A 43,938-nucleotide genomic window follows, 5' to 3' on the forward strand; every position below is an offset into this window, starting at 1 on the left:
CGGAAGGACTGTCGCGCACGTGCAAGAATCGTCCGCGATGATCACCTATCTTGAAGCGACTGTCATCGGTGCGGTGCAGGGGGTCACCGAGCTGTTTCCGATCTCCAGCCTCGGTCACTCCGTGCTGATCGCCGCATGGGTGGGCGGTGATTGGCGAAAGTTGTTGGTCCAGAACGAGTCCGGCGCGGGTAATCCCTACCTGGCGTTCGTGGTCGCGTTACACGTGGCGACAGCGGTGGCGTTGCTCGGGTATTACTGGCGCGACTGGTGCGCGATAATCGCCGGTTTCGTCATGACGTTGCGCACCCGGCGGCTGGATACCGTTCCGCAGCGAATGGCATGGCTGATCGTGATCGCCTCCACGCCGGTCGCCATCCTCGGGCCGCTGCTCGTCCATCCACTGCACGCACTGTTCGAGGGGCCCATCGATGCGGCCATCTTCCTGACTCTCAATGGCGTGGTGTTGGTGATCGGTGAGGCGCTGCGCCGACGCAACGAGCCGACGCTGGCGGAATACGGGCGACGTTTCGCCCTCACCGCCGCATCGCATCCGGCCCGCCAATCCGACCGGCCGCTGGCCGCCCTCGGCACGCGCGACGCCGTAGGCATCGGATTCGCGCAAGCCGGCGCCCTGCTGACCGGGTTCAGCCGCGCGGGTCTGACCATGGTCGGGGGATTGTGGCGCGGTCTCGAACACACCCACGCGGCCAAATTCGCCTTCCTGCTTGCCACTCCGGCAATCCTGGGCGCCGGAATCGTGGAATTACCGGAACTGTTCGGACCGGAGACCGACGGCATCCGCGGGCCGATACTCGTCGGCGCCATCGTGTCCGGGGCATCGTCCTGGCTGGCCGTGCGCTACCTGGAGCGGCACTTCCAAACTCGCACCCTGCTACCGTTCGCAACGTACTCACTGATCGTCGGACTGCTCTCGATCGTCCACTTCAGCTGAATCCATCTTCGACAAACAGGGTTTCGTGCTCAGATGACAACACCGGACTATGACGAATTCGGACTGTTCGCCGAGAACGCGGCCGAGGCCGGGTTGCCCTGGTCCGGCCCGCCCCAGGTGCAACGGTTCTCGATCGAAATCGGCTCCGGTCGCCATATCAGTGGTCTGCGCTGGGGTGGGGGCGAGCCGGAGTTGGTGCTCCTGCACGGTGGCGCGCAGAACGCGCACACTTGGGACACCGTGGCGCTGGCGCTGAACCGCCCACTCGTCGCACTGGACCTGCCCGGCCACGGCCATTCCGACTGGTGGCCCGACCATCTGTACACACCGCACCGGCTGGCCGATGCGGTCGCCACTGCGGTCGATACCGTGGCGCCGCGAGCCGAGGCGGTCGTTGGAATGTCCCTCGGTGGACTGACCGCAGTGCGGCTGGCAGCGCGCCGCCCGGACCTGGTGCGGCACCTGATCATCGTCGACGTCACCCCAGGCACCGGCGACAACCCGAACAAGACCGCGGCGATAGTCGCATTCGTCAACGGCCCCAGCGACTTCGGATCCTTCGACGAGATCCTGGAGCGCACCGTCGCACACAATCCGAGCCGGTCGGTCCAGTCGCTGCGGCGCGGAGTTCTACACAACGCACGCCCACGCGACGACGGCCGCTGGATCTGGCGCTACGACCGCCTCCGCCCCACCGCTGACGGGTCGCTCGACTTCAGCCCGCTGTGGGACGACGTATCCGCCGTACAAGCACCCCTACTGCTCGTACGCGGCGCACGCTCACCAGTTGTCGACGACGCCGACGTCGCGGAGTTGCTCCGCCGCCGCCCCGGCGCGCAGGTCGCGGTCGTCGACGGCGCCGGACACTCGGTCCAGGGCGACCGGCCCCTCGAACTCGCGGCGCTCATCCGCGACTTCGCCTTCCCCGCCAAATGATCGCTATGACTTCGGCGCGTTCGGATTGAACTTGTTGGTGAAGAACTTCGACGGCTCGAAGGCACCGGTGATCCCCCCGGTATCCCGCAACCAACTCTCCCAGCGCAGGAAATCGGTGTCGGCGATGACCCCGCTGGGCGCGGGCACTCCGACCGACTGCCAGAACTTCACCGACGAAGCATCCTCGCCCGGACGTTGCCGCTTCTCGATGATCCGAGTGAACCTGGCGATGACTTCATTACGCGGTGTGGTCTTCTGCCATTCGATCGCCTTGGCGACTCCGCTCACGAACGCCTCGACGCTGGCCGGGTTCTTGGCGAGGAAGTCATTGCGAAAGACGTACTGACCGCCGTTGAACGGGCCGAATTCCTCGTAGTCGGTGAATACCGCACGAAGTCCGCCGTTCGCGATTGCCCGCTGCTGGAACTGTCCACTCAACGCGGCGACGTCGACCTGTCCGCGCCGGAGGGCATCCTCGGTGTTGGGCGGCGGTAAGACCACCAATTGAACCGATCTGATCTGTTCCTCGTCGAAACCGCTCTTCTTCAGCGCATCGTGGATATCCGCCTCGGATTGGCCACCAAGCGTGTTCACGCCGATCTTCTTGTTCAGCAGGTCTTTCGGAGTCGTGATCGGACTGCTATCGGGAACGTAGAACCCGGTGAACGTCTTGTCGTCGGAGCCGTAGTAGTTCAGCACCGCGGTAATCGGCGCACCGGCGTGGGCCAGCTTCGCCACGGCACCGCCGAAAGCGCCACCGAAGTCGACCTGACCAGTTGCCGCCGACTGGATATCCTGCGGACCGCTGATGGTGTTTCCCTGCCAGTCCAGCTTCACCTTGCCTTCGAAAAAGCCGAGATCCTCGGCGAGTTCGGGAATCGTGACCTGCGACGCCCAGCCCTGATAGCGAAACAGCGGGACCCCACCGGATTTACGAACATCACCACCACCACAGGCGCTCAACACCATTGCGACGGTTACGGCAACTACCGCACCTATGAAGAGCCTGCTACGCACTCTGGGACTCATTGTGCGGCCACCTTTCGGTCGATCTGGTTGGGCCAGGGGATGTAGACGGGGATGTATCGACCCATGTGAACGACTCGCCGGAATACCACTACGCCGGGCGAATATTTCGACTCACTTTGCGGACGCATGCGGAAATAGGCAATACCTTTTCCACATCGTGAAAATCACGGTGATTCGAATTCGGCCCGGCCGTGTCGGGCCTTTCGCTGCCGCCGATATCGCTACCGGCGTAGCGCCGATCGGGTGAACGCCGCGTTCAATCGCTTCAGTAAGGGGCTGCCCGGCCGGGTCTCGTGCAGGGCTTCGGTGAGTAGGGCGATGGGTTCGGTGCAGGTGGTGTATCGAGCGCTCGGATCCTTTGCGAGCGAACGGTGCACGATCGAGTCGACCTCGGGTGGGATCCAGTGTCGGCGTGCGGAGATATCGGGGGGCGGATCGTGCAGGTGGGCCTGCGCGGTGGCCATGAGATTTCCGCGGGGGAACGGCGGGCGGCCGGTGAGCAGTTCGATGGCGGTGGAGATCAGTGCGTACTGGTCCGTCGCCGGGCATACAGCGCCCGCCTGCAGCAGCTCGGGTGCGGCGTACGGCACCGAGACGACGACGAAACCATTTGTGGCCAGGGGCGGTTCGGGCCGGTGCAGCCATCGGGCCTGGTCGAAATCCGAAAGTTTCACCGTCGCAGGGTCGTCCGTGCCCACCAACAGATTCGCCGGTTTGACGTCGAGATGCACGATGTCGTTGGCGTGCACGAAATCCAAACCCGCCGCGACCCGAGTGAGCACGTGCAGCACCCGCCGCAGGTCCGGCTGCCGGTGCGGCATCGGCACCAATATCGCACCTGTTGTACCTGCCACGTACTCGTGCGCCGACCACAGCCTGCCGTCGGTTTCACCGTGGGTGTACATCCGCACGATATTGGGATGCCGCAGCACGGACAGGATGTCGAATTCGTGCACGAATCGCGCACGCGCCTCGGATGACCGGCTGTCCTCGGGACCCAGAATCTTCAGCGACACCGGCCGCGCCCGTTCCGGATCCTCGGCCAGATACACATCACTGCTACCGCCATGACCAAGCCGAGCCTGCACAACGAATCCAGCAAACCGGTCATTCGGTTCCAGTACCACCGCCACACCGTAGTTCGCCGATGCCCGGCATCGGCGGCGCAACCTCTCGCTGCTGGGAAATCGGGTTCGGTCAGTCCTTGGGTATGCGTTCGTGCAGGGTCAGCAGAACGTGATCGAAGGTGGCGACGGTCGCGGGTTCGGGCGCTGGGACCGAGGCCAGCTCGGCGATCAGTTGTTCGGCCAGCACGCGCAGCTTGACATTGGTTTCCTGCGAGCGCCAGATCAGCACCTTGAACGCCTGCTCGGCATTGATCCCGTACAGCCGCATCAGCACACCCTTGGCTTGTTCGATCACCGCACGCGCCTCGATCAGTTCCGGCAAACGCACCTCGAGCGCTTCGCGTTCGGCTTCGGCGAGGGTGGGGCTGAGGTCGATATAGAAACCGGTCGTGCCCACCGGTTGGCCGTCGTCGTCCAGGATTCGGTCGGCGACCACCATGACATTGTGTTCGACCCCGGAGGTGTCGATGAACCGGTGGCGGCTCGAGAACGGTTCGCCGCGGTCGACGGAACGGGCGATGCGTTCGGCGACGTGTTCGCGGTCGTCGGGATGTTTGTGGGCCAGCAGCAGTTCGGTGGTTGGCTCGATTTCCCCGGGCCGGTAACCGTGCATCCGGTAGACCTCCGGCGACCACTCCCACCGGCGGCTGGCGAACCAGAAGCGGAAACTACCGACCGGGGACCGCGCACCCGACTGGCCGGGCGGCGCATCCGCGGCATCGACGATCGGTGATCCGGACGAAGACGTCACCAACCAATTATGGCCCTTGCGCCGCCGCCTGCCCGTCTGGGACGGCGGATTTCTTTTCCGGAAAGCTGCTGGTCAAGTCCGCTCATCGAGCAGCCGCCATGCCGTGAGCGCGAGCCTGGCCCGCAACAGTCCGGTGGGCTCCGCGAGTTCGATGCCCGTCATCTTTTCGATCTGCTCGAGACGGCGGGCGACGCTGCTGTGGTGCAGGTGCAGCAGTTCGGCCGCCCGACGCAGCGAGCCGGTCGCACAGTAGGCGTCGAGTGTCTCCAAATCCTCCGAAGTACTTGCCATTCCGGCGATCGCGGCCACATCGGCGTTATCGCGCGCAGCCTCCTGGGGTACCAGCGCGAGCAAGGCCAGCGCCCCGAGGTCGTCGTAGCGGACGATCGGGCTGCGCGCGGTGGCGAAACGCAGGGCGGTCCGGGCCTCCCGCCAGGACCGGTCGGGGCGATCGGCGGCGCCGATGCCCGCACATACGCCTGCCGGAAACCTGGCCGGGTCCACAGTCGTGGCCAGGATGGCACCCACGTCCGCCAGCGGTGCCGCCTTCACCGGGCGGGCTGGGCAGATCAGGCCGCCGACCTGGTCGAGCGGTAACTGAGATCGAACGGCCACGACGCGCACCGGCAGGTCGGCGGAAAAACCCAGGAGCCGCAATGCGCGAGCCCTGGCCGCCTCATCGGTGTCGGCGCTGATCACCAGTTCGACCAGGGCCGGGTCGGCCATGGTGGTGCGTGCTGGGCCGTATCGCTCGACGATCGCCGCCGCGGCGATGGCGAGCCGCTCCAACAGCAGCTCGTCGAGCGAGCGGGAGATGTCGGTGCGTTCCAGCCAGACCGTGCCGATCTCCTCCTCGTCGAGGATGATCGTCCCAATGCTGGACGTGCACGGCGGCGGACCCGACACTTCCCGCCCGTCGGGTGCGAATCGGATCACTCGTCCCGTGCCGTGCAGTCGAATACCGGTCACGCACTCGGCCAGGACCGCCGAGGCCCGAGCAAGCGCCGGAAGATCCACCCGCCGGCGCATCAGGGTGTCGTAGAACATCACGACACGCAGCGCGCCTTCCGCTTCCACATCCAATTGCGACAATCGGATCACCAAGGCATCCATCTCAGGAGGATATGCGGCGCTCGTCGCGGAGCGGGGCCCGAATGCCCGACGGTTGGCGGATGAACTCCCAGCGGCCGATCGCGAGGATAACTGTCATGGATCCCGAACTCGAACCATTCCTCTCGCTGTTCCCGCCGTCCGACCTGTCCGACCCCTCCACCGCGCGCAAACAGCTCGCCGAGCTGGCCGCCGCGATACCGGTTACCGACACCGCGAACTTGGACATCGAAAACCGCACGGTCCCAGCCGATCCCGATGTGCCGGTGCGGATCTATCGTCCGAACCAGTCCCAGGGCGCCATCGTGTGGCTGCACGGCGGCGGATTCGTGATGGGTGATCTCGATACAGAACATCCGTGGGCAACCATGCTCGCCAACGGCTCCGGCGCGACCGTGATCTCCGTGGCCTACCGACTGGCCCCCGAAAACCCGTTCCCCGCCGCACACGATGACATCTACGCGGTGCTGAATTGGACTGCCGAGCACGCAACCGAACTCGGCATCGACCCCACGCGCATAGCGATCGGCGGCCACAGCGCGGGCGCGGGTCTCGCGGCCGCGGTGGCATTGCGGGCGCGCGACGAGCAGGGGCCGCCGATCCGTTTCCAACTGCTCCACCAGGCCGGGCTCGATGACCGGCAGGAGACGTGGTCGCAGCGGAATTTCACCGATACGCCGTTCGTGACTCGCGACAAGGTCGCGCAAATGTGGGGGCACTACCTGGGCTCCACGCCCGCCACGCGGTACGCGGCTCCGGCGCGGGCCACCGATCTGTCGGGCCTACCGCCCGCTTACATCGCGGCCGCGGAGTTCTGCCCGAATCGCGACGAAGACATCGACTACGCATTGCGCCTGATGGCGGCCGGAGTGTCGGTCGAGTTGCACCAATGGCGCGGCACGTTCCATGGCTCCCAAGCGATCCTGTCCGCGGAGGTGTCACAGCGGCAGAACGCCGAACTGGCCGGAGCTCTGCGGCGCGCCTTGGCCGAGTGACCGAAATCCTGGGCGAGGTCCGGGTAGCGCTGGTCCCGAGGTAGGGACCAGCGTTGCCGGGCCGGCACGGTCGGCCTACGCGGTACGGCGTCCTCGAAGACGATGCAATCCCATCGTCGCGGCGGCGACACGTGGATCGAACATGTGCAGTGGGGATTTCGTCATATTCAGCACATCGAGGAATTTCGCCGCAGTCGCCGGATCGTCCGCCGCTGCCCGGAACATCCTGTTCAAGCCTGAATGCGCAAGTGATTTCACCCCTGGTGAGCCGAGCTCGACGGGGGGCATCGTCATATCGCTGACCTTTGTCAGCCACCATGGGGTGCGCAGCATGCGGCCGACGCGGCGATAATAGCGGCGTGGCAGATCGTGGGTCCCCTGCTGGAGTACCTCATCGAGTAGATCCGCCGCAATGGCCGCGACAGTCATTCCGCTGCCGTAGATCGGATTGAAACTGCATACCGCATCGCCGATCGAAAGTATTCCGCCCGGAACACGATTCAACAGTTCGTATCGGCGCCATATCGCCGTGCGGAACCGATAGGTCGCTACGTCGTCGACAGGTATCGCGCGGCGGATTACGGTAGCGACATCGTCGGGTGCGCACGCTGCGGCGTAATCCAGCAATGCGTCCGGACTTGCCGGTGGGTGATTTTCCTTCCCGACGCCGAACGCGGAGAGCACCCACAAATCCCCCTCCTGTGCCGCGAAACCGAACCCGCGCGGTCGACTCGGCATCGGTCCCACCAGGACGATCCGATCGCCGCCGACTGCGTCCAGCGGCAGGCGGAAATGGCAAGTGGCATAGCCGATATCGACGGGCACCTGGTCTTCGCGTGGCCGCCGGTACCCCAGCGACTCGAGCCAGGCACCGGCTCGTGAACCCCGGCCCATCGCGTCGACCACCAGATCGGCATGGACATGCTCCGGTTCGCCGCCGGTCTCCCGGCGCAGCACCCGAACTCCGCCGACGCCGGTATCGGAGGCGACCAACTCCGCTACGACAGCGTCGTCCCATATCGTCACATTCGGCAGCGCCGATACCCGGGAACGCACATGCGATTCCAGAAATGGCCGGCTGGCGGCAACGGACGTTCTGCCCAATTCAGCGCGATACAGGACGTTTCCGAAGAAGATCGCCCGAAAATCGTCGAATGCGCTGACGGCCTTCGCACCATCGGTGATCAGCTCGTCGATCAGGCCGGGAAACCGGGACTCGGCGATATCGGCGGCGCGCATCAGCAGGCCGTGGGAATGTTGCGATTGCGGAGTGCCGCGGCGTTTGGTTTCCGCGGTCGACAACCGATCTCGCTCGACGACGGTCACCACCGCATAGTGGTCAGCCAGAATACGGGCCGCGAACAGACCCGCGATCCCGCCACCGAGTACGACCGCATGGTCCCCGGCGCGGCGGCTACCCCTTCGACTCACCGGGTCCTCCTCGTCGGTGTGACGGCGCCGACGACGTCCGAAAGATCGGTCGATCGCGGGCAGAGCACGGCGACCCTACCCCGATGCGGCGTGGTCGCGCATGTCGTAGACGTGGGGTCAGCGGCCGGATCGGTGGATGACCTCGCGGGCCAAGGCCCGGTATTGCTCGGCGCCGGCGGATCGAGGCGCCCAGGTGGTGATGGGTTCACCGGCAACGCTGGCGTCGGGAAAGCGGACCGTCCGCGAAATCACCGTGTCGTAGACCTGGTCGCCGAAGACCTCGGCAACCCGGGCCAGTACTTGACGCGAATGCAGCAGGCGTTGGTCGAACATCGTGACCACGATGCCGAACAGGCTCAGGCCCGGATTGAGCCGGTCCCGCACCTTGTCCATGGTGTCGGTGAGCAGCGCGACCCCGCGCAGCGAGAAGAACTCGCACTCCATCGGGACGATCACACCGTCCGCACAGGCCAGCGCGTTCACGGTGAGCAGGCTCAACGACGGCTGACAGTCGATGAGTATGTAGTCGTAGCGGTCCCGAATCGGGTCGAGTACCCGCCGCAGCGAATGTTCCCGGCCGACCTCGTTGACCAACCGAATCTCGGCCGCAGACAGATCGATATTGCTCGGCAGGAGATCGACATTGTCGACGTGAGTCCTGATCAGCACCTCGTCGATCAGCTTTCCCGATCCCCCGAGCAGGTCGTATACCGTGCACGGCAGGTCATTCAGTACGGCACCCAACCCGGCGGACAACGCGCCCTGCGGATCGAGGTCGACCAGCAGCACCCGCCGCCCGCATTCGGCCAGCGCGGCGCCCAGATTGATGGTCGAGGTGGTCTTGCCGACACCGCCTTTCTGATTGCACAGGGCAATGACCTGTGCTTCAGCGCGGGGCACCGACTGCTCGGATGCATTGACCGCACTCACGATTCGCAAACGCTTCGGCTCGTCCGCACCCCTGAGCCACTCCGTTTGCCGGGCAGATCAACTCGCCGCAGGTAGTTTGCCAACATGTCGCCAGGGTAGCCGTTCAGCTCCGAGAACGAACCACAAACCCCACACGAGTCCTTGCTCATCAACAATCATGGCGTAGATCGCTGACAATTCACTGAACCGACCGCTTGGTCGAAACCATCTCGCCGGGAATGAATCCCAGGAACTGCGCACGTCCGGGTTCGATTCGGGGCAGCTTCGATCGTCGTGCGGCCGCTCGTTATGATCACGACCCTCTGCTTACGATCTCTGCCCCGCTGTCCACCCACGAAAAGGAATGCCCATGGCACGCAAGGTCGTTGTGACGCTCGTCGATGACTTCGACGGCAAATCCGCTGCCGAGGAAACAGTGGCCTTCGCCCTCGACGGCGTCGAATACGAGATCGACCTATCCACGGTCAACGCCGGCCAACTGCGCGGCATCTTCGAGCCCTGGGCCTCGAGCGCTCGCAGAATCGGCCGCGCGGCCCGGGGCAAGAGCCAGACCTCGCGCACGGCCAACGATCGCGCCCGCACCGTCGCCATCCGCGACTGGGCCCGCGCCAAAGGCATCGCGGTGTCAGCCCGCGGACGGATTTCAGCAGAAGTAGCCCAGGCGTACGAGAAGGCCAACGCCTGATCGCTGCGCAGCCTGGCGCTGACCACCACGTCGTCAGTCGGCGGGATGCAATGTCCCGGTAGCGGTTCGCCGTCCGAAATCGTCCCGCGCGACGGTCACCAACGCACCGTCGCGCGGGGTCGCCGAGACGACCAGCCCTTGATGGTCGAACAGCGGCGACCGCAGCCGATAGTCGAAGACCTGGTCACCGGTGTAGCCGCGGGCCCGGGCGGCCTCTGCCATGGCCAGCGCCTGCAACGGTCCGTGTACGAGCAGACCGGGATAGCCCTCGACATCGCGGTCGTAGTCGCGGTCGTAGTGGATGCGGTGGCCGTTGTAGGTGAGCGCGGAGTACCGGAACAGCAGGGTCGGCGAGGTGTCGATGGCCCATTCGCCTTCGGCAGCAGGGACTTTCGCGTCCTGGCCCGGTTCCGGTTCGCCGGTTCCCCCGCTCGCCTCGACGGCGTCGCGGTAGACGATGTCCTGCCGTTCGTCCACGATGATCCGATCGCCCTGCAGTATCTGGTGGCCGACAACCACGAAGGTCAACGCGCCGCTGCGCCCTTGCTTCTCTTGTGTGGACAGCACTGTCGTTCGTTTCGTCGCCGGTTCGCCGCACACCAGCGCACCGCGGGTGCGCACCTGCCCTCCGGCCCACATCCGGCGTCGCCCAGGCCCCGGCGGCGCCGGAACGGTATTGCGAATCGGATGACCATCGGGTCCCAGGTCCGCCTGTGCGGGTCGTTCGAGCAAGTAGATCCAGTGCCACAGCAGCGGAAGTCCCTTGTCGAGGTCGGGCAATGGCACACCGAGCAGCCCGCTCAGCGCCTCCCCCGGACCGGGCACCAGCAATTCGGTGCGTTCGACCACCTCGGTCATGCCAGCGACTCCTTCGAAACATGTTCTGCCGACGCGAATTCCGCGCGCAGGGCTGCGGTGTGCTCCCCCATCCGAGGTACCGCACCCATCGCCGGTTCCCAGCCGCCCACCACCGGCGGCAGCATCGCCTGCATTACCCCACCGGGTGTATCCACCGGCCGCCAACGATCGCGGGCCGCGAGCTGCGGGTGCTCGGTGAACTCGGCCGGTGTGCGCAACCGCGCATTCGCGATTCCGGCCCGTTCCAGCAGCTCGATCACCTCATCGGTCCCGAATGCGGCAAATGCCTGCTCCAGCAGCACAGTCAACTCGCCGTCGTGTGCCACCCGATCGGTATTGGTCGCGAACCGCGGATCCTTGATCAGGTCGGTACGTCCCAGCACCGCGTCGCACAGCGCAGTCCACTCGCGCTCGTTCTGGATACCGAGGAATACGGTGCCGTCGGCGGTGCGGAACGGACCGTACGGAGAGATCGACGGATGTTTCGCCGCGGTGCGGCGCGGTGGTTCGTCGCCGTAGCGGGAGAAATAGGCAGGCTGGCTCATCCATTCCCCGAGCGCATCGATCATCGCGACATGCAGACTCGCGCCGATACCGGTGCGCGCCCGGTCGTAGAGCGCGGTGAGGATGCCGCTGTAGGCATACATACCGGTGGCGATATCGGCGATCGAGAAGCCCGCTTTCGCAGGCACTTCCGGTGTGCCCGTTGACATCACGAGCCCGGTCTCGCATTGCAGCAACAGGTCGTAGGCCTTCTTCGACCGATACGGACCCTCGGGGCCGTAGCCGGAGATCGAACAGTGGATCAGCTCCGGCCGGGCCGCGCGCAGCGTTTCGGCATCGAGTCCGAGCCGTTCGGCGGCACCGGGGACGAGATTCTGCACGAATACATCGGCCCTGGCGATCATCGCATCGAGCAGTCGGCGGTCGGCGCGATCCTTGACGTCGAGTTCGACGCTCTCCTTGCCCCGATTGAGCCACACGAAATAGCTCGACTCCCCGTGGACGGTTCGGTCGTAGCGTCGGGCGAAATCGCCGCCACCAGGGCGTTCGATCTTGATCACGCGGGCACCGAGATCGGCGAGCTGACGGGTCGCGAACGGGGCGGCAACCGCCTGTTCGACCGCGACCACGGTGATGTCTTCGAGAGGGCGGCGCATGCTGTGCCTTCCGGGAAAGTCGGTGCCGGACAACTCAGTTGATCCGATTACGGCTGATCAGCTGGCGGGCGATCACACCGCGCTGAATCTCGTTGGTGCCCTCACCGACGATCATCAGCGGCGCGTCGCGGAAGTAGCGTTCCACATCGAATTCGGTGGAATACCCGTAGCCACCGTGCACGCGCACGGCATTGAGCGCAATCTCCATGGCGGTCTCGGAGGCGAACAGTTTCGCCATACCGGCCTCCATATCGGCGCGCTCGCCCGAGTCGTAGCGCCGCGCCGCGTACTGCACCAACTGGCGCGCGGCGGTCAGTTTCGTCGCCATATCGGCGAGATAGTTGCCGACGGACTGGTGCTGCCAGATGGGTTTGCCGAAGCTTTCCCTTTGCTGGGCGTAGCGAATCGAATCCTCCAGCGCGGCCCGACCGACGCCGAGCGCACGCGATGCCACCTGGATCCGCCCGACCTCGAGACCGCGCATCATCTGCGCGAAGCCCGCGCCCTCGACCCCGCCGAGCAGCGCCGATGCGGGCACCCGCATATCGTCGAAGGTCAGCTCACAGCTCTCGACACCCTTGTAGCCGAGTTTGGGCAGATCCCGCGACACCGTGAATCCGGGCCCCTTCTCCACCAGCAGAATGCTGATCCCCCGATGCGCGGGGTCCGCGGCCGGATCGGTCTTGCACAGCAGGGCGACCAGATCCGACCGGCGGGCATTGCTGATCCAGGTCTTGGACCCGTTGACGATGTATTCCCCGCCGATCCGGCGTGCCGTCGTGCGCATCGCCTGCAGATCCGATCCGCCGCCCGGTTCGGTCAGCGCCATGGTCGCGCGCAGCTCGCCGGTCGCCATCCGAGGCAGGTAGCGGTCCTTCTGCTCATGAGTACCGTAGTCCAGCAACAGTTTTGCGACCACCGTGTGACCGCCCATCGCCCCCGCCAGGCTCATCCAGCCGCGCGAGAGCTCCTCGGTGACGGCGGCGTAGCACGGCGTGGACACCTTGGCCTCGCCCCACGGTTCCGGGATGGCCAGCCCGTAGATCCCGAGCTGTTTCATCTGATCGATCAGCTTCTCCGGGTAGGTGTTCGTATGGTCGAGCTCCTGCGCGACCGGTTTGACCTCCCGGTCCACGAAGTCACGCACCACCGCGACGATCGCGGTTTCTTCCTCATTGAGCTCGTGCACGACGACTTCCTCTCGCCCCTCGGCAATACACACCCGCACTATCATCATGAGAGCTAATAAAGGCCTGGGTAAAATGCCGAGTTCTGATACCACTATGCCGGTTCGCGATGCGCAGGAGGAGCGGATGGACTTCAAGCAGTTGAAGGCCATGGTCACGGTGGCCGAGGTCGGCAGCGTCACCAAGGCCGCGGAGTTGCTGCACCTGGTCCAACCGGCCGTCACCCGGCAGATACGGATGCTGGAACAGGAACTCGGTGTCGCACTGTTCGAGCGCACCCGGCAGGGTATGCGCCCGACCGCGGCCGGGACGGTCATGGTCGAGCGGGCGCGGCGGGCCCTGCACGAACTCGATCGCGCCCGCGCCGAACTCCGCCCGGCGCCCGGAGTCGTCACCGGGGTGGTCACCGTCGGCCTGCTGGAGAGCGCCGCCGACCTCTTGGCCGAACCACTGGTATCTGCGCTCGCCCACGATCATCCCGGCATCGAATTGCGCGTACTCACTGGTTATTCCGGACATCTGCAGCGCTGGCTCGATGACGGCGACCTGGATCTGAGCCTGCTGTACAACCTGACCAGCACACCATCGCTCAATGTCGAACCGCTTGCGCGGGAACGGCTCTGGGCGGTCGCGCCACCGAGCGACAACTTGCATGCCGACCGTCCTGTCACCTTGGCCGAGGTCGCGACCCATCCGATGGTGATGCCCGCGCCGGGGCATGCGCTGCGTGCCCTCATCGACGGCGCCTCCGCGCGGACGCAGGTGAATTTCGACGTGACCGTCCAGACCAATTCACTGCGTCTACAGAAACTGCTGGTGCTCGGCGGACACGGCTGGACGATCCTGCCCGGCGTCGGCATTGCCGACGATGTCGCCAGCGGAACACTCAGCGCCGCACCGGTATGCGAGCCGGAGGTCTGGCGCCTGATCGTCCTCGGCATACCGCGCACCGGCCGCGTACCCGCTGCGGCCGAAGTCGTTGCGGCCGAACTCATCCGGCAGGTGCGCACCGCGGTAGCGGAGGGGCGCTGGCCCTCGGCCCGACTCGTCGACCGCAGCGAAACCACGGCGGATTGACCAGATCGATTGCCGTCGAACGGTTCAGGCGAACAGACGCCCATCGCGTCACGCACCAGCGTCATATGCCGTCCGGAAATATGGCCATCAACTATTTTTATTTCTCAACTGTGTTCATCATCACTCATGATCGGTCGCAGAGTCTTCCGATACCGAGGTTCGCCATGCAGCAGTATCCGATGTTCATCGACGGGCATGACCATCAGCCGGTCGGCGGCGAGTGGTTCCCCACCGACAACCCGTATCTCGGCGAACCATGGGCCCGAATCGCCAAGGGCGGCGCCGAGGATGTCGACGCCGCGGTGCAGGCCGCCCACCGGGCCTGCACCTCCGGTCCCTGGCCGGAACTCACCGCGAGCGCTCGCGGCGCACTGCTGCGCCGCCTCGGCGACGCCCTCGCCGAGCATGCGCACCGGCTGGCCGAGCTCGAAGTCCGCGACAACGGCAAACTATTCGCCGAAATGTATGGCCAACTCAGCTATCTGCCGCAGTGGTTCTACTACTACGGCGGACTGGCCGACAAGATCGAGGGGACGGTGCTGCCGCTGGACAAGAAGGGCTACTTCGCCTACACGCGCCAAGAGCCCGTCGGTGTCGTCGGCATCATCACGCCGTGGAATTCACCGCTGATGCTGCTCACCTGGAAACTGGCCCCAGCCCTTGCCGCAGGCTGCACAGTGGTGATCAAACCGTCGGAATTCACCTCCGTCTCCACGATCGAGTTGGTCAGGCTGTTCCATGCGGCCGGATTGCCGCCGGGGGTGATCAATGTGGTGACCGGCTTCGGCGGCGACGTCGGTACGGCCCTGGTCGAGCATCGGCTGGTCCGCAAGATCACCTTCACCGGATCCGATTTCACCGGGCGCGCAATCAACGAGACCGCGGCCCGCGACCTCAAGCACGTGAGTCTGGAACTGGGTGGCAAATCCCCGAATGTCGTATTCGCCGACGCCGATCTCGACGCCGCCGTCAACGGAGTCGTTTCCGGCATTTTCGCCGCCACCGGCCAGACCTGCATCGCTGGATCGCGACTGCTTGTCCAGGACAGCATTCACGACGAATTCGTCGCGCGCGTAGTGGAACTCGCGCGCACGGCTCGCATGGGCGACCCCATGTCCGAGCACACCCAGGTCGGCCCGATCACCACACCGGCGCAGTACACGAAGGTGCTGGACTATCTGCGCATCGCCGAAAAGGAAGGCACCACACTGGCTTTGGGCGGTGCGCCCGCGACGCGCCCGGAATGCGGTAACGGCTGGTTCATCGAACCGACCATCTTCACCGGCGTAGACAATCGGATGCGCATCGCCCAAGAAGAAGTCTTCGGACCGGTGCTCGCCGTCATTCCGTTTCGCACCGAGGACGATGCCGTCGCCCTGGCCAACGATGTCCGCTTCGGCCTCGGTGCCGGCGTCTGGACCAGCGATATCGGCCGTGCACTACGCATGGCCGAGCGCATTCGCTCCGGCACCGTGTGGGTGAACACATATCGCGCCGTCAGTTTCATGGCGCCGTTCGGCGGATTCAAGGATTCCGGCATCGGCCGGGAAAACGGAATAGACGCAATCCGGGAATACCTCGAAACCAAGACGGTCTGGATCAATTCCGGTGCGCCCGTCGGAAATCCATTCGTGATCCGCTGATCCCGCACACGTCAGGAACCGAGTCGCGCCGCGAGCAACTGGGCCAGGTGCCGACCATGGCGATCGGTCAGATCCGCGAGCCGAGTGCGGCAGGATCTGGTCCGCCATCGTCGGCTGAATCCCAGCGGGCCGAGAATGACGAAAACCCCTGGCGCGCAAATGCAGTCAGGGGTTTTCGCCGTGCTGGATCAGCTCTTGACCAGTTCGGGGACTGCGGTGTCGACTTCCTCGGCATCCTCAGGGGCGGCCGCCGCCCGGCTCGGCAGCAGCACAGCCATGACGATCACGACCAGTGCCAGGGCGGCGGAGACCAGGAAGGCCAGACGCATGCCGTCGAGGTGGGCCGTGACGGGGTCGGTGCCGTCGGCGACGAGTCCGGTGCTGCGAGCCGACATCACCGTCACCACCAGGGCGGTGCCGAAGGCCGCGGCGACCTGCTGCAGCGTGCCGAGCATCGAGCTGCCGTGCGAGTACAGGTGCTGCGGAAGCGCGCCGAGCCCGAGGGTGAAGACCGGGGTGAAGGCGGCGGCCAGCGACACCATCAGCAGAATGTGCAGTGCCAGCAGCTGCCAGTACGGCATGGACATCGAGATCTGGGTGAATCCGGCCAGCGCCGCGGCGATCCCGACCGAGCCGGGAATGACGAGTACGCGTCCACCGAAGCGGTCGAACAGGCGGCCGACCGTCGGCCCGAGCAGACCCATCGCCAGCCCACCCGGCATCACCAGCAGGCCGGTCTGCAAGGGGCTCAGGCCACGCAGGTTCTGCAGATACAGCGGCAGCAGGATCATCGAGCCGAGCATCGCCATGAACGCGACCGACATCAGCACCAGCGCCTTCGCGTAGGTGCCGGAAAGCAGGACCCGCAGATCCAGCAGCGGGGTGCCGGTGCGCTGCAGGCGCAGCTGACGGAATACGAATACGGCGATGAGGGCCGAACCCGCGGCGACGATCAGAGCCGGGCTGGTGAGGTTGTCGCTCTCGAACCGGCTGAGCCCGAATACCAGCCCGCCGAATCCGAGCGCGGCGAGCACCACGCTGGCCGAGTCGATCGCCCCGGCCTGCGGTTCACCGACATTCTCCAGCCGACGCAGACCCAGCCACGTGACGACCGCGGTGATCGGCAGGACCAGTACGAAAAGCCAACGCCACGAACCGATCTGCAGCACCATCCCGGAGACCACCGGGCCGAGCGCGGGCGCCACCGAAATGGCAAGGGTGACATTGCCCATCACCCGGCCGCGGTCCTGTTCGGGCACAACGGTCATGAGTGTGGTCATCAGCAGCGGCATCATTACGGCGGTACCGCCGGCCTGAATGACCCGTCCGAGCAGCAGTACCGCGAACGACGGCGCGACGGCCGACAGCGTGGTACCGGCGAGGAAGACGCCCATCGCCACGGCATAGGCCCGTCTGGTCGATACCCGCTGCAGGAACCAGCCGGTAGTCGGGATGACGGAGGCCATCGTCAACATGAACGCGGTGGACACCCACTGCGCCGCCCGCTCGGTGACCTCGAGGTCGGCCATCAGCCGCGGGATCGCGTTGATCATGATGGTTTCGTTCAGGATCACCACGAAGGTCGCGAGTACCAGTACCCGGATGACGGTCGGCGTCCGCCCTCCCGAGGCGGGGGCGGAAAGTTCGGCTGACATCGGGTGTACCTCCAGGCGTCTCGACAGGAATATGTGTGGCGCGTTACCGATACATCGGATCTCGCCACAGTGGTTGAGACGGGACCGGCGGCTCGAATTCATCGGCACGAGACAGTATTGCGGTCGCCACCGACAAGTTCGGCCGCCTCTGCCACCCATGGGCACACCCATCCACTGGTACCTGGAGCCCGCCCAGGTCGAACACGTCGCCACCGGTGTGGGCGGTTCGGAATCGAGCACGGATTCGCGACGATCACCCCGCCAGAGCCTGAAGAGCGCCGGATTACCGGCGACGTCACCCTGTTCCGGTACCCGTGCCCCGTAAACGGCGCCGTCGAGCTATACGCGCTGCTGGGCGGCGGGCACACCTGGCCGGGCTCGCCGCCGATCGCCCCCGAACCACTGGTCGGCGCTACCGCATCGCTCAACGCCAATCAGATCATGTGGGAATTCTTCCAGGCCCATCCGCATACCGGTCCCCTGCGGTGAGCGCGGATTCACCAGCGATACCAGCGACCGCGGGTCCCCGCGGTATCGGCCGACCGGAATACAAAGCCGAGCGCCCAGATCACCAGGACCGCAATCGCGACCCACCACAGAGCTTTCACTGCGAACCCAACGCCGAACAAGATCAGCGCAAGCAGCAGGACCAGCAACAGAGCAATCATTTTCTTCTCACCTCCTGCCGCTCGCATACCCGGCAACCAGCACAAATAACGGATCTCGCCGATGGGATCGAGGGTGCCGTCCGAGCCGACGCGCCGGGCTCAACGGCGTATCTCGACGGCTTCGGAGAACAGCCCGATTCCCGGCACCGTCATGAAGTACGGTCAGGCCATGTCCGAGGACTGTGTGGAGCGAGCCGAAGTAGCGCAATCCAACACCTACACCTGGGAGGTTGTCGGCAGCGGTCCCACCGGGAAATCCGTTGTCGACTCCGGTGACGGCGAATTCGGCATTCCCGATGACTGCACCGGCCGCATGTGCACCAACCACGTCGAGGTCGGCACCGCGGTGTTCGATCGGGTCGTCGCAGACATCATGATCGAATACCGAAACGCGGTCCTGGATGCGCGCCTCGAGGACGAACCCGACCCGGACCGGCAGCTGGACCAGGTCACCATCCAGGTCTGCGACGGGAATGGCGTCGAAATGCTGTCGGCGACAGCAGTATTGACCTATCCCGTGGTCACCGTCGCGGACACCGAGACCTACCGTAAGCAAGTGGCGCTGGCCGAGAAACGGGAGCGGCGACGACGTGAACGCCGCGATAAAGCCATCGCCGCGGGAACCTCCGCCCCACGGTCGGGGCCGGCCGACCCCCGACTGGCCGGAGTCATCCTCAACCTGCGCGTCGAAGCCGACACCGTGCGGGAGGAAGTCCCGGACGCCGACCACTGCCGAGAACAATTGGCATTGGCTCAGAACACCGTGCAGGCCGCCACCGAAGCGGCTGCACGTGCGCGAATAAGCGGCACGCAAGGTGAGTTCGAACATGCCCACGCCTATATCCAACGCTGGACACCACGCATAAACCGCTGGGCCGCATTCCTCGAACTGACCACCGAGGCCTACGCCGACGCGGACGCCGTCGACGCCCTCGCAGACCGTATAAGCCTGCAACCCCCGGTCGACAATTAGCTATTCGACCAGCTTCTCGCTCTTCAGCCAGTCGTAGGCGACGTCGGCGGGATCCTCGCCATCGATATCGACGCGGCCGTTGAGGTCCTGCATCAGCTCGTCGGTGAGGTGTTCGGAAATCGTGCCAAGCAGGGTTCGCAACTGCGGATAGCGGTCGAGGACGACGCCGCGCACTACCGCGGTACCGCTGTAGGGCAGGAAGAACTTCTTGTCGTCGTCGAGGACGACAAGATTCAGGTTCTTGACCCGACCATCGGTGGTGTAGATCATGCCGAAATTGCACGGTGCGCCCTTGGCCGTCGCCGTGTAGACGACACCGGCGTCCATACGCGTGACATTGCCGGAAGGAACACCGTTCGGATCGTTGTAGGGGATCGCGTACTTCTGCAGCATCGGAATGAAACCGTCGGAGCGGCTGAAGAATTCGTCGTCGACGCAGAAGGTTCGATCGGGCACCGGGAGCGCGGCGACCTCGGACAGCGACTTCACTTGCAGGCGTTGGGCATTCGGCGTCGATGCGCCGAATGCGTAGGTGTCGTTGAAATTGGCCGGCGGCAACCACTCCAGGTCGTGATCGCGCTTCTCGATGTCATGGACTCGCTGCCAGAGTTCCTTCGGATCCGAGATCGTCTCGGTCTGGTTGTGGTAGTTGACCCAACCGGTGCCGGTGTACTCCCACAGCACGTCGGCATCGCCGTTGAGCTGGGCCTGTCGAGACGATGCGGAACCCGGCGCTCCGGTCAGGTCCGTGACGTGAGCGCCCGCCGCGGCCAGGTAGGTCGCGGTGATCTTGCCGAGCAATACCCCTTCGGTGAAGCTCTTCGAGGTGACGACCAGCTTCGCACCGTCCAGCGGCCGCTCGCCGCCGGGCAGCCGCGCCTCGTGGAATGTTCCGGACGAACTCACCAGACCACATCCGGTGAGCATCGCCGTTGTCGCGACGAGTGCCGAAACCAGTGTGACCAGTCGCGACCTCATGACACACCTCGCGGAGTCGCGGCCAGTTCGACGAGTCTGCCGAGCCAGTCGATGATCAACGCGAGCAGTCCGACGAGGATCGCGCCGGAGATGAGCAGCTTGGGCAGGAAAAGGGTGACGCCGGTGGTGATCAGCGTGCCGAGACTGGTCGCGCCGATGAAGGTGCTCAATGTCGCGGTACCGACCAGGATGACCAGCGCGGTGCGGACACCGTTGAGGATCACCGGCACCGCGAGCGGGAGCTCGACCTGGAACAATGTTCGCGTACCGGAGAAACCGATACCCCGCGAAGCCTCGATCGTGCGCTGATCCACCTGCCGCAGCCCGACGATGGTGTTCTGCAGAATAGGCAGGATCGCGTACACGACGAGACCGACTACCGCAGTGCGGAATCCGGTGCCCAACCAGAAGGTGAACAAGACGAGCAGACCGACCGCGGGCGCGGCCTGGCCGATATTGGCGATATTGACGGCGATCGGTTCGAACCGCTTCAGCGCGGGCCGGGTCAGCGCGATGCCCAATGGAATCGCGACAACGACCACGATCACCGTAGCGACCACGGTCAGTTCGATGTGGGCGAGAATCGTGGTCTGCAGGTTGGCCCAGCCGAGTGACGCCCGCTCCGTCGCGGTGAAAGTCATCGAGCGATACCAGATGACGTATCCGATCGCGATGACACCGATGACGAGCGGTTCGAACCACACGTCGATCGGAATGCGGCGCAGACGATTCATGACTGCCCGGCCGATCCGGGTTCGTCGTCGGCGGCGACCACCGGGGTCGGCGCCGGATCGGTTCCGTCGACGTACGTCTCGTACGACATGTCCTCGCCATCGGCGTTCCCCTCGGCGAGTTTGGCCCGAATCACCTCCGTCACCGAGTTGATGCTGAGCGAGCCGACCACCGCGCCGCGGCCGTCGGTGACGAGTGCGGCACCCTGGCTGGTCGCGAGCATGGCATCGAGCGCGTCGTTGAGGGTCGAGGACCGCGCGACGACAGGCAACCGCCGATCGAGAAAGTCGGAGACCTCCGGTTTGGTCGCGACCTCGGTGAGCGAGGGCCACGACCGCGGCCGCCCCGCCTCGTCGACGACGACTATCCAGGTGTGTCCGGCGGCCTTCGCACGTTCGATCACACCCTGCGCCGACTCCCCCACCCGAGCGGTGAGCACCTTGTCGTAGGCGACATCGCGCACCCGCGAGACGGTCAGATAGGCCAGTTTCGCGCCGGATCCGACGAATTCCTCCACGAACGGCGTGGCCGGATCGGTGAGGATCTCTTCCGGGCGCGCGTACTGCTCGACGTGACCGCCTTCGGACAAAATGAGCACCTTGTCGCCGAGCTTGGTGGCCTCCTCGAAGTCGTGGGTGACGATCACGATGGTTTTACCGAGTTCGTGCTGGATCGCGATCAGACTGTCCTGCAGGCGAACCCGGGTAATCGGATCGACCGCGCCGAACGGCTCGTCCATGAGCAGCACCGGCGGGTCCGCGGCGAGCGCGCGGGCGACGCCCACCCGCTGCTGCTGTCCGCCGGACATATCCTTGGGCAGCCTGTCGGCGAAGGTGCCCGGGTCGAGACCGACCAGATCGAGCAGATACTCGGTGCGCTCGGCGATCCGCTTCTTGTCCCATCCGAGCACCCGCGGGATGGCGCCAACATTCTTGGCCACCGACCAGTGCGGGAATAGCCCGCCGGACTGGATGACATATCCGATCGACTGCCGCAGCTTGTCCGGATCTTCTCGGGTGACATCGCGGCCGCCGATGAAGATCCGGCCTTCGGTCGGCTCGATCAGCCGGTTGATCATCTTGAGTGTGGTCGTCTTGCCACAGCCGGACGGCCCGACGAACGCGACGATATCGCCCGCATCGATGTCCAGATCGAGCCGCTCGACCGCCGGTTTCTCCTGGCCCTTGTAGCGCTTGACAACCGAATCCAGCTCGATGGACGCACCGGTGACATTGCGCTCCGGTGCGGCCGGAGCGGGTTGGCTGGTCATGACAGTCCCTTTGCGATCGTGAGGCGGCCGAGCAGGACGAGGAGCGCGTCGAACACCAACGCGATGAGGACGATGAGAGTCGTACCCGTCAAAGCCATTTCGAGCGCATTCGCCCCGCCGAGCCGCGAAAGGCCGTTGAAGATCAGTGATCCGAGGCCGGGGCCGAGAACATAAGCGACGATGGCGGCAACGCCGACGATCATCTGCGTGGACACCCTGATCCCGGTGAGGATTACCGGCCAGGCAATAGGCAATTCGACGGTCAGCAGAATGCGCCATCGCGAAAAGCCGATCCCGCGTGCGGATTCGACGACCGACGCGGGCACCGACCGCAGGCCCACGATCGCGTTGCCGATCACCGGCAACGCGGCGAAGAATGCCAGCATGATGAACGACGGGACCACGCCGAGTCCGAACGGGACCAACAGCAGCGCCAACAGCGCGAGCGAAGGAATCGTCAGCGCGACCCGGCTCGAGGTCAACGAAAGCGCGGACAACAGCGGAAGCCGATAGACCGCCACCGCGATCAGGACTGCGATGACGGTCCCGACCAGCACCGTCTGAAACGCCAGGGAGGCATGCTGATACGTCAGGAACGCCAGAACCTCGCCCCGTCCTCGGATGTAGCTCCACAGATGCACGGAATTCCCATCGTCAGCCGAAGACCGATCGGTACCTGCCGGCGCGCAACAACCAGACACACGAATCGTCAAAGACTAAACGAAACTGCCGCTCGGTGCCGGACGGCGCGCGGCGGCGAATGGCTCACCGATATCAATATCGGGGGTGGGCTGACTGACGCGAGTCCCTGTGCACCGCTGTTGTTCGGCAGCGGCACACAGGGACTCGAAGTGCTCGTGATCCGGAATCAGGGGGTGGAGTAGCCGATCAGGGCGCCGATGCCCGCGCCGATCGGGATGGTGACGAGGGCACCGACACCACCGAGGAAGAAGCCGATCACCGCGCCGATCCCGGCGCCGATGAGCGCGCCGATCCCGGCGTTGTACTGCTTGCGGGCGATCGTGTCGGAGGCCTCATCGATTGCCTGCGCGGTCCGCGTGGTGTCGGATTGCGCTGTGAGGGTGAGGGTTCGGCCGTCATTGGCGATCTCCGGCGTGAGGGCGACGGTCCCGGCCGCGGTCTGCAGCCCCAGCGGAATCGAGGTCACCGCATTGCCGACGGCGTCGGTGAGGGTGATCGAAAGAGCATCGGCGGCCACGGTGAACCGTCCGGCCTCGATGGTGGTGCTGACTCCTCGGCGGTCTGCTGTCGGTGCGGTGACGAAGTTGATGCCGTGATCGGTCGCCTGCACGGTGGTGTCGGCTGCTACCGGCTGGGCCTGCACGGCGCCTCCGGTAATGCCGGTCGCACCGATCGCGAGCAGGGCGGTGGCGGCGAACTTGTTGGCGCTCATAGTTTTCCCCACATTTCATCGGCTGTCGCGCGCCGACACGTGCCTCAAAGCCCGTGCCGGGCCACGTGATTCAGTCGACCACATCTGTGATCGAAAGGTAATAGTACCGTCCGAGAGCAACCCCTGCGGGCTGCGACTCGGACAGCCGGGGTACCGAACATGTTGCCGCCCAACATCTCCGGCAGTGCACAGGGTCAGCGGATGGTGCGGGTTTGCAGGTCAGTGCCGATGACGACGGTGGCGCGTTAGCCGTCTTTTGCCCAGGTTGCGTCGGTCACGTAGGATGAGCCAGGTCACCAAGGCCGCGATCGCGGCCGTCACCGCGGCCGTGACGGGCACCGGACGACTGCGCGTCACGGCGGCGAACTGTACGGCGCGGTCTTGCGTTGCGGCGCTGGCTCTCTCACGCTTCTCCCGCACGGTTTCCGCCGCATGATGCACCTTGGCGCGGGCATTGTCCACGGTCTGATGCAGTTCCGCCTCGGCTCTGCCCTTCACATCGAGCTTACCGGTCAGTTCCGCCATGGTCTGTCCCAGCTCTTGTCTGGCCAGGTCGCGATCGGCGCGCAGCAGCTCTGCCTCGGGCGATCCGACTGAAGGGGTGCTCTCATCACTCATCGCTAGCCTCCGCTCTTGATCGCATGGATGTCTTGCTGTATTCCGCTGATCGCCTCCTGCGGAACCAGGGGCACCGCCTTCTGCAGGTCCTTCTTGCCGATGGCGGCCAAGGTGCCGCCGACGAGGAGCAGCACCGCCCCGACGATCAGCGCGGCGGCCCAGCCGGACAGCGGACCCGCGAGGGCGATGATCACCGCCGCGATGACGGCGGCGCCGCCATAGCATGCCGCGAGCGCACCGGCACCGGTCACAACCGCGCCGCGTCCCAGACGTTTGCCTTTGCTCTGCACTTCGAGTTCCGCGAGCTTGATCTCGTCCCGGATCAGGCGGGCCATTTGCTCGGTCGCATCGTTGACGAGCTCGGTAACCGACCGTGTCGCCGTGGGCGACGTCTCGATATACAACCCGGTGGGTGTTTCGGTCATGGCGATTCCTAGGTATTCGGGGAACAGCTCCAGATATGTCCGAGTTGGCCCGCTTTGCGACTTTCAAACCCACGAGGGCCAGATCGTCCAAGTGGTCGCGCCCCGATGCTCGATGCGGGCACCATACTGATTCCACCGCGGGCGCGGATCCGCGTCGATATCGGCTCGCCGCAGAGCACGGCACCAGATCGCCCGGCGAGTTGGCCGGCGGCTGGCACAGGCCTCTCGTCCGGGTAGGCTGCACAGCTGCGAATGCCGAAATCTCTTCCCACTCTTGGGATTACCGTCGTTGACTTCCACCGCCCGAGCGGCGAACCATCGAATCGTCAGTCACCCGTCTCGGGTGTGCACGTATCCGATGATACGGAGTGTGGTCATGGCGAAAGCAGTCGACAAGACCCCCGTTCGTCCGGCGGTCGACCGGTCCACAGCAGTTCGATGAGCGGTGATCAACTCCGTCGTCCGGTTTTCGATGGAAGGAGTTCCGATGAAGAACGAGCGTGAGAAGGCACCGGCTGAATCCACGGCCGAGAAGCGCGCAGCCATTGTGATCCGGCCGCTGGACAAGAAGGAGACCACCGGCGACAGCGGCGGTAATGGCGGCAATTAGCAGTTGTATGCCCGGTAGGCCGGATGCGCGCTGAACGGATGCTGCGGCCACGGATCAAACCGGAACACGGTCGGTATGTCACGATCGACGGCAATATCAGGATCGGTGCCACGGTCCACGGCCTCGGAGTGGAAATCGAAGATCCGGATGGCTGGGTGCGGGTTCTGATCAGCGCACTGGATGGCACCAGATCGCCCGACGAGATAGTCGACGTGGTGCTGTCCGATTATCCGGGAGTGCCCGCGGCCGACGCGATGCAACAGTTGTCGGACGCGGGCTTCCTCGAAGATGCCGGTGCTACGGTGCCGGTGGAATTGTCGGAGCGGGAGCTGGAGCGCTATTCGCGCGGTGTGGCGTTCTTTCGGTGGATAGACCGGACGGCTCGGGTCAGCGCTTGGGACGTGCAACTTCGACTGCGCCGGTCCCGCGTTCTGCTCGTCGGTGTCGGTGGAACCGGCGGGATCGTGGCGCAGGGCCTGGTCGCCTCCGGTGTCGGGCAGCTGCATTGTGTCGACGCCGACGTTGTGGAACTTTCCAACCTCAATCGCCAGATCCTGTTCCGGGAGAACGATATCGGCAGATCGAAGGTCGAGGCCGCGGTCCAGCACTTGCGCGCGCTGAACTCCGATGTGCGAGTCACGGGCGAACGGCGGCGGATAACAGAGCAGTCCGACCTGGCCGAACTGCTCGAAACCGGATACGACCTGCTCGCCCTGTGCGCTGACCAGCCGCGCACGATCCGCCGATGGACCAACCGGGCCTGCCTGGCCGCGGGCGTGCCCTGGGTGGTAGGCGGCTACCACGGCCCGACCGTGTCGGGCAGCCTGCACGGCCCCGGGCAGAGTGCCTGCTGGGAATGCCTGCACGATCACCGAGCCGAACAGGCAGATATGCGGCTGCCTCCTGAGACGACACTGGAAAGCCTTGCGCCACAACTGCCCTGGCATCCGGTCAACATCGTATCGGCGACCCTCACCGGCACTCTCCTCACGCATTTCGCGCTCGCGACGCTGACCGGCGCCCCGCCGATCGAACCAGGGTTCCGCTATGACGTGAATCTGGTGCGTCTGGACGCGTCGGTGCCCGACCGCATTGCCTCTCGGCCGGACTGCCCGGCATGCGGCGGCCCGCCGTGACCGACGCGCACACGGCCCTCACCCCGCGACCCGACAGTCGAATCCGACTGCACGACTTGGCCACTCGGCCTGATCGCGACGAGTGGATCGTAGGCCGGTTCGAGACTCGGCAGTTCGTGGCACTCCCAAGCGCGGGGGCGACCGCACTGGAGTTCCTGCGAGCCGGCCACACGATCGAACAGGCAGCCGGGCGGCTGGCCGACGCCGAGGGACGCGAGTTCGATGTGCTGTCCTTCGTAGCGGCGCTGATGGAGCTGGAGTTCGTAGCCGAGGTCGATGGGCGGCCGGTGCCGTGCGTCCCGCCGCGACCGGCAACGTTTCCGTGGATACGCCCCGAGCATGTGCGGTTCGCGCTGAGCCCGGTCTTTCCAGTGCTGTTCGCCTGTCTCATGGTTGCCGCAGTCGCGACACTCGCCGTACGGCCCGACTTGCTGCCGAGTTTCCATAACCTGCTCTGGAGTCCCGCGGGCAGCGTCGTGCTCGTGCTCAGCGTCACCGCGGGTTGGTCGCTGGTATTCGTCCACGAGCTGGCACACTTCGTCGTCGCGCGGGCGACCGGCGTGCACGCCCGGATCCGACTGGGAACGCGCCTGCAGTTCCTGGTGGCCGAAACAGATATCAGCGGAATCGAACTCGCGCCACGGCGACATCGGCTCACCGCCTATCTGGCAGGTATGTCGACAAACTTCTCGGTCGCGGCCGTCGCCATGATGTTCGCGGCTGCGACCGCCCAGGCAACGACGCCGCACCGGATTCTGGCCGCGGTCGTCGTGATCGCATTGCTGCCCTTGCCGTTTCAGTTCATGGTGTTCATGCGCACGGACATCTATTTCGTGCTGCAGGACCTCACCGCATGCCGTGACCTGTACGGCGACGGCATCGCATATGCGCGCTATCTCGGAAACCGGCTGCGATATATCATCTTTCGCCGATCCGACACGGCAGAAGATCCCAGCCTCCGCCTGCCATCGCACGAACGCCGCGCGGTACGCGTCTATAGCGTCGTCCTCGTCCTGGGAACCGTGCTGTGTCTGGCCGCGATGGTGACCTTCACCCTCCCCGCCGATCTCACCCTGATCTACCGCGCCATCGACAGACTCGGACCGAGCCATCCGGTAGCAACCAACCTCGACAGCGTGGTCGTGCTGCTCATCCTCGGCACCCTTCACGCCGTATGGGGCGTGACCTGGTGGCGACGGCACCGCGCGAAGCGGCAGTAAGGACGCCGATATCGGCGCCTTCCCCGCCTCCCCCGACGCCCGCTGGATCACACACCAATCCCTGCACCGCCGGCGGTGGACTCTTCTGAGCGGCAACGAGATTGCGACACAAGCCTTGCGCCATCGAGGCTTTGTCGGTCAGGGCGCAGGAGGGTTTTGATGGCAGCGATGTGGAGTTCTCAGGCGTGAAACCAGCGCAACCAATGAAACCTTGTATAGTTGGCGTTGCCAATGTTGGCACTACCAACGAAAGAGGATGTCATGTCCACCGATTACTCTGATCGCCGACCGTATCGAAATCGCCGACCTGTTCACCCGCTTCGCCCGCCTGCTCGACGAGGTGCGGTACGAGGATGTCGACACCGTCTTCACCGACGATGTGGAGGTTCACTCGCCGCGAATCCAAGTCCGCGGCATCGACAAGGTCGCCGATTTCATGCGGCGGTCTCAGGTCAATGGCGAACTCACCCAGCACACGACCACTGATCTGCTGGTGGAGGTCGACGGCGACCAGGCAGCAGCGTCGGCGAACTCGCTGGTGTACTACTACCGCGACGGCCAACCGCCCCACCAAACCGGCGGCCTGCGACTGGCCGGCACCGCGGTGCGGACATCGGCAGGCTGGCGACTCCGCAAGGCGCGCATCATGCTCGCCTGGATGCGCAAGGATTGATCTCGAAAGGCCGGACAGGCCTTGCCTTTAGGCCCACCGATAACACGCGGCGTGTCGACAAATATTCAGACGACTTCACGGCACAATCAGCGCATGCTGCTCAGCCGAAGATCGTTGCTGGCGTTGGCCGCAGCGCTGCCCGCCGCCGGGCACGCGGCGGCGACGCAGCGACCGCGTTCGGTGCCGCGGTACACCATGACCGCATTCACCAATGACAGCGAAACCGATCTGTATGTCTACGAATCCGACGATGCGATCACCTTCCGGCAGCTGTCCGGGCCCGCCTACCGGCCGCCGACGGGCCTGCTGCGCGATCCCAGCGTGTTTCGCAATATCGATGGCTACTACTACCTCACCTACACCACCGGCTGGGAAGGGCGAACCATCGGTTTCGCCTACAGCGCGGACCGGCTGAACTGGAGTCACCTCTACGACATCACGGTGCCACTACCGGGCGTGACATCGACCTGGGCACCAGAGTGGTTCATCGATACGGACCGAAGCATCAACGTTATCGTGTCGCTCTCCGACGGCTATCGGTTCACACCGCACCTGATCACGGCCGACTCGAAACTGCGCTCATGGAGTGTGCCGAAGCCGACGATCGGACTGGCCCAGCCCGGCAACACCTCCTACGGCTATATCGACACCACCGTGGTCCGCGTCGACCGGCGCTACTACGCGTTCACCAAGAACGAGTCCACCAAATACATCGAACTCGCCGTCGCCGACCGCCTACTCGGCCCGTACACCTTTGTGGCGACCGACGATTGGGCCGGTTGGGGCGCTCCCGTCGAAGGACAGTGCGTCATCGCACTCCCTGACGGTGGCTGGCGCATCTACTTCGACGCCTACACCGACCACCAATACTTCTACAGCGACTGCTACGACGACTTCCGAACGTGGACAACACCTCTCGAACTTCCCGAGATATCAGGCACGGTCCGCCATTTCACGGTCTACCCGGAGTTCATCGAACAGCCCGATAGTTGATCTCCACGTAGCGCCGAGGAAGCTGCGTCACGCACGCGCGGTGGCACGGTCGAGCAGATGCGGGTCGTGTGCGTTGACGAGAAGAAGGTCCGGCTCGGCCGTCGCCCACAACTGAGCCAGCCGTTGGTGATTGGCCCGGACCAGCTTCCAATCGTGGGCGATGACGCGTTCCATCGCGGTGATCGTTTTGGGTGCGGTACCGGTGCCGTCGAGCTGGCCGTGGTGATAGAAGGAATCCCCGACGTGCAGGATCCACCGGTCACCGGCATCGACTGCGACGGCGGCATGACCACGGCTGTGGCCGGGTAGGTTGATCAGCACGATCCCGGCCGCGATATCGGTGAGTTCCTCGGCTCCCGGAAACCCGCGCCACGCCTCGCCTGCCGACGGTTCATGTTCGACGAGCACCGGGTGGTGGGCGCGCTGCGCCGGTCGGTAACGCTCCCGTTCGATCAACGTCCGTGGATGCTGTGCGGCGAACGCTTCGGCACCCGTGAGATGCACTCGAGCCCAAGGGAAGTCGGCCAAACCACCGGCGTGATCGGCATCGAAGTGGGTGAGGATGATGTGCCGGACATCGGCCGGGTCATATCCGAGCTGCCGGATCTGGTTGATCGCGGCTTCGTTCGGATCGAAGACGGGCCGGACGTAGAAGCGGCCGGGGCCGAAGCGCTCGCCAGGCGCTTCGGCATCGCTTAGGCCCAGGCCCGAATCGATCAGGACCAGACCACTATCGGTCTCGACGAGCAGGACGTGGCAGACCAATCCGTCGGGCGTCGCGGGTGGTCGCATCGTGCCGCAGTTGAGGTGATGGACTTTCATCCGAGTGCCGCTTTCATCACTTCCATCGCGGCGGGGTCGCCGCTGAGCAGAGCGGGGTCGATGACCTGAATCGGGTTGGTGCCATCCCAATTCGCCGCGGCGAGCTCGATGAGGTCGAAGACGAACTTCTTGCTGCCGCCGAGATCGGAGATCTCGATGACCGTGCCGGGGTGATGTTCGGTCTCGAGGTAGGCGAAACGTCCTGTCGGGCCGCCGATCTCGCCTTCCTGACCGACGGTGAACCCGGCGGCGAGCGTGCGGTCATAGAGGTCCTGGTAGTTCTCACTCCAGTAGGCGACGTGCTGCAGGCCTTCGTTGCCCGCGTCGAGGAAGTCTTTGTACATGGACGGTTCGTCGTCGACCGGCTGGATGAGTTCGATCTGGATCTTGCCGCTGTTGGCGACCGCGACATTCATCGCCATGGCCGACGGTCGGCCTCGATAGGTGAATTTCCCCGGCTGGACACCTTGGAGGTAGAACCAGGGGCCGATGCCGCAGTCGACGAATCCCCGCATCGATGCCTCGATGTCGCGCACGACATATCCGAGCTGCCGAATGGTGCCGAATATGTTCGCCTTCGGCGTGGGTGCGGGTACCGGGCCGGTGTGCGCATCGGCGAAGGACAACACGATCTTGCCGACCGCGGCATTCTCGCGGAGCCGCTGCGCCGCCTGGCCCACCTGATCGGGCGAGTAGACACCATCGAGACGTGGCGTGACCTTGCCGTCGGCGACGGCGGGCAGTGCCCGAGGTGTCAAGGCGGCGACGACGTCGGCCAGCTCGTCGATGTCGCGGAGTTGCCAGGTCAGGCCGGCGCCGCCGATGAGTGCGCGCATGCGCGAGATTCCTTTCATCCGTTCGAATCAGGCCGAGAGGTCGGCTGGTGCGGTGTCGACGAGCAGTCGATTCGGATTGCTCGACATAGCGAGCAATCCGCGCAGTGCGCGAAAGACCAGCGGCCACTTGCGTGGGTCGCGCAGGTTCACGCCACTGGCGAGCTGTTTGAGCATGGACAGCGTGTCGAAGTAGATCCGCTCGACGATCAGGTTCTCGTTGTCGTCGAATACGAAGTACGCCGTCATCCGGGTGCGATGCCGGGAGCCGGTGGGCGGAATGCCACCGAGCGGCCCCAAATGTGTTCCGAGTAGCCAGAATTCGACAATGACCGCGTCTGCGCTGTGCCGCAGCGCGATGATCTCGTGGTCCTGATCGGGAAACGCGACGCGGGTGTCGTGGTAGTAGCCGCGAACCTCGGAGTCACCGTCATGGATGGTGAGCGTGGGAATGATCTCGTAATGCGGATGCGGAAACGTGGCCAGCACGTCGTCCCAGTCCTGGCGCACCTCGTCGTGGAAGTGATCGAGGACGAGTTTCTCGCGGGCGCGCAGCACCTCGACAGGTGGCACGGCAAAGCGTTCGGTCATGAAAACTCCTGCGGTATCAGTGATGTGTGATGCGGCCGTGGGTGAATGTCGGCGCTGTTCCAGGGTTCGTCCATGCGCCGGTCAATTCGCTGGATGGGAAGAACTGGAGGAAACGCGAGTCGCGCTGGCTGCGACCGGCCAGTGTCTTCTCGAACACGACCGAGTTGTATTGATCGGCCGTGGTTTCGATGGTGTTGGCATTGAGCACGATCTCCTGCCCCCACTCCCCCGCCCAGCGCGCCACTCCGGGCAGTCGTGAGTGCTCCGGTGTGAGGCATTCGGCGGCGATGACGTTCTCGCTGCTCACCCAGATGCCGGTCGAGGTATTCAGCACCAGGCTCTGGTTACCGAAGACATGGCCCGGCGTCTTCACCACCGCGACGCCCGGACCGAGAATCACCGAGCCGTCTATGGGCAGGAAAGCATCCGGTGCAACATGGCGGTATGTGTCGGGCTGATACCAGGGCTTTTGCAGCGGGTGCAGGTCTGCCATCGCGGCCAGTTCGTCCCGCTGCACGATCACCTTGGCGTTGGGGAACACCGGTTTCGGCTGCGTCCCGAGGTCGGTCTGATGCGCCGTCGTGCCGATCCAGCGGCGCAGGTCCTGGGTGTGCAGGTGGTCGAACATAAGGTAGTCGACCTCGGCCGGGTCGATGCCGAGCCTCGACAGATGGTCGGTGACGGTGCCGTGCTCGATCACCATCCGCCGCGCCACGATATCCGGGGTGCGGCGGGCGAGCTTGTCGAAATACGGTGTGTAGCGGCCGAGTTCGACGTCACTCGGCTCGAACAGCAGCACCCGCGGAGTCCCGTCGCTCTCGCGCCAGCGGATCACCAGCATCCGGTTCGTGATCGCGAGGAACGGGGCCAGCGCACGGGATGCGCGGAACAGGCCGAACCGCGTCGGGTAGGGCAGCGTTACGAGGTCGCACGTCACCACGCTGTCTGGCACACCAGTGCTCGCGAACTCATCACGGAAGACCTCGGCCTGACTCCGCGCAGCGGTCAGCCGCGCACCCGGCCCACCGTCGATCTTCGACAGGTCGGCCAGGCACTCGACACGCGAACCGATGCTCGCCAGGTCCAGCGCGTCACCTTGTCGCCATGGCAGTTGCATATCACCTCGAGTCATTAATCCCACGGCGTGGGAATTATTCGTAGATTAAACCCACGGCGTTGAAATATGCAAGGGTGGGAGCATGCAGGCCAAGACCGACGCAGCATCGACCCAGCCGCCTCGCCGCGGACGGCCACCGAAAGCGCAGGCACAGCTCTCGCGCGCGGCGATTCGAGACGCCGCGCTCGCGGTGATCGACGCCGAGGGCATCGCCGCGGTGAGCATGCGATCCGTCAGCCGCACGCTGGGCGTGGACGCCAAAAGCCTCTATCACCACGTCGACGGCAAAGACGACCTGCTCGACACCGTCGCCGAATACATTCTCGAGCAACTGCGAATGCCCGAGCCGACGGACTCGATCGGAGCCGACCTGCGTGCGATGGCATACGAATTCCGCCGCGTCACCCTCGCGCACCCGGAAGCGGCACCCCTGGTCCTGACGCGTCAGCTCTCATCACTTGCCGGTCTCGCCCCGATCGAAGCCGTCCTCACCGTGCTGCGCCGAACCGGGCGAACCCCCGACGAAGCAGTCCATCTATTTCGCACCGTCCTGGCCACCCTGGTCGGAACACTGCTCCGCGAAGTCTCCGCCGGACCGACATTCGGCACCAGCGACGCCGACGGAATCGCCGAACGCCGGCACGCGCTCGAAGCATCCGGACTGCCACAAGTCACCCTGGCCGCACCCCACCTGGCGCGCTTCGACCGCGATCGCGAGTTCGAATACACCGTCGATCTCATCGTCGATGTCATCACTTCTCACCGCGCCACCCTCGACTGACACCGTCACTGTCGACCTCGAAGAACACCTGGTTACCGCCCGTCCGCAACGGCGCTATCGTTGATTGCACAGGTCGGGGGTGGATGCTCTGACTCGGAGGTGCCGGCGAATATTCGATGGACGAACTCGACGAGGCCGCGACACAGCGAGACCTCCCCAGCGGAATCGCGGCGGAACTAGCGGCGGCCGGATTCGGCGACGCGACCGAAATCGGCCATGGCGGCTTCGGCGTCGTGTATCGCTGCTACGAATACGCACTCGAACGCCACGTCGCGGTCAAATTGCTCAGGTCCGAGGTCAGCGGCGACGAACGCGAGCAATTCCTCCGGGAACAGCGTGCATTAGGGCGGCTGTTCGGACACCCCGACATCCTCCAGGTGCTGCAGGTCGACATCACCGCCACCGGCCGCCCCTACATCGTCATGCCGTTCTACGCCTGCGGCTCACTGGAGACCGTGCTGCGGGATTCGGGACCGCTGCGCTGGCCGGAAGTGCTCTCGATCGGCGTCAAGATGGCCGCAGCGCTGGCCGCAGCCCATGCGATCGGCATCGTGCATCGCGATGTCAAGCCCGGCAATATTCTGCTCACCGACTACGGCGAACCCCAGCTCGCCGACTTCGGCATCGCACAATTCGGCGACGGCACCACCTCATCCCTGCGCACCGTCCAGGGCACGCCCGCATTCACCGCACCCGAGGTGCTCGGTGGCGCGACGCCCAACCCGATCTCGGATATCTACGGCCTGGGCGCTACCTTGCACTGCCTGCTGGCCGGGCGAGCCGCATTCGCACGCCGCACCGGTGAACCACTGGAACTGCAACTTGCCCGGATCGCCACCGCCGCCGCACCCACTCTGCGCGATCAGCACATCCCCACTGCGGTGTGCGCGGCCATCGAGGCGGCCATGGCAGCGAAGCCCGCCGACCGGCCGAGGTCGGCGATCGAGTTCGGGGAAATGCTGCGGCGCATCCAACACGAAACCGGCCAGGCGGTGGACGCTCTGGCACTGCCCTCGACAGTCATCGAATCCGGTTCGGCCACAGCGGTTCCCGCGGCCTCGCATACCCCGGAGGCGGCGACACCGCCCCCGCCGCCCAGCACGGCAATGAAATTCCGTCCGCCGGCCGCACCCCATACGATGATCGCGCGCACCCGGCTGCTAAAGCTGTTGCGTGGCGGCGGCGACCGGCGCCTGACGCTGATCCACGGACCGGCCGGATTCGGCAAGACCACCCTGGCGCTGCAATGGGCCACCGCGCTGGCAGCCGAGGACGTCCCGGTGGCATGGCTGACAGCCGACCCGGACGACGACAATATCGCCTGGTTCCTCGCCCATCTGGTCGAGGCAATCCGGCGCGTAGCTCCGGAGCTGGCACGTGAACTCGGCACCCTACTGGATGAACGATCCTCCGACACCGCAAGATACGTGCTGTCCGCGCTGATCGACGAAATCCACTCGGGTGGGCAGGCGATGGTGCTCGTGATCGATGACTGGCACCGGGTTCGCGGCGAAACCACATGTGCCGCACTGGATTACCTGCTCGAGCACGGTTGCCATCACCTACGGCTGGTCATCGCAAGCCGGACCCGAGCGTGTCTGCCCCTGAGTCGCATGCTGGTGCGCGACGAACTGGTCGAAATCGATGTCGCGGAGCTGCGTTTCGATCCTCACGAAACAGGTGCTTTCCTGGTCGACTCCGGTGGGCTGTCGTTGTCCACCGACGATGTGAAACGCCTGCAGGAAATGACCGAAGGCTGGCCTGCCGCACTGCAATTGGCTTCGCTGTCGTTGCGCGGCAACGATCATCCCGGCGCGTTCATCGACAAGCTCACCGGCCGCCACCGGGCACTTGCCGACTACCTCGCCGAGAACGTGCTCGACTCACTCGAGCCTCCGCTACTGGAATTCCTACTGGCCACGGCGATCACGGAGCGAGTGTGCGCCGATCTCGCGGTTCGGCTGACGGACCGATCCGACAGCCAGGAACTACTCGAAGAGATAGCTGACCGAAACCTGTTCCTGCGCCGCCTCGACGAAGAGGACCAGTGGTTCCAATACCACCACCTGTTCGCCGACTACCTGCAGCGTCGACTTGTCCGCCGTGATCCCGCACGCCCGACACAATTGCACCGCCGTGCGGCCGAGTGGTGCGATGAGCACGAGATCGTCACCGCCGCAGTCGATCACGCACTGGCCGCCGACGATCCGGACTACGCCGCGGATCTGGTCGAACGACGGGCCATGGACCTCATCGAAGGCTCTCGCATGGCGACGTTCCTCGGGTTGCTCACGAAACTGCCACAACGCCTGGCGGAGTCGCGACCGAGGCTACAGATCTGCCGCGCCTGGGCCAACGTCGGACTACAGCGCTTTGAACAGGTTCGGCTGGCGCTGGAGCAAGTAGATGCCGCACTGGACGCCGGTGCGGCAGCCGGTACCGAGGCGACCAAACTGCGAATCGAGGCGGAAACGATCACGGGCGCAGCACAGTTCGTCACCGACCGATTCGAAGGTCTGCCAGACCTCCTGGCCCGGCATCTCGAGGACGCCGACACCCCGTTCACCGCCACCAACGCGGCGAATCTCGCGTCCATCGATGCACTCAACCGGTTCGACTTCACCGAGGCCCGCCGCTGGCAGCAATGGGCAGCCCCATACCACCGTCGTAGCAAAGGTCCGTTCGGGGTGATGTACGGCAGGTGCGTCGCCGGTCTGGCAGCGCTCGAACAGCTCGACCTCGCCGCCGCCGAAGAACATTTCGATGCCGCAATCGCCCGCACGCGTCGCGGCCGCTCGCAAACCTACGGTTCACGGATGTCCGGCGCCCTGCTCGGCTCCATACGCTACGAGCAGAACCGCCTCGATGAAGCCGAGCAACTACTCGACTCGAGTGCTGATCTCGGCCGCCACGGTGGCGCGGTCTGGTTCCTGCTCGCCAGCTTCGGTACCGGCGCACGCATCAAAGCAATACGCGGCGACCTCGCCGCCGCCGAACAACGCCTGACCGAGGGTGCGGCGATCGCTGAGAAGGAGTCACTGCCGCGCCTGGCCGCTCGCATGGTCAACGAACGCATCCGCCTCGGTCTGCCGATTCCGCCCGAGACCCGCGATGCACTCCGGCGGCTGCCGCCATACCGCAAGCAAGACACAACGATTCACGCCGGCATCGCCGAATTGGAACAAGACTCCGCGATCCGGCTCCTGCTTGCCGACCACTTGGCTGATCTAGCCTGCGACCGCGCCGACCAGATGGTGCGCGAGATCGAAACTCAGCATCGCCCAAGAGCATTCGTCCAAGCGCGACTGTTGCGGGCGGCCTGCCTGTGGACCGCCGGACGCCACCGGAACGCCCAGGAGGGCGCACTACCCGCGTTGGTGCTGTGCGCTGAACAAGGCCTCGTGCGCACCGTTGCCGATGCTGTACCACACATTTCGGAGATCCTGACCGAACTGGAACACGACGACGCACCACCGATGGTGCTGGAACTGCTTCAGGCCGCCGCGAACTCGACAGCCTGGAGCCGATGAGCCTCGTAGCTCACCGGTCCTACGTCGCAGACGCCGTCAGGTGACGGATGAGTTGCCGGTACCGGCACGACTTCAACAAACTCATCTCGCAGCACGCGTCCCCGCTGTGGAACTTCGACGACGCCACCTACGACCGCAGCGCCGCCGCCTTCGACAATCCTGACCACGTCGACATCGTCATCCACAATTACCGGTGGCGACTGAGCCTGGCGCCGGGTGAGCCGCAATACGACGCCTACGAGCAGCAACTCGCCACCGGACCGGCCATCACTGTGCCCGCCATCACCATCGGCAGCGACTTCGACGGCGCCGCCAAGGACGGAAAACCGTACCGCGCCAAGTTCACCGGCAAGTACGAGCACCGCGTCCTGGATGGCATCGGACACAACGTCCCTCAGGAAGCCCCGCGCCCGTTCGCACAGGCGATCATCGACGCCGACCACCTCTGAATTGCCACCGCTGCGGCGGCCTCGCCGAACGACGAGGCCGCCGGACCGCTTATAGGGAGCCGCGCGCCCGGATGCTGCCGTCGGATACGAGCTCGATGACGGTGTCGATGCCGAGCCGTCGCAGGAACGGGTGGTCATGGCTGACGACAGGAGCGCACCCCGATACGCGGCCAATGCTTCGGCGAGTTGCTCGACGCTACCGATGTCGAGGTTGTCGGTCGGCTCGTCGAGGATCAGCAACTGCGCCGGAGGATCGGCAAGAAGCAAGCGCGCCAAGGACACTCGGAAGCGCTCGCCACCCGACAAGGTCGAGACCGGGCGCTCGACACTGCTGCCGCGCAGCAGTAGCCGGGCCAATTGGTTGCGGATCGTGGCCGGCGGGGTGGTCGAGGCCACCGAGTGGACGTTGTCGAGCGCGCTGGTCTGTTCGTCCAGATCATCCAGACGTTGCGGGAGATATCCGACGCGGTCGGTGAGAGGGTGCCGCGCTCCGGATGCCGACCGTAGAGCAGGTTCTCGAGCAGTGTCGACTTCCCCGCGCCGTTGGGGCCGACCAGGGCGACCCGTTCCGGACCTTGGATGACGACGCTTCGGTCGCCGTCGCGCAGTTCCGCGATACGCCGACTGCGCGGCACATCGGGTCGGGCAGTTCGAGATGGATATTCTCCTGGCGGCGGACACGCGCTGCGGCGGAATCCAGGACATCCTGGGCCGCAAGGACTTTCGCGTCGAGCGCGATCGCGCGTAGCGCGGCGAGTTTGTCCGCGATACCGAGCAAGCCCGCGATGGTGTCTCGCGGGCGAGGGTCAGCGTCTGCGGCAGGTAACCTACCTCGCCGACGGATTCGATCCGACCGGACGTCGGTGTCAGAATTCCGGCGATCAAGCACAACAGCGTCGATTTACCAGCGCCGTTACGGCCGACCAAACCGGTGCGACCGCTGGTGAATGCGCCGTTGACACCGGAAAGCGCGAGGGTTCCGTCGGGCCATTCGAACGACAGGTTCCGCAATGTGATGGCCGATTGCGTGGACATGGACATGGTTCGGTCGACTCCTCCTGCTCGCGTGAGCGAGCGGCCGCGAAGTACCGCGCCGAGGTCGCGGTGGCCATGGGCGCGAAGGGGTTTCGGTACTTTGCGGATGCTGACGAAGGGCGCGGCGCCACGGTCGTGAACAGGTCACCGACGCGGCGCTACAGCCAGAACCGAGTCACACGGGAAAGATCTCTCGAGTGATGAGATGAGTGTGCGATCAGAGGGAGGCCGCCTTCGACAGGGCGGCTAAAGTCTGTCGACCTCGATGAGCACGTGAACAGGTTATCAAGAAGCGCAACGCCCCGCGCGGACATGATCGACAATGGGGTATGGCGACGGTGCTGCTGGGCGGCGACGTCATGGTGGGCCGCGGTGTGGATCAGATTCTCCCGCACCCCGGTGATCCGACGCTGCGCGAACGGTGCGTCGAGGATGCGCGGACGTATGCGGAACTGGCGGAGCAGACGAACGGTGAATTCGACCGTCCCGTGGATTTCGGCCACCCATGGGGCGATGTCCTGGCGATCATTGCTCAGCTCTCCCCGCAGGTACGACTGATCAATCTGGAAACCGCGATCACCGCCGACGGCGTGTTCGCACCGCTCAAAGGCATCCACTACCGCATGAACCCGGACAATGTGCCGGTGTTGACCGCAATCGCGCCGGTCGTGTGCGCGCTGGCCAATAATCACATTCTCGATTTCGGTGTTCGCGGGCTCGCGGACACGGTGGCGACACTCGATGACGCAGGCATCCAGCGCGCGGGGGCAGGCGCGGATTTCGACCATGCCCGGGCCCCGGCGATATCGGAACTCGATGACGGGCGACGAGTGGTAATCGTCTCGGTCGGTGCGGGATCGAGTGGGGTTCCGCAACATTGGGCGGCTCGCCGCGATCGGCCGGGGCTGTGGTGGATCGGCGATACACCGAATATTCGCGCCGCCGACGAGGTGGCGGCAGAAGTGTTGGCGCACAAGCGCAATGACGATATCGCGATCGTCTCCGTACATTGGGGCCCCAATTGGGGTTACGGGGTGCCGGTGAGTGAACGTCAGTTCGCACATCGGTTGATCGATGCCGGAATCGACCTCGTGCACGGGCATTCCGCACACCATCCGCGACCGATCGAGATCTACCGGGGCAAACCGATTCTGTATGGGTGCGGTGATGTCATTGATGACTACGAGGGCATCCGCGGCTACGAGCGTTATCGCCCGGAGCTGCGGTTGCTATATCTGGTGTCCATCGATGCTGGCGTGCTGGAAACGCGAATGATTCCACTGCGGATCCGGCGGATGCGCCTGGAATCGGCCACGCGCAACGAAGCTCAATGGCTGTGCGAGACGATCGAGCACATCAGTCGCGACTTCGGCACCCGGGTCGCACCGCGGCCCGACGACATACCGTTGGTGTTCAAGACCGCACAACACTGAGGTGGCGGCGGAACCAGTCGCGGGCCAGATCCGCCACCTGCTCGAGCGCACCGGGCTCCTCGAACAGGTGCGTCGCGCCGGGGACGACATCGATCTCGCTCGGACACGGCATCCGCAGTTGGGCCTCGCGATTGAGCTCGAGCACCTGGCGATCGTTGCCGCCGACGATGAGCAGCGTCGGCGCGCGGACGTGCGCCAGCCGCGGACCGGCCAGGTCGGGGCGGCCGCCACGGGAGACGATGGCCGCGATCTCGGCGCCGGGTTCGGTGGCCGCCCACAATGCGGCACCGGCACCCGTGCTCGCCCCGAAATATCCAGTCGGAAGCCCGCCAAGAACCGCCCGTGTGCGAAGTCCGCGGGTCACCGCGACGAGACGCTCGGCGAGCAACTCGATATCGAAGACCCGCCCACGGTCACCTTCCTCGGTCGCGGTCAGCAGATCGACGAGCATGGTCGCGAGCCCGGCCCGATTCAGCACATCGGCGACCAGCCGATTTCGCGGACTGTGTCGGCCGCTACCGCTGCCGTGCGCGAAGACGACCAGACCGGTGGAGTTCTCTGGGACGGCCAGTATCCCCGTCAGCCGGATGGACTCCGACGACACGATGACTTCCTGTGTCCGCGTCAGGGGATCGGATGCGGAGGGCGACATCGAACACCTCCTGGTATCCGGACTACCCGCCCGGTCGGTCATGCGCAAGCTGCGATCAGGCCGGGTTCCATCCGGTCGGCGTGGCGCGCACAATGGATACGCGATCAACACGCTCGTGAACGACGGACTATCGGGGTAACTCGCCACAACACGCGATTCCACACCAGCACCATCTCCCGAGATGAAAGCGTTCAACTATGTCGATACCCGCGAATGTTCGAACGCCGACGGTGCTCGTTCTGGGGGCCGGATTCGGCGGACTGGAATTGGCGGCCTGCCTGTCCGAGTCACTGCCCGGCGAGGTTCGGGTAATACTGGTCGACCGCAACGACGGGTTCACGTTCGGCTTCTCCAAGCTGGAGATCCTGTTTCGCGACCGGACCCCGGAATCCCTGCGCGTCAGCTACCGCGACCTGGTCCTGCCGGGGGTCGAGTTCCGGCAGGAGCAGGTCACTTCGATCGACCCGCAGACCCGCCGCGTCGTCACCGACCGCACCAGCTACGACCCGGACTTTCTGGTTGTCGCTTTGGGCGCCGATTACGACCCGGCCGCAACTCCGGGGTTCGTAGCGGACGGTCACGAGTACTACTCGATCCAGGGAGCTTGCCGACTGCGCGATCGGCTGGCCCATTTCGACGGTGGCACCGTTCTCGTCTCGGTGTTGAGCGTTCCGTTCAAATGCCCGCCCGCACCCTACGAAGGCGCGATGCTGCTGCACGAACTGCTGACCCGTCGCGGCATCCGCGATCGCACCCGCATGCACGTGCTCACGCCGATGGACTCACCGATCCCGGTCTCCGCGGACACCTCCGCGGCGCTTGTCGACGCGCTCGCACAACGTGGCATCGACTACTCTCCAGGGCGGCGGGTCCACGCGCTCGACCCGGCGAACCATGTAGCGCAGACCCGCACCGGTGACATCGCCTACGACCTGTTCATCGGCATCCCGACCCATTGCGTCCCGCCCGTGGTCGAGGCATCCGGGCTGACCGTCGACGGCGCCGATGGTTGGATCCACGTCGACCCGCGAACCCTCGCCACCCCGTATCCGGGCGTCTATGCCATCGGTGACTGCGCGGACGCGCCGGTGCCGCGCGCAGGGGTGTTCGCAGAGAACGCCGCCCGCACGGTAGCCGCGCATATCGCCGCGCAACTGCGCGGAACGCCCGCACCCAGAAAGTATCTCGGCCAGGGCTCCTGCTACATCGAATTCGGCGACGGACTCGTAGGCAAGGTCGACGCCGACTTCCTTTCCGGGCCGAAGCCGGTCGCGCCGTTCGTCACACCCTCGACCGAATTGGCAACCGAGAAGGCGGAATTCGCGGCCACGCGTATTCGGCGCTGGTTCACCGATCAACGGACCGTTACCGGGAACTCCTGAATCAGGTTGTTTCCCATGCCCTGGCGATTCCAGAATTGCTCGGTCGGTTGCACATTCCCATCCGCGTCCGTGGCCCGGCAGCTCAGTCGATACTCGCCCGGTCGCGCATCCCAGGTGTAACCCCAACTGCACCAGGCGAATTCGGCGGCGCTGCGATCCAATTGGGCGTCCCGCCAGACACCGTCGACGCCGACTTCCACTCGCGCTACGGGCGAGGTTCCGCACCACGCACGACCGCGGAGGAGGACCGCACCGGCGTCGACCGTGCGTCGCCGACTCGGGTAATCGGGAAGGCCAGGCGGAATCATCAACGCACGCACCTTGATTCGCGAAACCGGTACCCCCGGATCGTCGACCTCGCGTTGGTAGTGATAGGCCACCGCCTGTTGGAGCCCGGTGAAGGGCCGGTCCACGACTTCGATATTCCGCAACCATTTGACGCTCGTCATGCCGTACCAGCCGGGCACGAGCAGTCGCAATGGAAAGCCGTGCTGCGGCGGGAGCGGCGCGCCGTTCATTTCGTAGGCGAGCAAAATCTCGGGTCTGCGGCATTCGCCGATGCTCAGGGAGCGTTGATAGTTGTGCTCCACATTGTCCTGGAATCCGCGATCGGCCCCGGTGAATACGACCTCGACCGCCTCGTCGCGGATACCGCAGTCGTCGAGAATCCCACCGAGTGCGGTGCCCGTCCATGCCGCCGTGCCGATCGCCTCGAGACCCCACGGTGTGCTGACATTGCGCGGGTCCATCCCCGTGCGTCCGTTACCCGCGCATTCGAGGGTGACCGGAATCGTCGTCGCCGGTCGCGACCTGATGTCGTCGAGCGACAGCTCTAATTCGCGCTCGACATTCCCGGTAACCCGCAGTCGCCACGACGATGCATCGATCTCGGGGATGTCGAAATGAATCAGCAGGTAGTGCATGCCGATGGGCGTGATGTCGTACCGCATGCCCTCGAGTTGCATGCCGTGGTTGCGCGTCGCCAGCGCGAGCTCGTCGAACCGGACGCCCTGCGCGCGCGAGACGAGTTCGGTCATCGGCTCGGGCTCATGTTCTGATCGAGACGGAACGGGCTGTCGTGGTCAGTATAGGACTGCCCAGGTGGGTGCCAACACCCGCCGGAAGCCCACGCTGCCTGCGGATTTTCGACGATCTCGATCGCTGCGGCTGCACCGTGGCGCCTTGATCGACGCGCTACAGATGCGCAGCACTGAATCCCACTGCGGCACCTATGAAATCGCCGTAGCGGGCGTGCGCACCCGGATCGGTTCCCCCGCCACAGACCGGGTCACCGGCCGCGCAGAATTCGGCGGTGCGGTCGGAGTACTGGCCGGGAACGCTCCATCCGATCGAGCGCAGCGGGTCACCGAAGAGCAGGACGACGGCCACCCGGTCGACGAGATCGCCGGGAAGCTGCACAACGCCTGGCAGTCCGGCGGCGATACCGGTGCCGAGTGCGGCGTGCACCACGCCAGCGCCCAGCGAGTAGCCAACGAGTACGAACTCTTCGTCCGGGCAGGTCGCGGCTTGCGCAGCGACGTGCGCGACCAGATCAGCGCTACCTGCACTTACATCCGTCGGATTCGCAGGGTAGTTCACCGGATACGCACGGATGCTCATCGGCAGTGCCTGCCGCATCGCGTCGTACAGCGGGTCACCGACGAAAGTTCCGAGGTACCCCGGTTCCTGGGTTCCTCTGGCCACCACCAGATCCACCGCGGTACACGACCGTGCCGCGGCATGCGGGCCGAGCACGGCACTCGCCGCGATCAGCAAGACCGCGAATGCCGATGCCATCGGCCACTTTTTGAACAGAACCACCTTTCGGTCGCTCATTTTCCTCACCTCTCACGCCGTTGTGAGAAGTGCTTCCTCAGCCCTCACGTCATTGTGAGGCGTCGAGTGACACTTGTCAGAGACAAGTCTCAATGTACTCCGCTATGCGGCACATGGACGACAACAGTCGGGGGGGGGGGGGGGGGGTGTGGTGGGGCGGGGGCGGGGGGGGGGGGCACGCGCGGGTTGTGGACGGGCGGGCACCCCCGCCGCGGGCGCTGAGGGGGGGGCGGCGCCCGCC

The 43,938-nt window shown here is 65.1% G+C and carries 40 protein-coding genes and 4 pseudogenes; 17 read left to right on the plus strand and 27 right to left on the minus strand.

Going from position 1 to position 43,938, the window contains the following annotated elements; translation table 11 throughout:
- The first annotated feature begins 37 nt into the window (after window positions 1–37).
- Window positions 38–952, plus strand: coding sequence for an undecaprenyl-diphosphate phosphatase (locus tag ACFYOW_RS02165; RefSeq protein WP_387283677.1), 915 nt, complete (start codon window positions 38–40; stop codon window positions 950–952).
- Between the two features lie 33 nt (window positions 953–985).
- Window positions 986–1,888, plus strand: coding sequence for an alpha/beta fold hydrolase (locus ACFYOW_RS02170; RefSeq protein WP_387283679.1), 903 nt, complete (start codon window positions 986–988; stop codon window positions 1,886–1,888).
- Window positions 1,889–1,891: 3 nt separating this feature from the next.
- Here ACFYOW_RS02170 and ACFYOW_RS02175 read toward each other — a convergent pair whose 3' ends face one another.
- The 4 genes from ACFYOW_RS02175 to ACFYOW_RS02190 form a co-directional block, all read right to left on the minus strand.
- Complete coding sequence (locus tag ACFYOW_RS02175) at window positions 1,892–2,917, minus strand: ABC transporter substrate-binding protein (RefSeq protein ID WP_387283681.1); 1,026 nt, start codon at window positions 2,915–2,917, stop codon at window positions 1,892–1,894.
- A gap of 221 nt (window positions 2,918–3,138) precedes the next feature.
- Window positions 3,139–4,044 carry a serine/threonine-protein kinase gene (locus tag ACFYOW_RS02180; protein WP_387283683.1) on the minus strand — a complete coding sequence of 302 codons (906 nt, stop codon included), beginning with the start codon at window positions 4,042–4,044 and terminating at the stop codon, window positions 3,139–3,141.
- Between the two features lie 70 nt (window positions 4,045–4,114).
- The gene (locus tag ACFYOW_RS02185) at window positions 4,115–4,795 is read right to left on the minus strand and encodes a PAS and ANTAR domain-containing protein (protein ID WP_387283685.1); all 681 of its coding nucleotides are present in this window, start codon (window positions 4,793–4,795) and stop codon (window positions 4,115–4,117) included.
- A 72-nt stretch (window positions 4,796–4,867) separates the two neighbouring features.
- Window positions 4,868–5,908: a PucR family transcriptional regulator gene (locus ACFYOW_RS02190; RefSeq protein ID WP_387283686.1), complete on the minus strand. Its 1,041-nt coding sequence runs from the start codon at window positions 5,906–5,908 to the stop codon at window positions 4,868–4,870.
- Between the two features lie 95 nt (window positions 5,909–6,003).
- Between ACFYOW_RS02190 and ACFYOW_RS02195 the strand changes: the two genes are divergently transcribed.
- Window positions 6,004–6,900, plus strand: coding sequence for an alpha/beta hydrolase (locus ACFYOW_RS02195; RefSeq protein WP_387283688.1), 897 nt, complete (start codon window positions 6,004–6,006; stop codon window positions 6,898–6,900).
- A 75-nt stretch (window positions 6,901–6,975) separates the two neighbouring features.
- Here ACFYOW_RS02195 and ACFYOW_RS02200 read toward each other — a convergent pair whose 3' ends face one another.
- Both ACFYOW_RS02200 and ACFYOW_RS02205 read right to left on the minus strand, forming a co-directional pair.
- The gene (locus ACFYOW_RS02200; RefSeq protein WP_387283690.1) at window positions 6,976–8,331 is read right to left on the minus strand and encodes an NAD(P)/FAD-dependent oxidoreductase; all 1,356 of its coding nucleotides are present in this window, start codon (window positions 8,329–8,331) and stop codon (window positions 6,976–6,978) included.
- Window positions 8,332–8,448: 117 nt separating this feature from the next.
- Complete coding sequence (locus ACFYOW_RS02205; RefSeq protein ID WP_387283692.1) at window positions 8,449–9,261, minus strand: ParA family protein; 813 nt, start codon at window positions 9,259–9,261, stop codon at window positions 8,449–8,451.
- Window positions 9,262–9,610: 349 nt separating this feature from the next.
- On the opposite strand from ACFYOW_RS02205, the gene ACFYOW_RS02210 reads away from it, so the two are divergent.
- Entirely contained in the window at window positions 9,611–9,946 is a 336-nt protein-coding gene (locus ACFYOW_RS02210) for an Lsr2 family protein (protein ID WP_387283694.1), read from the plus strand.
- A gap of 33 nt (window positions 9,947–9,979) precedes the next feature.
- On the opposite strand, the gene ACFYOW_RS02215 is transcribed toward ACFYOW_RS02210, so the two are convergent.
- The 3 genes from ACFYOW_RS02215 to ACFYOW_RS02225 are packed head-to-tail and all read right to left on the minus strand — an operon-like array spanning window position 9,980 to window position 13,153.
- A complete protein-coding gene (locus tag ACFYOW_RS02215) occupies window positions 9,980–10,804 on the minus strand; it encodes a MaoC family dehydratase N-terminal domain-containing protein (protein WP_387283696.1) in 825 nt (274 codons plus the stop codon).
- Window positions 10,801–11,964, minus strand: a complete 1,164-nt coding sequence (locus tag ACFYOW_RS02220; protein WP_387283698.1) for a CaiB/BaiF CoA transferase family protein — start codon at window positions 11,962–11,964, stop codon at window positions 10,801–10,803. The genes ACFYOW_RS02215 and ACFYOW_RS02220 overlap by 4 nt, the downstream gene beginning before the upstream one ends.
- A 34-nt stretch (window positions 11,965–11,998) precedes the next feature.
- On the minus strand, window positions 11,999–13,153 hold the full coding sequence (locus ACFYOW_RS02225; protein ID WP_387283700.1) for an acyl-CoA dehydrogenase family protein: 1,155 nt from the start codon (window positions 13,151–13,153) through the stop codon (window positions 11,999–12,001).
- 94 nt (window positions 13,154–13,247) lie between these two features.
- On the opposite strand from ACFYOW_RS02225, the gene ACFYOW_RS02230 reads away from it, so the two are divergent.
- Together ACFYOW_RS02230 and ACFYOW_RS02235 are read left to right on the plus strand one after the other, a co-directional pair.
- A complete protein-coding gene (locus ACFYOW_RS02230; protein ID WP_387283702.1) occupies window positions 13,248–14,228 on the plus strand; it encodes a LysR family transcriptional regulator in 981 nt (326 codons plus the stop codon).
- A 164-nt stretch (window positions 14,229–14,392) separates the two neighbouring features.
- The gene (locus ACFYOW_RS02235) at window positions 14,393–15,871 is read left to right on the plus strand and encodes an aldehyde dehydrogenase (RefSeq protein WP_387283704.1); all 1,479 of its coding nucleotides are present in this window, start codon (window positions 14,393–14,395) and stop codon (window positions 15,869–15,871) included.
- Between the two features lie 188 nt (window positions 15,872–16,059).
- Here ACFYOW_RS02235 and ACFYOW_RS02240 read toward each other — a convergent pair whose 3' ends face one another.
- Both ACFYOW_RS02240 and ACFYOW_RS02245 read right to left on the minus strand, forming a co-directional pair.
- Window positions 16,060–17,526 carry an MDR family MFS transporter gene (locus ACFYOW_RS02240; RefSeq protein WP_387283706.1) on the minus strand — a complete coding sequence of 489 codons (1,467 nt, stop codon included), beginning with the start codon at window positions 17,524–17,526 and terminating at the stop codon, window positions 16,060–16,062.
- 497 nt (window positions 17,527–18,023) lie between these two features.
- Window positions 18,024–18,194, minus strand: coding sequence for a hypothetical protein (locus ACFYOW_RS02245; RefSeq protein ID WP_387283708.1), 171 nt, complete (start codon window positions 18,192–18,194; stop codon window positions 18,024–18,026).
- Window positions 18,195–18,363: 169 nt separating this feature from the next.
- Between ACFYOW_RS02245 and ACFYOW_RS02250 the strand changes: the two genes are divergently transcribed.
- The gene (locus ACFYOW_RS02250) at window positions 18,364–19,167 is read left to right on the plus strand and encodes a hypothetical protein (protein WP_387283710.1); all 804 of its coding nucleotides are present in this window, start codon (window positions 18,364–18,366) and stop codon (window positions 19,165–19,167) included.
- Here the strand turns inward: ACFYOW_RS02250 and ACFYOW_RS02255 are convergent, their stop codons facing one another.
- From ACFYOW_RS02255 to ACFYOW_RS02285, 7 genes are all read right to left on the minus strand, one after another.
- Window positions 19,168–20,145 (minus strand): glycine betaine ABC transporter substrate-binding protein, encoded by a 978-nt coding sequence (locus ACFYOW_RS02255; RefSeq protein WP_387283712.1) that lies wholly within the window; start codon window positions 20,143–20,145, stop codon window positions 19,168–19,170.
- Complete coding sequence (locus ACFYOW_RS02260) at window positions 20,142–20,879, minus strand: ABC transporter permease (protein WP_387283714.1); 738 nt, start codon at window positions 20,877–20,879, stop codon at window positions 20,142–20,144. The genes ACFYOW_RS02255 and ACFYOW_RS02260 overlap by 4 nt, the downstream gene beginning before the upstream one ends.
- Complete coding sequence (locus ACFYOW_RS02265) at window positions 20,876–22,147, minus strand: ATP-binding cassette domain-containing protein (protein WP_387283716.1); 1,272 nt, start codon at window positions 22,145–22,147, stop codon at window positions 20,876–20,878. Before ACFYOW_RS02265 ends, ACFYOW_RS02260 begins: the two co-directional genes overlap by 4 nt.
- Complete coding sequence (locus tag ACFYOW_RS02270; protein ID WP_387283718.1) at window positions 22,144–22,788, minus strand: ABC transporter permease; 645 nt, start codon at window positions 22,786–22,788, stop codon at window positions 22,144–22,146. The genes ACFYOW_RS02265 and ACFYOW_RS02270 overlap by 4 nt, the downstream gene beginning before the upstream one ends.
- Window positions 22,789–23,015: 227 nt before the next feature.
- Window positions 23,016–23,561 carry a hypothetical protein gene (locus ACFYOW_RS02275; protein ID WP_387283720.1) on the minus strand — a complete coding sequence of 182 codons (546 nt, stop codon included), beginning with the start codon at window positions 23,559–23,561 and terminating at the stop codon, window positions 23,016–23,018.
- Between the two features lie 219 nt (window positions 23,562–23,780).
- Window positions 23,781–24,179, minus strand: coding sequence for a DUF3618 domain-containing protein (locus tag ACFYOW_RS02280; protein ID WP_387283722.1), 399 nt, complete (start codon window positions 24,177–24,179; stop codon window positions 23,781–23,783).
- Window positions 24,180–24,181: 2 nt separating this feature from the next.
- Window positions 24,182–24,604, minus strand: coding sequence for a phage holin family protein (locus ACFYOW_RS02285; RefSeq protein WP_387283724.1), 423 nt, complete (start codon window positions 24,602–24,604; stop codon window positions 24,182–24,184).
- A gap of 487 nt (window positions 24,605–25,091) precedes the next feature.
- On the opposite strand from ACFYOW_RS02285, the gene ACFYOW_RS02290 reads away from it, so the two are divergent.
- The 5 genes from ACFYOW_RS02290 to ACFYOW_RS02310 all read left to right on the plus strand — a co-directional run bounded on the left by ACFYOW_RS02290 (window position 25,092) and on the right by ACFYOW_RS02310 (window position 29,236).
- On the plus strand, window positions 25,092–25,214 hold the full coding sequence (locus tag ACFYOW_RS02290) for a hypothetical protein (RefSeq protein WP_281006183.1): 123 nt from the start codon (window positions 25,092–25,094) through the stop codon (window positions 25,212–25,214).
- 23 nt (window positions 25,215–25,237) lie between these two features.
- A complete protein-coding gene (locus ACFYOW_RS02295; protein WP_387283726.1) occupies window positions 25,238–26,350 on the plus strand; it encodes a HesA/MoeB/ThiF family protein in 1,113 nt (370 codons plus the stop codon).
- Window positions 26,351–26,466: 116 nt separating this feature from the next.
- Window positions 26,467–27,570, plus strand: coding sequence for a site-2 protease family protein (locus ACFYOW_RS02300; protein WP_387283728.1), 1,104 nt, complete (start codon window positions 26,467–26,469; stop codon window positions 27,568–27,570).
- 256 nt (window positions 27,571–27,826) lie between these two features.
- The gene (locus ACFYOW_RS02305; protein WP_387283730.1) at window positions 27,827–28,243 is read left to right on the plus strand and encodes a nuclear transport factor 2 family protein; all 417 of its coding nucleotides are present in this window, start codon (window positions 27,827–27,829) and stop codon (window positions 28,241–28,243) included.
- Window positions 28,244–28,336: 93 nt separating this feature from the next.
- Complete coding sequence (locus ACFYOW_RS02310; RefSeq protein ID WP_387283732.1) at window positions 28,337–29,236, plus strand: glycoside hydrolase; 900 nt, start codon at window positions 28,337–28,339, stop codon at window positions 29,234–29,236.
- 27 nt (window positions 29,237–29,263) lie between these two features.
- On the opposite strand, the gene ACFYOW_RS02315 is transcribed toward ACFYOW_RS02310, so the two are convergent.
- From ACFYOW_RS02315 to ACFYOW_RS02330, 4 genes are read right to left on the minus strand one after another with little or no spacing between them, the layout of a single operon-like run.
- On the minus strand, window positions 29,264–30,058 hold the full coding sequence (locus ACFYOW_RS02315) for an MBL fold metallo-hydrolase (RefSeq protein ID WP_387283733.1): 795 nt from the start codon (window positions 30,056–30,058) through the stop codon (window positions 29,264–29,266).
- Window positions 30,055–30,894 (minus strand): VOC family protein, encoded by an 840-nt coding sequence (locus tag ACFYOW_RS02320; RefSeq protein ID WP_387283734.1) that lies wholly within the window; start codon window positions 30,892–30,894, stop codon window positions 30,055–30,057. The genes ACFYOW_RS02315 and ACFYOW_RS02320 overlap by 4 nt, the downstream gene beginning before the upstream one ends.
- Window positions 30,895–30,921: 27 nt before the next feature.
- Window positions 30,922–31,482, minus strand: a complete 561-nt coding sequence (locus ACFYOW_RS02325; protein ID WP_387283736.1) for an ester cyclase — start codon at window positions 31,480–31,482, stop codon at window positions 30,922–30,924.
- A 16-nt stretch (window positions 31,483–31,498) separates the two neighbouring features.
- The gene (locus ACFYOW_RS02330) at window positions 31,499–32,599 is read right to left on the minus strand and encodes a hypothetical protein (RefSeq protein ID WP_387283737.1); all 1,101 of its coding nucleotides are present in this window, start codon (window positions 32,597–32,599) and stop codon (window positions 31,499–31,501) included.
- Between the two features lie 82 nt (window positions 32,600–32,681).
- Here ACFYOW_RS02330 and ACFYOW_RS02335 point away from each other — a divergent pair, with 82 nt between their 5' ends.
- The 3 genes and pseudogenes from ACFYOW_RS02335 to ACFYOW_RS02345 form a co-directional block, all read left to right on the plus strand.
- Window positions 32,682–33,380 (plus strand): TetR/AcrR family transcriptional regulator, encoded by a 699-nt coding sequence (locus tag ACFYOW_RS02335; protein ID WP_387283738.1) that lies wholly within the window; start codon window positions 32,682–32,684, stop codon window positions 33,378–33,380.
- Window positions 33,381–33,496: 116 nt separating this feature from the next.
- Entirely contained in the window at window positions 33,497–36,910 is a 3,414-nt protein-coding gene (locus ACFYOW_RS02340) for a protein kinase (protein WP_387283739.1), read from the plus strand.
- 59 nt (window positions 36,911–36,969) lie between these two features.
- A pseudogene (locus ACFYOW_RS02345) lies at window positions 36,970–37,359 on the plus strand (alpha/beta hydrolase); the annotation flags it as partial.
- Between the two features lie 276 nt (window positions 37,360–37,635).
- Here the strand turns inward: ACFYOW_RS02345 and ACFYOW_RS02350 are convergent.
- Window positions 37,636–37,994 (minus strand): annotated as a pseudogene (locus ACFYOW_RS02350) (ATP-binding cassette domain-containing protein); the annotation flags it as partial.
- Between the two features lie 229 nt (window positions 37,995–38,223).
- Window positions 38,224–38,400, minus strand: a pseudogene (locus tag ACFYOW_RS02355) (ABC transporter ATP-binding protein); the annotation flags it as partial.
- Between the two features lie 323 nt (window positions 38,401–38,723).
- On the opposite strand from ACFYOW_RS02355, the gene ACFYOW_RS02360 reads away from it, so the two are divergent.
- On the plus strand, window positions 38,724–39,827 hold the full coding sequence (locus tag ACFYOW_RS02360; RefSeq protein ID WP_387283740.1) for a CapA family protein: 1,104 nt from the start codon (window positions 38,724–38,726) through the stop codon (window positions 39,825–39,827).
- On the opposite strand, the pseudogene ACFYOW_RS02365 reads toward ACFYOW_RS02360, so the two are convergent.
- Window positions 39,808–40,461 (minus strand): annotated as a pseudogene (locus ACFYOW_RS02365) (dienelactone hydrolase family protein); the annotation flags it as partial. The gene ACFYOW_RS02360 and the pseudogene ACFYOW_RS02365 sit on opposite strands and share 20 nt — an antisense overlap.
- A gap of 215 nt (window positions 40,462–40,676) precedes the next feature.
- On the opposite strand from ACFYOW_RS02365, the gene ACFYOW_RS02370 reads away from it, so the two are divergent.
- A complete protein-coding gene (locus tag ACFYOW_RS02370; protein WP_387283742.1) occupies window positions 40,677–41,861 on the plus strand; it encodes an NAD(P)/FAD-dependent oxidoreductase in 1,185 nt (394 codons plus the stop codon).
- On the opposite strand, the gene ACFYOW_RS02375 is transcribed toward ACFYOW_RS02370, so the two are convergent.
- Window positions 41,834–42,898 carry a sulfite oxidase gene (locus ACFYOW_RS02375; protein ID WP_387283744.1) on the minus strand — a complete coding sequence of 355 codons (1,065 nt, stop codon included), beginning with the start codon at window positions 42,896–42,898 and terminating at the stop codon, window positions 41,834–41,836. The genes ACFYOW_RS02370 and ACFYOW_RS02375 overlap by 28 nt on opposite strands.
- Before the next feature lie 157 nt (window positions 42,899–43,055).
- On the minus strand, window positions 43,056–43,697 hold the full coding sequence (locus ACFYOW_RS02380; RefSeq protein WP_387283746.1) for a cutinase family protein: 642 nt from the start codon (window positions 43,695–43,697) through the stop codon (window positions 43,056–43,058).
- Between the last annotated feature and the right edge of the window lie 241 nt (window positions 43,698–43,938).

It is taken from the genome of Nocardia sp. NPDC006982, assembly GCF_042869435.1.
Taxonomy (GTDB): Bacteria; Actinomycetota; Actinomycetes; order Mycobacteriales; family Mycobacteriaceae; genus Nocardia.

Coding starts and splice junctions, on each gene's coding strand:
- ACFYOW_RS02165 (WP_387283677.1), top strand. CDS start 38: ATGATCACCTATCTTGAAGCGACTGTCATCGGTGCGGTGCAGGGGGTC.
- ACFYOW_RS02170 (WP_387283679.1), top strand. CDS start 986: ATGACAACACCGGACTATGACGAATTCGGACTGTTCGCCGAGAACGCG.
- ACFYOW_RS02175 (WP_387283681.1), bottom strand. CDS start 2,917: ATGAGTCCCAGAGTGCGTAGCAGGCTCTTCATAGGTGCGGTAGTTGCC.
- ACFYOW_RS02190 (WP_387283686.1), bottom strand. CDS start 5,908: ATGGATGCCTTGGTGATCCGATTGTCGCAATTGGATGTGGAAGCGGAA.
- ACFYOW_RS02195 (WP_387283688.1), top strand. CDS start 6,004: ATGGATCCCGAACTCGAACCATTCCTCTCGCTGTTCCCGCCGTCCGAC.
- ACFYOW_RS02210 (WP_387283694.1), top strand. CDS start 9,611: ATGGCACGCAAGGTCGTTGTGACGCTCGTCGATGACTTCGACGGCAAA.
- ACFYOW_RS02215 (WP_387283696.1), bottom strand. CDS start 10,804: ATGACCGAGGTGGTCGAACGCACCGAATTGCTGGTGCCCGGTCCGGGG.
- ACFYOW_RS02220 (WP_387283698.1), bottom strand. CDS start 11,964: ATGCGCCGCCCTCTCGAAGACATCACCGTGGTCGCGGTCGAACAGGCG.
- ACFYOW_RS02230 (WP_387283702.1), top strand. CDS start 13,248: ATGCCGGTTCGCGATGCGCAGGAGGAGCGGATGGACTTCAAGCAGTTG.
- ACFYOW_RS02235 (WP_387283704.1), top strand. CDS start 14,393: ATGCAGCAGTATCCGATGTTCATCGACGGGCATGACCATCAGCCGGTC.
- ACFYOW_RS02240 (WP_387283706.1), bottom strand. CDS start 17,526: ATGTCAGCCGAACTTTCCGCCCCCGCCTCGGGAGGGCGGACGCCGACC.
- ACFYOW_RS02245 (WP_387283708.1), bottom strand. CDS start 18,194: ATGATTGCTCTGTTGCTGGTCCTGCTGCTTGCGCTGATCTTGTTCGGC.
- ACFYOW_RS02250 (WP_387283710.1), top strand. CDS start 18,364: ATGTCCGAGGACTGTGTGGAGCGAGCCGAAGTAGCGCAATCCAACACC.
- ACFYOW_RS02255 (WP_387283712.1), bottom strand. CDS start 20,145: ATGAGGTCGCGACTGGTCACACTGGTTTCGGCACTCGTCGCGACAACG.
- ACFYOW_RS02260 (WP_387283714.1), bottom strand. CDS start 20,879: ATGAATCGTCTGCGCCGCATTCCGATCGACGTGTGGTTCGAACCGCTC.
- ACFYOW_RS02265 (WP_387283716.1), bottom strand. CDS start 22,147: ATGACCAGCCAACCCGCTCCGGCCGCACCGGAGCGCAATGTCACCGGT.
- ACFYOW_RS02275 (WP_387283720.1), bottom strand. CDS start 23,561: ATGAGCGCCAACAAGTTCGCCGCCACCGCCCTGCTCGCGATCGGTGCG.
- ACFYOW_RS02280 (WP_387283722.1), bottom strand. CDS start 24,179: ATGAGTGATGAGAGCACCCCTTCAGTCGGATCGCCCGAGGCAGAGCTG.
- ACFYOW_RS02285 (WP_387283724.1), bottom strand. CDS start 24,604: ATGACCGAAACACCCACCGGGTTGTATATCGAGACGTCGCCCACGGCG.
- ACFYOW_RS02290 (WP_281006183.1), top strand. CDS start 25,092: ATGAAGAACGAGCGTGAGAAGGCACCGGCTGAATCCACGGCCGAGAAG.
- ACFYOW_RS02295 (WP_387283726.1), top strand. CDS start 25,238: ATGCGCGCTGAACGGATGCTGCGGCCACGGATCAAACCGGAACACGGT.
- ACFYOW_RS02305 (WP_387283730.1), top strand. CDS start 27,827: ATGTCATGTCCACCGATTACTCTGATCGCCGACCGTATCGAAATCGCC.
- ACFYOW_RS02310 (WP_387283732.1), top strand. CDS start 28,337: ATGCTGCTCAGCCGAAGATCGTTGCTGGCGTTGGCCGCAGCGCTGCCC.
- ACFYOW_RS02315 (WP_387283733.1), bottom strand. CDS start 30,058: ATGAAAGTCCATCACCTCAACTGCGGCACGATGCGACCACCCGCGACG.
- ACFYOW_RS02320 (WP_387283734.1), bottom strand. CDS start 30,894: ATGCGCGCACTCATCGGCGGCGCCGGCCTGACCTGGCAACTCCGCGAC.
- ACFYOW_RS02325 (WP_387283736.1), bottom strand. CDS start 31,482: ATGACCGAACGCTTTGCCGTGCCACCTGTCGAGGTGCTGCGCGCCCGC.
- ACFYOW_RS02330 (WP_387283737.1), bottom strand. CDS start 32,599: ATGCAACTGCCATGGCGACAAGGTGACGCGCTGGACCTGGCGAGCATC.
- ACFYOW_RS02335 (WP_387283738.1), top strand. CDS start 32,682: ATGCAGGCCAAGACCGACGCAGCATCGACCCAGCCGCCTCGCCGCGGA.
- ACFYOW_RS02340 (WP_387283739.1), top strand. CDS start 33,497: ATGGACGAACTCGACGAGGCCGCGACACAGCGAGACCTCCCCAGCGGA.
- ACFYOW_RS02360 (WP_387283740.1), top strand. CDS start 38,724: ATGGCGACGGTGCTGCTGGGCGGCGACGTCATGGTGGGCCGCGGTGTG.
- ACFYOW_RS02370 (WP_387283742.1), top strand. CDS start 40,677: ATGTCGATACCCGCGAATGTTCGAACGCCGACGGTGCTCGTTCTGGGG.
- ACFYOW_RS02375 (WP_387283744.1), bottom strand. CDS start 42,898: ATGACCGAACTCGTCTCGCGCGCGCAGGGCGTCCGGTTCGACGAGCTC.
- ACFYOW_RS02380 (WP_387283746.1), bottom strand. CDS start 43,697: ATGAGCGACCGAAAGGTGGTTCTGTTCAAAAAGTGGCCGATGGCATCG.